A 47,335-nucleotide genomic window follows, 5' to 3' on the forward strand; every position below is an offset into this window, starting at 1 on the left:
GGAACTGGTCAGGATCGGCTGTCGAACGGCTCCAATGCCACAACGCCTGTTGAAGCTGGCTGAGTCTCGATGGTAATCAGGATTTTAGATGAGCCTACTCCGGCGAGTGCAACACCTTGAGCTGACTCACAAAATACTGGTTTTTAGCCATTCCATGGGCTATGTTGAAACACCCGAAACAAAAAAGCATTGTCCAGCAAAGAGTTACATAAAATTAACTTTTTTAACTCCTGTGATCCACGAAGCTGTTCAATTGTTATTTTTGTGTTATTAAAGGCGCCTAAAATTTAGGTGTCTCAAGGATCGGAGAAAGCTGATGGGCAGCAGTTCATCGATGAGTGTGAAAGCGCTGGCATGGACTGTCCTCGCTATTCAGCTTTTTTTGATAGTCGTTATGGCGCTAGTCTGGTGGTTACTGGACAGTCGCTGGGCGGCTTACTCTGCCCTCGTTGGGGGTGGAGTTTACTGGGTGCCCCAACTCCTCTACAGCTGGATAGGTAGTTCGCGACAGGCGGATGAATTGAACGTTGGATTGGTGTTGTGGGACGTCTATTGTGGTGCCGGTGTCAAGCTGGTGGCCACCCTGGTGTTGTTCGGGGTGACCTTCAAATTTCTGGAGGTGCAGCATGCTCCCATGTTTGTCACTTACGGATTGGCCCTGTGCTCACAGTGGATCATTTCGTTAACACTCAACAACCGTTACTAGGAAAACTCATGGCTGCAACAGGAGAACTGCTAACGCCTCAGGGGTACATGCATCACCACCTCCTTCACTGGCAGGTCGGTGCTGAATCTGGCTTCTGGGTGGTTAATATCGACTCCATGATATTTTCTGTTGGTTTGGGGGTTTTTTTCCTCTGGCTGTTCCGCCGCGTTGCCGTCAAGGCAACCAGTGGTGTACCGGGCAAACTGCAGTGCTTTGTTGAGATGGTCGTCGGGTTTGTGGAAGAGACCGTAGCCGGGATCTTTCATGGCAAGAATAAGCTGATAGTTCCGCTGTCACTCACCGTGTTTGTCTGGATCTTCCTGATGAACATGATGGACTTGCTACCCATCGATTATTTACCTCGACTGGCTCAGTGGATTGCTGGGGATGATGCCCAAAAACTGCGAGTCGTTCCTTCCGCTGACGTTAATATCACCCTGTCTATGGCGCTCGGTGTCTTTTTCCTCATCCTGTTCTATAGCATCAAGATGAAGGGAGTGTCCGGTTTCCTCAAAGAACTGACATTCACGCCGTTCAACCACTGGGCATTTGTGCCGATTAACTTCCTGCTGGAATTTGTATCCCTGATTTCAAAACCAGTGTCATTAGGTTTGCGGTTGTACGGGAATATGTATGCCGGTGAGATGATCTTCATCCTCATCGCCGCCATGTTGCCGTGGTGGTCGCAGTGGGCGCTTAACGTCCCCTGGGCTATTTTCCACATCCTGATTGTGACGCTACAGGCGTACATTTTCATGGTTCTGACGATAGTTTATCTATCGATGGCCTGTGAAGAGCATTGATTATCAAGTTGATATTTAACGTTATTTTGTAAATATTTGGAGATATGTCCATGGAAATGTTGTTTATTGCTGCTGGTTTGATGATGGGTTTGGCTGCTATCGGTGCCGCTATTGGTATCGGTGTGTTGGGTGGTAAGTTCCTGGAAGGTGCTGCTCGTCAACCGGACCTGCTGCCCCTGCTGCGTACTCAATTCTTCATTGTCATGGGTCTGGTCGACGCTATTCCGATGATCGCCGTGGGTCTGGGTATGTATGTGATGTTCGTTGTAGCCGGTTAATCAGGCTCGAACACTCCCTTTTTCATTTGCTTAATTTTTAGAGGAGTTGTGTCGTGGATATCAATATGACCATCCTCGGCCAGACACTTGCCTTTATTCTCTTCGTCTGGTTCTGCATGAAGTACGTGTGGCCGCCATTGATGGCTGCCATCGAGAAACGTCAAAAAGAAATTGCTGACGGATTATCTTCTGCAGAGCGTGCGAAGAAAGATCTGGACTTGGCACAGAACAAAGCCATGGAACAGATCAAGGAAGCCAAGCAGCAGGCTGCAGAGATCATCGAGCAGGCCAACAAGCGCCGAGCTCAAATCATCGACGAGGCCAATCAGGATGCCATGGGTGAGCGTGAGAAGATTCTCAAGCAAGCTCAAGCCGAGATTGAAGCCGAGCGGAATCGCGCGAAGGAAGAACTCCGCAAGCACGTGGCCCTGTTGGCCGTTGCTGGTGCCGAGAAGATTCTGGAGCGTCAAATCGACAAGGCCGCCAACAGCGATCTGGTTGATAAATTGGTTGCGGAACTTTAAGGGGGCCAGGGGCTATGTCTGAAGTGATAACTGTCGCTCGCCCCTACGCCAAAGCTGCGTTCGATGTGGCTGTTGAGCACAAGGCGCTGGATAAGTGGCTCGAGATGCTGACGTTTGCTGCGGAAGTTGCACATAACGACACAGTACAGGGCTTGCTTCACGGCTCCTTGGGCACTGAAAAACTGGGTGATTTGTTCGTCCAGATTTGTGGTGACCAGCTGAATGAGCAGGGTCAGAACCTGATGAAGGTAATGGCTGAAAATGGACGCTTGAGTGTATTGCCTGCGGTATTGACAGAATTTGTCGCATTGAAGTCCGAGCTGGATAAACAGCTGGATGCTTCTGTGTGCTCTGCCAGCCCGCTGAGCGATGCGGATATCGCCAAGATTCAGGCTTCTCTCGAGAAGCGTTACGGGCGTACCGTAAAACTGAATTTCAGCATCGATCCATCCTTGATGGCCGGGCTGGTGATTAAGGCCGGTGATGAGATCATCGATGCCAGTATCCGTAATAAACTCAACCGCTTGGCGGAAGCGCTGCAATCTTGATTGGGGATTAGAGCATGCAACTGAATTCCACTGAAATTGCCGAGCTGATTAAAAAGCGTATCGAGCAATTTGAAGTCGTCACCGAAGCCCGTAACGAAGGTACGATCGTTTCGGTCAGCGACGGTATTGTCCGCATCCACGGCCTGGCCGATGTCATGCAGGGCGAAATGATCGAGCTGCCGGGTAACCTGTATGGTCTGGCGCTCAACCTGGAGCGTGATTCCGTCGGGGCCATCGTCATGGGGCCTTATGCCGATCTCGCCGAAGGGCAAAAAGTAACGGGTACTGGCCGTATTCTGGAAGTCCCGGTTGGTCGTGGTCTGCTAGGCCGCGTCGTCAACACCCTGGGCCAGCCGATTGACGGTAAGGGCCCGGTTGAAAATGATGGTTTCTCTGCCGTTGAAGTGATCGCGCCCGGGGTTATCGAGCGTAAATCTGTTTCGCAGCCGGTACAGACTGGTTACAAGGCAGTGGATGCGATGATTCCAATCGGCCGTGGCCAACGTGAGCTGATCATCGGTGACCGTCAGACCGGTAAGACCGCTCTGGCCATCGACGCGATCATCAACCAGAAAGATTCCGGCATCAAATGCGTGTATGTGGCGATTGGCCAAAAGGCCTCTACCATCGCCAACGTAGTTCGCAAGCTGGAAGAGCATGGCGCACTGCAAAACACCATTGTGGTCGTGGCATCAGCTTCCGAGTCAGCCTCCCTGCAATATTTGGCACCCTATTCCGGTTGCGCCATGGGCGAATACTTCCGGGATCGGGGCGAAGATGCACTGGTTATCTATGATGACCTGTCCAAGCATGCGGTCGCCTATCGTCAAATTTCTCTGCTGTTGCGTCGTCCGCCAGGACGTGAAGCCTATCCTGGCGACGTATTTTACCTGCACTCCCGTTTGCTGGAGCGCGCCTCTCGTGTCAACGAAGAGTATGTCGAAAAGTTCACCAAGGGCGCCGTCAAGGGTCAGACTGGTTCATTGACGGCTCTGCCGATCATCGAAACTCAGGCGGGTGACGTTTCTGCGTTTGTTCCGACCAACGTGATTTCTATCACCGACGGTCAGATCTTCCTGACCACTCAACTGTTCAACGCCGGTATTCGTCCTGCGGTTGATCCGGGTATTTCAGTATCCCGGGTGGGTGGCGCGGCACAGACCAAGATCATCAAGAAGCTCTCCGGTGGTATCCGTACCGCACTGGCGCAGTACCGTGAACTGGCGGCGTTTGCCCAGTTCTCTTCAGACCTGGATGACGCAACGCGTAAGCAGTTGAGCCATGGTCAGAAGGTGACTGAGCTGATGAAGCAGAAGCAGTACGCTCCGATGAGCGTTGCTGCCCAGGCTCTGGTGCTGTTTGCTGCTGAGCGCGGTTATCTCGACGACATCGAATTGAAGAAGATCGGTGATTTCGAAGCCGCTCTGCTCTCCTTTGCCGCGACTGAGCACGCCGATACGATGGCCGAAATCAATGCCAAGGCTGATTACAACGACGAGATCGTTGCCAAGCTGACGGCGCTGATTGACGGCTTCAAGGCGACTCAAGCCTGGTAACTTAAAGTGGCTGCGTAGGCAGCCACCTTGAATGGAGAGTCTAGAGATGGCCGGCGCTAAAGAGATACGTAACAAGATCGGCAGTGTGAAGAACACTCAGAAGATCACCAGCGCAATGCAGATGGTCGCCGCATCCAAGATGCGTCGCGCACAGGAAAGCATGGCGGCAAGCCGTCCCTATGCAGTGACTATGCGGAAGGTGATCGGTCATATCGCTCTGGGGAGCTTGGAATACAAGCATCCCTACCTCGAAGAACGCGAGGTCAAGCGAGTTGGCTACATCATCATATCGACCGATCGGGGCTTATGTGGCGGTTTGAACGTCAACTTGTTCAAGGCTGCTCTTGGTTCGATGAAGCAGTGGAAAGAGCAGGGCGTTGAAACCAGCCTGGCTCTGGTTGGTGCTAAGGCGTGCGGTTTCTTTGCCCGCTATGGCGGCAAGGTCCTCGCACAAGTTTCCGGCTTTGGTGACAACCCAACGGTCAATGATTTGATCGGCTCGGTGCGTGTCATGCTGCAGGCCTATGACAACGGAGAAATTGATCGTCTGTATCTGGTGAACAACAAGTTTGTGAACACCATGGTGCAACAACCGGCGGTCGATCAGCTGTTGCCATTGCCGAAGTCGGAAGATGCCAAGATGGCCAAGCGTCACTGGGATTATCTGTATGAGCCGGATCCGAAGTTTCTGATGGATCAACTGCTCAGTCGCTACATCGAGTCTCAGGTCTACCAGGGGGTCGTTGAGAACCTGGCCAGTGAGCAAGCCGCCCGTATGGTGGCAATGAAGGCTGCCACCGATAACGCGGATAATCTGATTACGGATCTGCAACTGGTATACAACAAGGCCCGTCAGGCCAGTATCACCCAGGAACTGACCGAAATCGTATCCGGCGCAGCGGCGGTATAGGGCTAAGGTATTCATAGGTTTAGAGGATTTGACATGAGTAACGGTATCATCGTTCAAGTCATCGGTGCTGTGGTGGACGTGCAGTTCCCACAAGACTCCGTACCTAAGGTGTACGATGCACTGAAGATTGTGAGCGAAGGCCAGACCCAGGGTCTGGTACTGGAAGTTCAGCAACAAACTGGCGGCGGCGTTGTCCGTTGTATCTCCATGGGTACCTCGGATGGCTTGCGTCGCGGTGCTGAAGTGGTTAACACCGGTGAAGCGATCAAGGTGCCGGTCGGTAAGGCGACTCTGGGACGGATCATGAACGTTCTGGGTGAACCTGTGGATGAGCAAGGCCCGATTGGTGAAGACGATAACTGGGTTATCCACCGTGAAGCGCCAAGCTATGAAGATCAATCCAATACCACGGAGCTGCTGGAAACTGGCATCAAGGTTATCGACCTGATCTGCCCGTTTGCCAAGGGCGGTAAAGTGGGCCTGTTCGGGGGTGCCGGCGTCGGCAAGACCGTGAACATGATGGAGCTGATCAACAACATCGCCAAGGCTCACTCCGGTCTGTCCGTGTTTGCCGGTGTTGGTGAACGTACCCGTGAGGGTAACGACTTCTACTATGAAATGAAGGAGTCCAACGTTCTCGACAAGGTAGCCATGGTGTATGGCCAGATGAACGAGCCGCCAGGAAACCGTCTGCGTGTGGCACTGACCGGTCTAACCATGGCCGAGAAGTTCCGTGACGAAGGTCGTGACGTACTGTTGTTCATCGACAACATCTACCGTTACACCTTGGCCGGTACCGAAGTATCCGCGCTGTTGGGTCGTATGCCGTCTGCAGTAGGTTATCAACCGACTCTGGCCGAAGAAATGGGCGTCTTGCAGGAGCGTATTACCTCCACCAAGAGCGGCTCCATCACCTCGGTACAAGCGGTCTACGTTCCTGCGGATGACTTGACTGACCCGAGCCCGGCGACCACCTTCGCCCACTTGGATGCAACCGTGGTTCTGTCCCGTCAGATCGCCGCCCTGGGTATCTACCCGGCCGTTGATCCGCTGGACTCTACCTCCCGTCAGCTGGATCCGCTGGTGGTAGGTCAGGAGCACTACGAAGTTGCCCGTGGCGTGCAGACTGTTCTGCAACGCTACAAGGAACTCAAGGACATCATCGCCATCCTCGGGATGGACGAATTGTCTGAGAACGACAAGCTGGTCGTGGCTCGTGCCCGTAAGATCGAACGCTTCCTGTCCCAGCCGTTCAGCGTGGCTGAAGTATTTACCGGTTCACCGGGCAAGTACGTGCCGCTGAAAGAAACCATTCGTGGTTTCAAGGGCATTCTGGATGGCGAGTTCGACGATCTGCCGGAACAGGCGTTCTACATGGTTGGCTCCATCGACGAAGTGGTCGAGAAAGCCAAGAAACTGTAATTCGGGGCAGGAGGATCTATGGCTGAGATTACCTTCCACCTGGACGTGGTCAGCGCCGAGGGGATGTTGTTCTCCGGTCGCGTGGAATCGGTTCAGGTTTCCGGTGCGGAAGGGGAACTGGGCATCCGCCATGGTCACTCGCCGCTCCTGACGTCCATCAAGCCTGGCTTGGTGCGTCTGGTGAAATTGCACGGTGTCGAAGAGGTGATGTATATCTCGGGTGGCATGATGGAAGTGCAACCGGAAGCAGTGACAGTTCTGGCGGATACCGCCATCCGCGCTGCGGATATCGATGAAGCCAAGGCTCAGGAAGCCAAACGGGCTGCCGAAGAGAAACTCAACGGCAAGTCTGGCGATGTGGACTACGCGGAGGCCATTGCAGAATTGGCCAAGGCGATGGCCCAATTGCGCGTGGTGGAACTCACCCGCAAAAACTATCGCTAAGCTCTGCGCACACAAAAAGCGGCCTCCGGGCCGCTTTTTTTATCTCTTATTAACGAAAAAAACCTAGAATAGGCGCCATTCTTTGTCGTTCCCATGCTGTGTGAAAGGATTGTTATGTCTCTGCATGTTGTCATTCTCGCCGCGGGTAAAGGTACTCGCATGCGCTCCTCCCTGCCCAAGGTTCTGCATCCGGTTGCCGGACGCCCCATGGTTAGCCATGTGATCGATACAGCCCACCAGCTCGGCGCCGAGGCTGTGCATCTGGTGTATGGCCATGGCGGTGAACTGTTGCAGAAACGGCTGGATGATGCCTCGGTGCAGTGGGTGTTGCAGGCCGAGCAGTTGGGCACCGGCCACGCTGTGGCGCAAGCTACCCCGGCGATCCCGGATGAGGCTCGTGTGCTGGTGCTGTATGGCGATACCCCGCTTATTACCGCCGAAACCCTCCAGCAATTGCTGACGGTGCAACCGGCGGGCGGCATCGGTCTGCTGACCGTCACCCTGGCTAATCCGACCGGCTATGGTCGCATAGTGCGCGAAAATGGCGCCGTGGTCGGCATCGTCGAACAGAAGGACGCCAATGCCGAGCAGTTGGCCATTACCGAGGTGAATACCGGTGTGCTGGTGGCTCCGGCCGCCAAGCTCAAACAATGGCTGGCCGGATTGACCTGCCAGAACGCCCAGGGCGAATACTATCTGACCGATGTGATCGGCGCAGCCCACCGGGATGGCGCGGCCATTGCCACGGCACAACCGGCGGAAGCGGCCGAGACCGAAGGCGCCAACAATCGCCTGCAACTGGCGGCTCTGGAGCGTTTTTATCAGCGTCGGGCGGCTAATCGCCTGATGCTCGAGGGCGTGACCCTGCTGGATCCGGATCGCTTCGATCTGCGCGGCTCGCTAGTCTGTGGCGAGGATGTGATCCTGGATACCAATGTCATCATCGAGGGCACTGTGGAGCTTGGTCATCGGGTTCGCATCGGCACCGGCTGTGTGCTCAAGGATTGCGTGATTGCCGATGACAGCATCATCAGCCCCTATACGGTGATCGAGTCTTCCAAATTAGCCCGTGCCACTACGGTCGGCCCCTTCGCCCGGCTGCGTCCCGGCTCGGTGCTGGGGGAGGAGGCTCATGTCGGCAACTTCGTCGAAATCAAGAATGCCTCCCTCGGATTCGGATCCAAGGCTGGTCATCTGAGCTATCTGGGTGACAGCGAAATCGGGGCTGATGTGAATATCGGTGCTGGTACCATCACCTGCAACTACGATGGCGCCAACAAGCACAAGACCATCATCGAGGATCATGTCTTCGTCGGCTCCGACACCCAGCTGGTGGCCCCTGTGATTGTGCGCAAGGGTGCAACGATCGGTGCCGGTACCACGGTCACCCGCGAAGTGGGCGAGAACGAACTCGTCATCACCCGGGTGCCGCAACGACATATTGCCAATTGGCAGCGGCCGGTGAAGATCAAGAAATAAGCGTCTCTGCTGCAATACAAAAACGGCACCCTCGGGTGCCGTTTTGTTTGGTGGTGGCATCCCTGCCGCCAACGGTCTGCTTTTCGTCCAGACTCCATCCCTCTTCATTCCCAACAGTTACTGGGACAGAGCCATTTGTTTATGGTTGCGCTGGTGCATTATTGCTCCGAGTCGGCTGTGGCGCGGCGGCCGAGTTGATACCAGTCCACCTTGCGGGTCACGACCATCACCAGCGCCAGCACCACGAATAGCAATCCGCTACCCAGTAGCAGGGCGATATCTTCGGCCTGCATCAGGCCATACAGGACGGCGTAGAGCAGGGCCAGCAGGCTGGCGAAACCGACACCGCGCTTCAGGCCGCCGAGCAGGTGGCTGGCGTAGAAGGCCAGCAGGCCGACACAGGCGGTGCTGGCCGCCAGATAGGCCAGGCTGAAGCCGATCTGTTCGGAGAGAGCCAGCAGCACCAGGTAGAAGATCACCTGAGCCATGCTGACCAGCGCGTACTGGATCGGGTGCAGGCGCAGTTGCTTGAGCAACTCGAACAGGAAGAAGCTGAGGAAGGTCAAGCCGATGAACAGTTCGGCATACTTGATGGCGCGTTCGTTTTGCTGGTAGTGGTCCACCGGCTCGATCAGGCTGACGGTGAAGGCTGGCACGCCGTTGATCCCCTCGTCCAGGCCATCATTGAAGCGCTCCTGCATGTTGTTGGCAAACCAACTACTCTCCCACTGTGCCTTGAAGCCCTGATCGTTGATGGTGTGTTGACGGGGCAGGAACTGGCCGATAAAGCTGGGGTGCGGCCAGTTGCTGCTTAGGCTCAGGGTGCTGCTGGCGCCCACCGGTACCACATCGAAGTGATCCGTGCCCTGCAGCGCCAGTTCAAAATTGAAGGCGATGGGCTGGTTGGTACCCAGGCTCTCGAGCGGCAACGGCGCATGCATCCCCTGGGTGGCCCCGTCAAAGCGGGCCCCAGGTTCGAAGGCTATGTTCTGCTGGCCCCAGTGCAGTGCCGGAACCTGCAGGATGCCGCGGGCGTCGTTGATGGCCACCGCCAGATAGGGCTGCTCGAGCTGGATATTTCCCTTGTTGAGTGTCTCCAGCCCGTTGAGGACAAAACGTCCCTGCAGGGCAAGCTGGGCATGAAACAGCTGGCTCTGATAGATGCCGAGCTTGCGGGGCTCGACCTGCAGCTTGCCGTCGATCGCCAGGGTTTCGGGTAACAACAGCAGCTGATGACGGGTTTTGTACTCCTTGTAGATCTTCTCTTCGGCCACATACTCGCGGCTGGTCTCGATATAGGGAATGACCAGCACCGGGCCGGTCAGGCGTTGCGGGCCGCTGCTGCTGGTGGTGATCTGGGCAATGGCCTCGGCGCGATAGGCCTGACGTTCGTGATTCAACGACAAGACCGAGTGCAGGGGCAACTGCAACAGCAAGAACAGGCCGAGCAAGATGGTGAGCTTATGGCTGATGAGTGACTTGAACATGGTGATCCCTCCTGGATGATTGACCAGGAGAGTCTGAGCCCCCTGTGTGGGGGCTTGATGAGGTTGTGTGAAGTCTGGGTGAAGTGGTGAAATTATTTACGGCGTGTGAGCGTGAGCTACTTTGCCGCTGTAGCATAATTAGGCGCGGGTATTTAGCGGCCCAGTGGCAACCTTAGCTCGGCGCAGGCACCGCTCTGGCCATCGTTGCGATTGTGCAGCGCTATGCTGCCCTGATGCCGCTCGACCACCTCGCGCACAAAGCTCAGGCCCAGGCCGGTACTCTTGCCGCGGTGCGGGCGGGGCAGGGAGTAGAAGCGCTCGAACAGCCGCTCCTGGGCATAGTCGGGAATGCCCGGCCCCTGATCCACAATACTCAGTTGGTAGTCACCGCTGGTCAGAATAGTGCCCTGCAGCTCGATCTGACCCCCAGCCGGGGAGAAGTCGATGGCATTATCCAGCAGGTTGGCGATAGCCTGACCCAGCAGCAGGGCATCGGCGGGAAGCTTGGCCGTCTGGAGGTTCGAGTGCAGCTGGATCTGTCGCCGCTCGGCATGGGGTTGCAACAGGGCAATTTGCTGGCCGATCAGCAAATCCAGCTCTACGGGCTGCTTCTCCAGCTGGGGTCTGGATTCCAGACTGGCTAGCTCCAGCATCTTGTCGATCAGCCGTTGCATGCGTTCGGCCTGCTCGCGGATGGAGAGCAGGAAGCGTTGGGCGACCGGCTCGGGTGGTGACTCCTGCAACAGTTCGGCGGCGCCGCGTAACGCCGACAACGGGCTCTTCAGCTCATGGGTCAGACTGTGCACATACTGCTCGACATAGGCCTTGCCTTCGAGTTTGCGGCGCATCGACTCCAGCGCCTGGCCGAGTCGGGTCAACTCCGGACTGTTCAGCCGGGGCAGGGCGACTGGCTCGCCGCGACTGACGGCGGCGGCGTAATTCTCCAGCCGTCGCAGTGAGCGATTCAGCCACCACACCATGCCGCCACCGGCCAGCAGGGCTATGCCCAGCAACAGGAAGGCGGCCAGCTGGATCTTGTTCTCGCTGCGGGCAATCACAGGATCCATGGTGCGATTGGGTTTGCCGACGGTCAGCACGCCGCGGATCCGGCCGTTATCCAGCAAGGGCGCGGCGACGTACATCACAGAGCTGTCAGGGTCGCCGGGAATGTCGCGACTGCTGCGGGCGCCATAGCGCCCCTGCAGGGTGAGATAGACATCGTTCCAGCGCGAGTAATCGGCACCCAGATCCCGGCCGCTGGAGTCAAACACCACCTTGCCGTGCAAGTCGGTGACATAGAGCCGGTATTCCACCCTGTCCTTGCGGATGCCGTCGATGCGCGCGCCTATGGGTTGCTGATTGAGGGTGGCCACCGCACGCCCCAGGGCGCTACGGGCCAGCGTCTCGGCGGTAAGAGGTTGCTCCGCCAGATCAGCGGTGGTGAGTTGCGCCAGCAGTTGTGCCGTGTCGATCAGGGTACCTTCGGTGGCGCGTCGCACCCCGGGTTTAACCTCCTGCAAAAAGATATTCAGCACAAACCAGGCAGCCACCGCCACCAGCACGAAGAATCCCAGCAGCAGACGCAAACTCAGGCGCATCCTGAACTCCCTTTGGCGGTAAGGCGCAGCATCAGCCCGGCTCGCTCAGGCTGTAACCGAGGCCGCGATGGGTGAGGATCGGGTTGGCGTCGGCGTCGATGTCGCGCAATTTGGCGCGCAGGGTCTTGATATGGGTATCGACGGTGCGCTCCAGACTCTCTTCGCCAGGGGCCCAGACCAGATCCAGCAGCTGGCCGCGGGAATAGACCCGCCCCGGATGCTGGATCAGGGTCTTGAGCAGCAGGTATTCGTAGCGCGTCAGGGTCAGTGGCTGGCCTTGATACTGGATACGGGCGCGCGCCTCATCCAGTTGCAGGCCGCGCGGTTTTTCTGCCGGCGCCGGGGTGGCTGGCCGAACGCGGCGCAAGATGGTGCGTACCCGGGCGCAGACCTCGCGGGGGGAGAATGGCTTGGCGACGTAATCATCGGCCCCCATCTCCAGCCCCAGCAGGCGATCGATCTCTTCACTGTGGGCGGTCAGGAATAGCAGCGGCAGATCCCGCTCGGCCCGAATGCGCCGACAGAGCTCGAAGCCGCCGATATCCGGCAGGCCGACATCCAGGATCAGAAACGCCGGTTGCTCGGACTCTAAGGCTGCCAGCACCGGCAATCCCAAATCAAACCAGCGCACGGTAAAGCCTTCCGTCTCCAGGCTGTAGATCAGGGTATCGGCGATGCTGGCTTCATCTTCCACCAGCCAAATCAAGGGGTTATTCATGGTTTGTCGCAACCTCGGCATGCATGGTTACCACGGTAGCATAGGACTCCTTGCGGGCCACAGCTCTCATTTCAACCCCAGCCGTTTGGCCAACTTGTGCAAGTTGCTGGGATCCAGCTCCAGGCGGCGAGCCACCTCGGCCCAGTTGTGCTCGCAAAGATCCAGGCTGTGGCGGATCAGCTGGCGCTGATAACTCTCCACCGCCAATTTGAGCGGTTGCAGCGATACCGGGTCGCCGCCGGGTGAGGCGGGCGGCGCACTGCTGCCCTGCACCGGCAGGGCGATATCCAGATCCAGGTGGGCTGGCTCCAGCGTCACCATATCGCTGCGCCGTGCTCCGTGACTGACTGCCCGCAACGCGGCACGGCTGATGACATGCTCCAATTCGCGGATATTGCCGGGCCAGCGGTAGCTGCACAGCGCCTGTTCGGTGAGGGCGGAGAGGCGCAGGCTGCGAAAACCGAGCCGGGTGCGATTCAGCTCGAGGAAGTAGCCGGCCAGCAGCAGAATATCATCGCCCCGCTCCCGCAATGGCGGGATCGGCACCGGATAAACCGAGAGGCGGTGGTACAGATCGGCGCGGAACTGACCATTGCGCACCTGGGCCGCCAGATCCCGGTTGGTGGCGGCAATGATGCGCACATCGACCTGGCGTGGCGTATCCGATCCCAGGCGCTGGATCTCGCCATTTTGCAGGGCGCGCAGCAGTTTGGCCTGCACGACCAGGGGCAGTTCGCCCACCTCATCGAGGAACAGAATACCGCCGTGGGCGGCTTCGAAACGCCCGGCTCGATCGCGGACCGCGCCGGAGAAGGCCCCTTTGACATGGCCAAACAGTTCGCTCTCGGCCAGGGACTCCGGCAAGGCGGCGCAGTTGACATGGATCATCGGCGCCTGGGCGCGCGCCGAGTGACGCTGGATGCGACGGGCCAGCAGCTCCTTGCCGACCCCGGTTTCCCCCAGCAGCAGCACCGGCAGATCGGAATCGGCGACAATATCCAGCTCATGAAGTAACTTCAGCAGCACAGGGCTGCGGCCGATCAGCTCCCGCTCCTCGTGACCCTCCACCGGGGCGAGCGGCACATCGGGCGAGCGATGGCCCAGACGCAACGCCAGAACCTCCTCCTCCAGTCGTCCCATGCGGATCACTGCCTCGCAGGCTCGGGCCAGATCGCTGAGCTGGCTATCGAGCCCAGGAGCCAGGGGGCCGCCCGCCAGCGAGTCGAGGGTTAGCACGCCCCAGCATTGCCCATCCAGATAGAGGCTGATCCCCATGCAGTCGTGGACCGGCAAGGGCTCCCCCTGTCGCGACTCCAGCAGACCATCGTAGGGATCCGCCAGTGGGCTGTCGGGGGCAAAGTGCACTGCATCGCGTTGAGCGAGGATGGCGGCCAGGCGCGGGTGCTGACTGATGCTGAAGCGGCGGCCCAGGGTTTCATGGGCCAGTCCGGCCACCGCCACCGGGCACAGATAATCGCCCTGCAGTTTCAACAGGCCGACCGCATCGCAGGCAAAGAACTGGCAGATGGCGGTCACCAGACGCTCTTCACGCACCCCGCGCGGATAGTCGGTGCCCAGATCCTGGATCACGAGTGGCTCAATCATGGTTGAAATTACCCTAAATGGTTTTATTTACCCTATCACTGAAGGGTGAAATTCACCATGTTGAATAATAATTCGTTTATTATCATGTGGTTGTGATGTGGCATGCTCCGTGCAATTCCAGAGACAAGATCCCTGATTGCGATTATGGAGTAGAGCGATGAATTATCTGGAACACACACTGGCCGAACTGGCTTGCGATATCCCGGGTGCCACCCGGGTTTTCCACCATTACAAACTCGACTTCTGCTGCGGTGGCAAGGTGAAGCTGGGCGAGGCCATAGTCGGCCGCGCGTTCAGTGGTGAGCAGATCTGTGCCGATCTGGCTGCGGTGGCACAACAACCGGCCGACGAACGGGACTGGCGCGAGAGCGGCATCGGCGAGCTGATCGAGCATATTCTCACGCGTTACCATGCCATCCACCGCATCCAGTTGCCGGAACTGATCCGGCTGGCCAAGCGGGTCGAGCATGTCCATGGTGAGCGTCAGGACTGCCCCAAGGGGTTATCCAGCCACTTGGCCCTGATGCTGGACGAGCTGGAGCAGCATATGCAAAAAGAGGAGCAGATCCTGTTCCCGCTGCTGCAGGCAGGGCAGTATGCCGTCGCTGCAGGCCCGATCCAGGTCATGCAACTCGAACACGAGGAACACGGTGACAACCTGCAAACCATGGAGCGACTCACCGATAACATCACGCCGCCGCCCTTTGCCTGCGTCACCTGGCGCGCCCTCTATACCGGTCTGAACCAGCTGCGGGAAGATCTGATGGCCCATATCCATCTGGAAAATAACGTGCTGTTTCCGGCCGTTGCCATGGCTCAGGAGGTGAAGGGATGACTCCACAACAAAAAGCTCTGGTGCAGGGCACCATACCCCTGTTGCGGAGCAGCGGCGTGGCGTTGACCAGCCACTTTTACCAGCGCATGTTTCAGCATAATCCGGAGTTGAAACATCTCTTCAATCAGGGGCAGCAGGGGTCCGGGCGTCAGCAACAGGCGCTGGCGGCGGCCGTGCTGGCCTATGCCGAGAATCTGGATGACCCGAGCGTGTTGCTGCCGGTGGTCGAGCGCATTGCCCACAAACATGTGAGTCTGGGCATTCGGGCGGAACACTACGGTATCGTTGGCAAACACCTGCTGGCCTCTATTCAGGAGGTGCTGGGGGATGCGGCGACCCCTGAGCTGATCGACGCCTGGGCCGCTGCTTATGGTGCCCTGGCCGAGCTATTTATCGGTGTAGAAAGCTCGCTCTATCACCAAGCCACGGCAACATCCGGGGGCTGGAGTGGCTGGCGACCCTTTCGCATCAGCAAGCGGGTTGCCGAGAGCGAGGTGATCACCTCTTTCTACTTTGAGCCGCTGGATGGCGGGCCTCTGCCCTCGTTCAAGCCCGGACAATATGTCTCTCTTCGCCTCTATGTGGCGGAGTTGGATCTGTTCCAGCCGCGTCAGTACAGTCTGTCCGATGCACCGGGTCAGCCCTATCTGCGCATCTCGGTCAAGCGAGAGGCGGCGAGCGAGCAGCAACCGGCGGGGCGTGTCTCCAACCTGTTGCATGACCAGTATGAGGAGGGGCAGATCGTCGAGTTATCGGCTCCCTTGGGTGATTTCTATCTGCAGGAGCCTGGTACTTCGCCGGTCGTGTTGCTGAGCGGTGGTGTGGGAATTACGCCCATGGTGTCGATCCTCAACCATCTGGTGCGCAGTGGCAGTCCACGTGCCATCCACTTTATTCACTCGGCACGAGATGGGGCCTCCCACGCGTTCAACGCCCATCTGCAGGCGATGGCCGCCAAGCCCGGAGTGACGGTGCGCTGTTTTTACGATCGACTCTTGCCTCAGGATGCGGGCATCCAGCAGGCGCCATTTGTTCTGCCGCACCATCTGCCCGAGCAGCCCCTGGACGCCGAGTATTACCTCTGTGGCCCCGCGCCCTTCATGCGCCATTATCTGGCTGAGCTGCGCCAGCTGGGCGTACCGGCGGCCAATATCCATGCCGAAGCCTTTGGCTCGGGTGGTGTCTAACCGCTTCTGATGCCATCACTTTATCCTTCCTTGTTCTCTCCCCCGGAGCGCCGCTCCGGGGGAGTCATACTCTATGCGTTTCCTATCCCCCTTGTGCCCATCACCAGAATGCGGCGCGATCTGGACACTTTTTTATACCGATCACCGCAACTTGCTTGATCTTTCGATTCGAAAGATTAAAATCCAAAAACTTTCTTCTTGATTTCAGTTTGAAGCTTTATGCAGAAGCGCAATACCCAACAACGGCGACGGGCCATCGTCACGCAACTGGCGGAACGGGGTGAGCTGAGTGTGGATTGGCTGGCCCGGGAGTTTGATACCTCGGAAGTCACCATCCGCAAGGATCTCGCCGAGCTGGAGCGCAATGGGCTGCTGCTGCGTCGCTATGGCGGCGCCATTCCTGTGCCCCAGGAGTTGGTGGCGGATGTGCCGGAAGCGGAACAAGTTTCGAAACGAAAGTTAGCCATCGCCAAAGCCGCTGCCGAGCTGATCCGCGACCACAATCGGTTGATTATCGACTCCGGCAGCACCACGGCGGCGCTGATCCCCGAGCTGGGGAGTCGGCGCGGGCTGGTGGTGATGACCAACTCCCTGACTGTGGCCGCGGCGCTGCGCGAACTGGAGAACGAACCCACCCTGCTGATGACCGGTGGCACCTGGGATCCGCACTCCGAAGCGTTTCAGGGGCAGGTCGCCGAGCAGGTGCTGCGCTCCTACGATTTCGACCAGCTGTTTATCGGTGCCGCCGGGATCGATCCGCTGCGCGGCACCACCACCTTCAATGAGCTGATTGGCTTGTCGCGGGTGATGGCCGAAGTGGCGCGGGAGGTGATAGTGCTGGCGGAGTCCCACAAGGTGGGCCGCAAGATCCCGAATCTGGAACTGCCGTGGAGCCGTATCGATACCCTGATCACCGATACCGGCCTGGCGGCTGAACTCAAGCAACAAATCGAACAACAGGGCGTGCAGGTGATCTGCGTGCCGGAACTCGTGTAAACAAATAACAAGGAATCTGAGCATGTGTGGAATTGTCGGGGCGGTTGCCCAACGTGATGTGGTGGATATTCTGGTCGAAGGGCTACGCCGTCTGGAGTATCGCGGCTATGACTCGGCCGGTGTGGCGGTGATCGAGGGTCATAACCTGCAACGGGTGCGCCGTCTGGGCAAGGTCCAGGAGCTGGCCCGCGCGCTGGACGAACAACCCCTGCATGGTGGCACCGGCATCGCCCATACCCGCTGGGCCACCCACGGCGAACCGTCCGAAACCAATGCCCACCCCCATGTCTCCGGCTCCCTGACCGTGGTGCACAACGGCATCATCGAGAACCATGAAGAGCTGCGCCACAAGCTCAAGGGCCTGGGCTATGAATTTGTCTCCCAGACCGACACCGAGGTGATCGTCCATCTGGTGCACCACTATCGCAAGACGGCACCAACCCTGCTGGCGGCCCTGCAACAGGCGGTCAAGGAGCTGCGGGGCGCCTACGGTACCGTGCTGGTGGATGCCGAAGATCCGGAACGTCTGGTGGTCGCCCGCTCCGGCTCGCCGCTGGTCATCGGCCGTGGCATCGGCGAGAACTTTATCGCCTCCGACCAACTGGCGCTGCTGCCGGTCACCCGTCGCTTCCAGTTCCTGGAAGAGGGCGATGTGGCGGAAGTCACCCGCCGCTCGGTCACCATCTTTGATGTCAACGGCAATCCGGTGGAGCGTGCCGAGCAGGAGTCCGAACTCTCCCACGACGCCGGCGACAAGGGCGAGTATCGCCACTACATGCTCAAAGAGATCTACGAGCAGCCCGCCGCGCTGCTGAACACCCTGGAAGGACGCCTGAGCGGCGACCATCTGGTGCCGGAAGCCTTCGGCAACGGCGCCCGCGACATCTTCGGTAAGGTCGAGCATGTGCAGATCGTCGCCTGCGGTACCTCCTACCACTCCGGCATGGTGGCCCGTTACTGGTTTGAAGAGCTGGCCGGTGTCACCTGCAACGTCGAGATCGCCTCCGAATTCCGCTATCGCAAGTCGGTGACCCGTCCCGGCAGCCTGCTGATCACCCTCTCCCAGTCCGGCGAGACCGCCGACACCCTGGCCGCCCTGCGTCTGGCCAAGGAGTCTGGCTATATGTCCAGTCTGGCCATCTGCAACGTGCCGGGCTCATCCCTGGTGCGGGAATCGGATCTGGCCTTTATGACCCGGGCCGGTGCCGAGATCGGCGTCGCCTCCACCAAGGCGTTCACCACCCAACTGGCGGGCTTGCTGATGCTGGTGGGTAGCATCGGCCGTTGCCGTGGCACTCTGGATGGGGCTGCCGAGGCCGCGCTGGTCAACTCGCTGCGCAATCTGCCGGGCAAGGTGAAGAGCGCCCTGGCGCTGGATACCAAGATCCAGCGTCTGGCCGAAGAGTTTGCCAACAAGCACAACAGCCTGTTCCTGGGCCGTGGCAGCCAGTACCCCATCGCCATGGAAGGAGCGCTCAAGCTCAAGGAGATCAGCTACATCCACGCCGAAGCCTATGCCGCCGGCGAGTTGAAGCATGGTCCGCTGGCGCTGATCGATGCCGATATGCCGATCATCGTCGTGGCCCCCAACAACGAGCTGCTGGAAAAGCTCAAGTCCAACGTCGAAGAGGTGCGCGCGCGCGGCGGTATCCTGTATGTGTTTGCGGATGAGGAAGCCGGTTTTGTCTCCGACGCCACCATGCGGGTGATGCCGATGCCACGGGTCGATGAAGTGATCGCCCCCATCGTCTACACCCTGCCGATGCAGCTGCTCTCCTACCACGTCGCCATTATCAAGGGCACCGACGTCGACCAGCCCCGCAACCTGGCCAAGTCGGTTACGGTGGAGTGATCTAACATATTGATTTTGCTATTTTTTGTGTTGATGCTTTGGTTTTTTTGATAGATGATGTCTACTTGGTAACAAGTAGGCATTTTTTTATTTTCGGCCATTTTTTGTAGAAAAAGTCACCGCTTTTCTACAAAAATGCGAAAGTGGCGTGGAATAGTGGCCGTGCCGCCACAGAAAACCAGTCGTATCCGCCGAGGCGAGTCAGGCGAACGCAATCGGGATTCTCGTCGTTTACGGCGAGGAAGACGATCAATCCTCGCCTACACTGCAGTAAAAGCTTAATGAAAGGATTGCCCCAATAATGACTAGAATCAGGAGCGCAACGTGAATCAGACTTGGCCCTATCTCGGTGCGCGTTGGTGGAAATTCGACTTTCATACTCACACCCCAGCCTCCAGAGACACTCTCGCCTGGCAAGATGCCATCGGTACGCCTGAAGAGGTGACACCACAGAAATGGCTACTTAAGTACATGGCTGCCGGAATCGACTGTGTTGCTGTTACTGACCACAACAGCGGTGAGTGGATCGACAAGCTCAAGGCGGCCTACGCGCAGATGAAACACGAGGCTGATACTGGCAATACGCCCGAAGGGTTCCGCGAGCTGTACTTGTTTCCCGGCGTGGAGATTTCCGTGCAGGGCGGTTTCCATCTGCTGGCTATTTTTGGCCCTGAAACATCTAGCCAGACTATTAGCAATCTGCTGGCCAAGGTGGATTATTCCGGTACGCGCGGTGACAGTGATGGTGTTACCCGTGAAGGTGCCGCCAAGGTGGTAGATCGAATTCTGGCTGAAGGCGGTATCGCCATTCCGGCTCATGCGAGCGACAACAAAGGGTTGTTGCAGGTTGCAGCCAATACCCGCGGATGTCTGCTGGATGCCCACACCGTCAAGCTGGTGTTGCAAATGCCTGGTATCTTAGCGCTGGAGTGGTCAGCATCCGGTTGTCCGGTGCCTACGGTAATGGACGACCTCAAGCTGCGAGTTGCCAGTGTGCTGGGCAGCGATTGCCACAGTTTTCAGGGCGAGGCCGTTCCTGGTTCGCGCTACACCTGGATCAAGATGGCAACGCCCAGCCTGGAAGGTTTGCGTCTTGCCCTGCTGGATGGGCAGGAGGTCTCTGTACGGCGTAGCGATGAGAGTGTAGGCTTTGATCCGTTCAAAACGCCCGAGCGTTTCATCGAGTCGATTGAAATCCGCGACGCGCGCTATATGGGGCGTGGCAGGCAACCTGCACGCTTGCCGCTCAATCCCTACTTCAATGCCCTGATCGGTGGGCGCGGCACCGGCAAATCGACCATAGTGCATGCCCTACGCCTCGCCTATCGGCGGGAAAAGGAGCTGTCGCTCACCTCGGAAGCCGGGCAGACCTTCAACCGTTTCAACAAGGTCGCCAAGACCCGCAATGACGAAGGCGGGCTGCGGGCGGAAACGGCTATCCACGTGCAAGTGCAGCGCGATGGCACGTCCTATCGCCTGATCTGGCAGTCGGATGGACAGGGCCACGTGGTGGAGGAATGGGACGCCGCTACGAGCAGCTTTAATCCCTCGGCCAGCCAGGCCGTCACTGAACAACGCTTTCCAGTGCGCCTGTTCAGCCAAGGGCAGATAGCGGCCTTGGCCGGTGACAGCCAGCAGGCACTGCTGAGGGTGATCGACGATGCGGCCTGTACGCAATCGCAGCAGGCAGCCTTCGAAGAGACCAAGCGTGCTTTCCTGGCCGCTCGGGCGCAGATGCGCGAGCTGGAAGGCAAGCTGCAAGGCCGCGAATCGTTGACGCTTTCACTGCAAGACATTCAGCGCAAGCTCGCCCGCTTCGAGGGCGCCGACCATGCGGCGGTGCTGAAGAACTACCAGCGCACCAGCCGGCAAAGTCGCGAGCTGGAACGTCAGTTTGAAACCTCTGCCGAACTGGCTAACCGCTTGAAGGACATTGCTGGGGACTTGTTGGCAGAAGACTTGCCGGAAGGACTGTTCGATGCCGACGAAGATGCTCCAGCATTGAATCTCGTACAAGCGTTGCATGCGGTCATCGGCAAAGCGAGGCAGGAGGTCGAGAGCGCGGCTGGCGCGCTGCAGGCGCGCGGGCAAGTCCTGAAGGGAGAGCTGGATGCATCGCAATGGTTCGCGCGGATCGGCGCAGCCAAGGCGGCTTACGATCACCTCAAGACTGATTTGCAGCAGCAAGGGGTCAGCGACCCCAGTGAATATGGCAGACTGGTGCAGGAAAAGCAGCGGCTGGAAACCGAGCTGAAGCGACTGGAGACCTTGCAGAAGCAGCACGCGGACCTGCGCGAAAAAGCCAAGGCGTTGCTGGAGCAGGTGCAGTCCGCGCGCCGTGCCATCAGCGCGCAGCGCAGCGCGTTCCTACAGACAACGCTGCAAGGCAATCCCTTTGTGCAGATTGAGCTGATCCCGTACAGCCGGGATGCGCAGGGCATTGAGCGCTCGTTGCGGGAAGTGCTCGGTGCTGCTGACGGCAAGTATGTGGACGACCTGTATCAAGAGCAAGATGGCGAGTCCCCCAAGGGACTGGTTGCAGACCTGCTGGGTATGGTTGCTCTTTTTGATCAGACCGGAGCATGGGACACAGCGACCTTTGAGCAGGGGTTACGGGCGCAAAAAGAGCGCCTGTCGCAGGCATGTAGTGGTAGTGCGGAGTTTGGAGGCTGGTTTAATAAGTTCTTGAAAGCTGAAGCCGACAAGCGCTTAGAGTTCATCGATCATATCCTCTGTTGGTTCCCCGAAGACGGTTTGCAAGTGGAGTACAGCCGCAAAGGCGATGGTCGGGACTTTCAATCCATCGGCCAGGCCTCTGCCGGTCAGCGCGCAGCCGCCATGCTGGCCTTCCTGTTGGCGCATGGTGATGAGCCGCTGGTCCTCGATCAACCCGAAGACGATCTGGACAACCACCTGATCTACGGACTGGTGGTCCAGCAGATTCGCCGCAACAAACTGCGCCGCCAACTTATCATCGTGACCCATAACCCCAATATCGTGGTCAATGGCGACGCGGAGCTGATCCACGTGCTGGATTTCAACCACCAGTGCCGCGTGAAACAGACCGGCTCTTTGCAGGATCAGGCTATGCGCAGCGAAGTATGCCAAGTGATGGAAGGCGGCGAAGAAGCGTTTGAACGGCGTTACCAGCGCTTGGGAAGAGAGGTTTGATATGTTCGACAACATTGCCGACTTGATCGACAAGATCCGCCTGGGGGAGGACTCCTATCTGGAGTTGAAGGAGGTCCGCTTCGCCGGCCAAAAGGTATCGGCGCCCCATAGAGATTCTCTAGCCGATGAGCTGGCGGCCTTTGCCAATAGCCGTGGTGGTGTATGCGTGCTTGGCGTGGATGACGCTCGTGAGGTACTTGGCATTCCCCTTGCGCGTTTGGATCTGGTGGAGGATTTTGTCCGACATATTTGCATGGACAACATCATCCCGCCACTAACGCCAATCATAGAGCGATTGACCTTGCCAAGTACAACCGGTGAGCAACTGCCGGTGTTGAAGCTAGATGTAGCTAGCAGTCTGTTTGTGCATAAAAGCCCCGGTGGCTATTTGCACCGGGTGGGCAGCGCCAAGCGCGAGATGGCACCGGATTATCTGGCGCGGCTGTTCCAACAACGCAGCCAGGCACGCATCATCCGCTTTGATGAACAGCCGGTACCCGGCGCATTACTGGACGACCTTGCCGATGAGTTGTGGCAACGCTTTGCCAGCCCGCGCATACAAGACGCGCGCGAGGTACTGCTAGATAAACTCGCCATGGCTCGCCCGGATGTCGATGGAACTATTCGCCCAACGATTGCCGGCGTATTGATGGCCAGCTCTGATCCTAGACAATGGCTGCCTAATGCCTTTATTCAAGCTGTAGCGTACCGTGGGACTGGAGTGCTGCCGCAGCGTGATGCAGCCTATCAGCTCGATGCTCAAGACATCACCGGGCCCCTCGATGCTCAGGTGCTGGCGGCCTGCCACTTCGTCCGCAAAAACATGCAGGTATACGCCTCGAAGGATGAGGGGCGACACGATCTGCCGCAATATGACATGACAGCAGTCTTCGAAGCGTTGGTGAATGCCGTTGCCCACCGGGATTACTCCATCCACGGGGCAAAAATCCGACTACGGTTGTTTGCGGACAGGCTCGAGCTGTATTCGCCCGGCGCCATTCCCAACACTATGACAGTGGACAGCCTTCCCTACCGTCAGGCCGCACGCAACGAAGCCATCACTAGCCTGCTAGCCAAATGTCAGGTACCTGATACTGACAAAGCCATCACGGGTCGCAGTGCAATGATGGATAAACGTGGTGAGGGTGTTCAAATTATTCTGGAGCAGAGCGAAAAATTGTCGGGCAAGCGGCCAGTGTATCGTCTGGTTGATGATTCAGAGCTTTTGCTAATCATCCCTGCATTCATTCCCCCTAGGGTAGATGAGTAAAAGCACAGAGGAAAGAGGCGCTAGGCTTTAAGGCGATCGGAATTGACGCATGAATAATAACGAGGTAGCCACACTAAAAGCTGAAAATGCTCGTCTGATTGCCCTGTTAGAGCAGCACGGTATCGAGTGGCGGCAACAGGATCCTGCCGCTACTGCTCCCCGAAGGCTTAAATCATCACGGCTTTCCACCTCTGCAAAAGTAGCACTGTTTCGCCGCTTGTTTCGTGGACGTACCGATGTTTACCCCATCCGTTGGGAAAGCAAAACCACCGGCAAATCAGGCTACACACCGGCATGTGCCAATGAGTGGCGTGCCGGGATCTGTGAAAAACCGCGCATTAAATGTTCCGACTGCTGCAACCGCCAGCTGAGCCCCCTGTCTGATAATGTGATTTACGATCATCTTGCTGGTCGCCACACTGTGGGTGTTTATCCGCTCTTGGCGGATGGTTCCTGCCATTTTCTGGCCATCGATTTTGATGAGGCCGATTGGCGCGAGGATGCCTGCGCGATAATTCGCTCCTGTGAGGAGCTGGGTGTCCCTGCTGCACTGGAAATTTCCCGCTCTGGCCAAGGCGCCCACGTCTGGGTGTTTTTCGCTAGTCGGGTGTTGGCACGGGATGCTAGGCGTCTAGGTTCGGCCATCATCAGTCATACCTGCTCTCGTAGCAGGCAACTGAAGTTGGAGTCCTACGACCGACTGTTTCCCAATCAGGACACCATGCCTAAAGGCGGCTTCGGTAATCTGATCGCCTTGCCGCTACAGAAGGGGCCAAGAGAACGAGATTGCAGCGTGTTTGTCGACACAGAGCTGCGTCCCTACCCCGACCAGTGGGCATTACTGGTGAGTATCCAGCTTATGGCTGCACAGGACATTGAGCCAACGATCCTGCGAGCGACAGGGAGCGCTCATCCTCTGGATGTCACCTTTATCGACGATGAGGATCTGGTCACACCTTGGAAGCGAGATAGATCGCTTACGAAGAAGTTGGTGGGACAGATGCCGACATCACTTAACGTGACACTGTCCAATCTGATCTATTTCGAGAAAGAGAGGTTACCCCTGGCGTTGGCCAATCGATTGATCCGGCTGGCTGCGTTCCAGAACCCCGAGTTCTACAAGGCCCAGGCTATGCGAATGTCGGTTTGGGACAAGCCTCGGGTGATTGGTTGCGCTGAAAATTACCCTCAGCACATAGCTCTGCCGCGCGGCTGTATTGATGCGGTACTCGAACTACTGCGGGACAATGGTATCACTTGTAATTTGATTGAAGAGCGTTTCGGTGGTGAGGCTATCAATGTGGCTTTCGCAGGAACGCTGCGTCTCGATCAAGAGGTCGCTGTGTCGGCCATGTTGCACCATGACACCGGCGTACTGTGTGCCCCAACTGCCTTTGGCAAGACCGTCACTGCCGCCGCTATGATTGCGCGTCGGGGAGTGAGCACTCTGGTGCTGGTGCATAGAGCCGAGCTGCTCAAACAGTGGCATCAGCGGCTGCAGACTTTTCTCGGTGTCGGCAAGGGTTTGATTGGTAGCATTGGCGGCGGCAAGTCCAACCTCACTGGCAAGATCGATATTGCCGTGATGCAGTCACTCTCCCGGCAGGGGGAAGTCAACACCATAGTCGAAAACTACGGGCAGGTGATAGTGGATGAGTGTCACCATATCGGGGCCGTCTCCTTCGATGCCATTCTGAAAAGAACAAAGGCAAAGTTCGTACTGGGCCTGACCGCTACTCCTATCCGTCGTGATGGTTTGCAGCCGATCATCTTTATGCAGTGTGGGCCGATTCGACACACCGCGGCTAAACCGGCAACTGCTCCACATGATTTGGAGGTGGTGCCTCGTACGTTGTTTTCTCGGATCGAACTACCCACAGAAGCAGGCATACAGGACATTTTTCGGCAGCTAGCTAATGATCGGGAGAGAACGGAAGCCATTGCTGCCGAGGTACGTAACGCAATCGGATTGGGACGAAAGGTGCTGGTGCTGACCGAGCGCACCGATCACCTTGATGCAATAAGGATTGCCCTTGACGATCTGACTCCGCGACCGTTTGTGCTGCACGGTCGCATGTCAAAACGCCAGCGCTCGGCGTTGGTAGCCGAGCTGGATGCGTTGCCGCCGGATGCGCCACGGAGCTTATTGGCGACAGGCAAACTGGTTGGCGAAGGTTTCGACCATCCGCCACTGGATACCTTGATCCTTGCGATGCCAGTCTCCTGGCGGGGGACGCTGCAACAGTATGCTGGGCGTCTACATCGGGAGCATGTGGGGAAAACCAATGTGCGAATCATAGACGTCGTTGATTCTGGTCACCCGGCCTTGCTGCGCATGTGGGAGAAGCGCCAGCGGGGATACCGAGCCATGGGGTATCGGATGATGCCCTAATCCCGGCAGAAACTTGTTTTAACGGTCATTGTTCGGCACTCTCTTCTGCAAAAAACCGCTTTGGATAACCCATGAGTGAATATCAATACTACGAGTTCAGGGCGCTGGAGCGGCCGCTGAGCAAACCCGAACAGGCCGAATTGCGCCGCTGCTCTAGCCGGGCCTCCATCACCTCGAACCGTTTCGTTAACGAATACCATTGGGGCGATTTCAGGGGTGAGCCTGAGGCGTGGATGAAACGCTATTTCGATGCCCATCTCTACTTTGCCAACTGGGGTAGCAGTTCCCTGATGTTGCGCTTGCCGCTCTCAGCATTAGACAAGAGCCTGTTGCAAGAGTTTGTCGGGCCGTCACCTTCAAGTGCAGGCTCTGGTTTTGAGGATGCGCTTGAAGTCATCGCCACCCCTGAACATATTATTCTGGCGTGGCGCTTTAATGATGATTCCGGTTACTGCGACCGCTTCTGTGACGAAGAGGGGGCTGAGTGGCTGAATCGACTGCTTCCCCTGCGCGATGAGCTGCTCGGTGGTGATACTCGTCCGCTCTATCTGGGTTGGCTGGCGCGAGTGTGTGCCGGTGTGTTGGGGGATGATGATGTTGAGCCGCCTTTGCCTGCCGGGCTCGTCAGTTTGACGCCTGCCCAACAGGCGCTGGTCGAGTATCTGCAACTGGATCCGGATTGGTTGGCTGCCGCCGCCCAGGCCAGCCAGCCGCTACAAGATCCCTCTTCCGAAGAGGAGGGGATGGGGCTCTGGCTGGCCGAGCAGACACTGGAGGCGCTGAGGGCTAGTGTGGCTCTGCTGCTGGCGGGGCGATCTCAGGAGGCGCAACAAGGAGTAAGACAAGCCTATCTCGCCTGGCAGGCCGCCCGGCGTCCGGGTGCAGAGGCCTTGCCGCGACGCACTCTTGCCCAGATCGGCGCCGGTATTGAGCAGGTCCGCGAACAACGTCTGGCACGGGAAAAAGCGGCGCAAGCTATGTTGGCGGCCAAGCAAAAAGCGGCTCGCGAGGTGCAACTGGTCAAACTGGCTGCCAGGTCAGCGCAGGTTTGGCAGGAGATCGATACCTCGCTACAACGGGGCAGTGGCGTGGGTTACGATCAGGCGCTGCGGCTGATTGTGGAGTTAAATGATGCTCTCAAGCATGTCGGTCATGAGGCCGAGTTCCAGCTCAGGTTGCTGAAACTGATGCAGGTGCATGGCACAAGAAAAGCATGGGTTACCCGGCTCAAGCAGGCGGGTCTGCTGACAGGCATTTCGCTTTGACTCCCTCATTCCTGCCTCTTGGTTGGCTGATAGTTCTGATATGGGCCGAGTGGCCATCCGCTATTCCACCAAGGCCACCGATTTGACTTGCAGCCAGATGGGTTGGCCGGGGTGTATGCCTAACTCATGGGCGGAGCGGGTGGTCAGGCGGGCGATCAGGATCGACGCGCCGACGCGGACGCGCACCAGCGTCAGGCCGGGGTGTTCATCGGTCAGCATGGCATCGACCACGCCGGGAAGATGGTTCTGGATGCTGGTGTCGACTTGATGCTGCAGTGACAGGCTGACATCCCGCGCCAGCACCCGCAGCCGTCCCTTATGGCCGATGGCATGGCCCTGATCCCGCGCCCAGAGCGAGCCGCCGGCAAATGCCATGCGCATCAATCCCCACTGGGAATCCCGTTCGCAGATCTCGCCCTCCAGCACCACACCCGCCTCTTCCCCCAGCCGGATGGGCAGATCGAGCCGGGAGAGGATCTCGGTCAGCGGCCCCTGGGCCAGGGCTCGGCCGCCCGACATCACCACCAGATGGTCGGCCAGGCGGGCCACCTCATCGGGCGAGTGGGTGACATAGAGGATGGGGATCTGCAGCTCGTCGTGCAGTGTCTCCAGATAGGGCAGAATTTCCCGTTTGCGCGCCAGATCCAGCGCCGCCAGCGGCTCATCCATCAGCAGCAGTTGCGGACTGACCGCCAGGGCGCGGGCTATGCCGACCCGCTGCTTCTCGCCGCCGGAGAGCTCGGCCGGTTTGCGCGTCAGCAGGTGTTCGATACCCAGCAGGGTGATGGCCTGATCCAGGGCGATGGCCGGTGTGCCGCAGCTGCGGCGCTGGCCATACAGCAGGTTGTTGCGCACCGAGAGGTGGGGGAACAGGTTGGCATCCTGAAACACATAGCCGATGGCCCTGTGGTGGGTCGGGCGATAGTGCTGCTCGTCCTGCCATACCTCGCCGTTGACCACGCAGCGCCCCTCCGGGCGCGAGCCCAGACCCGCAAAACAGCGCAGCAGTGTGGTCTTGCCGGATCCGGAGTGGCCGAACAGGGCAGTAATGCCCTGGCCGGGCAACTGCAGATCGACATCCAGCGTGAAATCTTGCCAGCCCTTGCGAAACCGGGCCTGGATCGGGGTGTGAGCCATGGTTTACCTCAGGGTTTTTTGGCCGCGCCCGAGGTGCAGGCCCAGCAAGACGACAAACGAGAACACCAGCATGATGGCGGCCAGACGGTGGGCATCGGCATATTCCAGTGCCTCGACATGGTCATAGATCTGCACCGAGGCGACCCGAGTGATACCGGGCAAGTTGCCGCCGATCATCAATACCACCCCGAACTCGCCCACGGTATGGGCGAAGGTGAGGATGCTGGCGCTGACAAAGCCCGGCAGCGCCAGTGGCAGGGCTATGGTCAGGAAGCGATCCAGCGGTGAGGCGCGCAGGGTCGCGGCGGCCTCGAACGGGGCATCACCTATGGCTTCGAAGGCACTCTGGAGCGGTTGCACCATGAAGGGCAGGGAGTAGAACACAGAGGCGATGACCAGACCGCTGAAGGAAAACGGCAGCGGATCGATGCCGAACCAGGCCAGCAGCGGCGCGATTGGCCCGTGAGGGCCCATGGCCAGCAGCAGGTAAAAGCCGAGCACCGACGGCGGCAGCACCAGGGGCAGCGCGACTATGGCGCCTATGGGTTTGCGCCAGCCACTGCGGGTGCGGGCCAGCCACCAGGCCAGCGGGGTCGCAATCCACAACAGAATAAAGGTGACGACACTCGCCAGCTTGAGAGTCAGCAAGATGGCTTGCCAGTCACTATCGGTTAACCACATCCGTGCATCCTTGCGTTATTCGCGGGGGTATCCCCGAGCGTGATTCTGGGAGCGCGCGATCCTGATCCGCGCCCTGCGTTGCGAGTTGTCCAGCAAGATACGCGCCAGAACCCAATTCACATCCGATAAGGCAGAACCTGTTCCCATGGCACCATGCGTTATGTAGGTAAAAACCTAACGCGGGTTCGGTTGGCCTTTATTTTGCAATTCTGCTTCGGGCCCGGTCGTCACCTCGCATCCCGCCGAGGTGAATTTTTGGCAACGAGATGGCGATTTATGCCCTGTAGGCTGCTGTTTTACCACGTTTATGGCCGGAGCCTGGCTTGGGGTGCGACTTACTCCGGCTTCTCTCCCGGAATTTGCTCGTGATAATCATGGCATTCTGTCGTTATGGTGACACGAACATAGCGACAATGACGACAACAAGACAAAAAGGAACTTTCTGATGAAACAACCCTCACATCTGTTCACGTTTGTACTCTTTGCCCTGACGCTGGGTCAGGTTTCTGCAGCCCGGGCCGACGAGGTGGTCGTCGCCGTGGCGGCCAACTTCCTGGCACCGTTGCAGGAAATCAGCGCCGAATTCACCAAGGAAACCCAACACACTACAGTGATTACCGCGGGCGCTACCGGCCAGCTGTTTACCCAGATCCAGAATGGCGCGCCTTTCGAGGTGATGGTGAGTGCCGATAGCAAGACGCCGAAGAAACTGGTCAAGGCCGAGCTGGCCGTCACCGATTCCCAATTCACCTATGCCCGCGGCAAGCTGGTGTTATGGTCGGCGGATCCGGCGCTGGTCGATAGCCAAGGCGCTGTGCTCAAGGCGGCCAGCTTTAAACATCTGGCCATCGCCAATCCGAAGACAGCGCCCTACGGCCAGGCGGCCATGGAGACTATGGCCAAACTGGGCCTGACGGCGGCATTGCAACCCAAGCTGGTGCAGGGCGAGAACATTGCCCAGGCCAAGATGTTTGTCGATTCCGGCAGTGCCGAGCTGGGCTTTGTCGCGCTATCCCAAGTCTTCAAGGGCGGCAAGGTGACCAAAGGCTCGGCCTGGGAAGTACCGCTGGATCTCTACGCGCCTATCTATCAGGACGCTGTATTGCTGAAAAAGGGTGCGAACAATCCGGCTGCCAGCGCCTTGCTCGCCTATCTGAAGAGCGATAAGGCCAAGGCGATCATGGCGCAATACGGCTATATCCACTGAGTGCTAACTCTTATACACAAGTCACCCGGTTGTTCAGGAAAACTGGAAGCAATCGGCCGTTTTCCCTTCGTTCAGAAGGCGGCAAAGCCCTCCCTCCCCTTTTTTCAAGGGGAGGGCTGGGGTGGGGTTTGCTTTTGGGCTTGTGAAACATCAAGAGCCACCCCCTCCCAACCTCCCCCTTGGCAGGGGGAGGAGCTGTTCGAGTCATTTTTCGGCATTTATCTCACCAAACGACCCAAGATGTGTATAAGAGACAGATCCGTGGGCGCTCCACCGCGCCATCCCTGGCGCGGAGGGTCAGCTTAGCGCTACCTAGTCGATGTCGTGAGTGATCGACTATTCGGAACGGCTAGTTAGCGAAAGAACATCACGCCAGCTGTGGGCTGGCGTGATGGTTTTGCACTCAAACGGGCAGCGGCAAGTGGCTGCGTTTAGGCCGGGACACCCAGGATCACATGGCTGGCCTTGATCAGGGCGGAGGCGGGTACACCTTCCTTGAGGCCCAGGTCCAGCACAGCTTCATTGGTGATCACCGAGTAGACCAGGTTACCGCCCGGTAGCTCGATACCGACTTCGGTGTTGACCGCGCCCTTGGTGAGGAACTTGACGGTACCGGCCAACTGGTTACGGGCACTGAATTTCAGGGTGGCTTCACCGGCCAGCACCATGACCCAGGGGGCCTTGATGAGAGCCGTCGCGGTTTTGCCAACCGCCAGCTCCAGGCTGTTGACGCTGGATTCGGTGACGATGGCGACAATCTTGTCACCGCCGTCCAGGGTGAGCTCGACTTCGGCATTCACGGCACCATTGACGAGGGCGGAGATGGTGCCGGTGAAGATGTTCCGTGCGCTGATATTCATGGCGAATTCCTTGTGATCTAGGGTGCGAGATAACTTGGCCCGATTTTCGCTATGCATGAGAGGGTATAGCGTGGTTTCTGGGCTCGGATTGACTCTACGCGCCTGCGTTCGTCGATCACAACCATAGCGCTACTGGTTTTTTAGCCACTAAACCGGGTTCTGTCCGGATTCTGGATCCGGTGGCGGGCTTCGTTGTAACAGGGACGACATAACGACAATGACGCAAAACACACACATATTGCGCACCAAATTAGAGGTCGAGACCGAGTTCGGAGCCTTCCTCGGCGACACCCGCATCCGCTTGCTGGAGGCCATCGCCATTCATGGCTCCATCTCCCAGGCGGCGAAAAAGGTGCCGCTCTCCTACAAGGCGGCTTGGGATGCTATCGACAATATGAACAATCTGGCGGAGCAACCTCTGGTGCTGCGCAGCGCCGGTGGGCGACAGGGGGGTGGTACCCAGCTGACGGCCTATGGCAAGAAGGTGGTGGCCCTCTATCGAGCGCTGGAGGCCGAGTATCAGGCGGCGCTGGATCGACTTACCGCCAGCATGCACGAAGAATCCGACAATGATTTTCAGCAATTTCGACAACTGCTGCGGCGGATGTCGATGAAGACCAGTGCCCGCAACCAGTTTGCCGGCGAGATCGTCGGTATGCGCAGTGGCCAGGTGGACTTCGAGGTGCGCCTGCGGCTGGATGCCGAGAATGAGCTGGTGGCGGTGATCACTCGCGAATCGGCTGAATCCCTCGGGCTGACGATGGGCATGGAGATGTTCGCCATGGTCAAGTCCTCTTCCATCCTGTTGCTGACCGATACCCGCGTGAAGACCACGGCCCGCAATCATCTGTGGGGCGAGGTGAGCCGAATTCACGAGGGACCTGTGAACTCCGAAGTGATCCTGACCCTGCCCAGCGGCAAGACGGTCTGCGCCGTGGTGACCCACGACAGTATCGGCAAGCTGGAGTTGCAAGTCGGGCAGCAGGCCTGTGCCGTCTTCAAGGCGTCGTCGGTGATCCTCTGCCTGCAATCCTGAGCTTTTTTGGAGATTGACCATGAACCCTTATGTATTGGCGGATAGCTGGCTGCAGCAACTGCTGAGTGACGATGTGCCCCATGGCGATCTGACCAGCTGGGTGCTGGAGCTGGGGCAGCAGAGTGGCCAGATGCAGTTCTCGGCACGTTACGCCATGGTGTTGTGCGGCAGTGAAGAGGCGCGGCGGCTTGGCGAAATGCACGGGTTAAATGCCGTGGGAGCCGTTCGCCCGAGCGGATCCCGATTGCAGGCCGGGGAGCCGATCCTGACCCTGGCTGGCCCCGCCGATGCTTTGCATCGGGTGTGGAAAACCGCCCAGACCCTGATGGAGTATCTCTCCGGCGTGGCCACGGGCACCGCCGATCTGCTGGCTGCCGCCCGGCGCGGCAATCCACAGGTTGCTTTGGCTTGTACCCGCAAGAACTTCCCCGGCACCAAGGCGGCGGCGATGAAGGCCATTCTCTGTGGCGGCGCTCTGCCTCATCGTCTGGGGCTCTCCGAGACCCTCTTGCTGTTTGCCGAACATCGATTGTTTCTCGGGGACGAGACGGCGGCGCAGACGGTGGTTCGCCTGCGCCAGCAGTGCCCGGAGCGTAAGCTGGTGGTGGAGGTGAGCTCCGGGGCCGAGGCCGAAGTCTGGGCAGCAGCGGGGGCCGATGTGCTGCAGCTGGAGAAGCTGCCGCCTGCCGAGGTGGCGGCCGTGGTGCAGATTAGCCAGGGTTACCCGCAACGACCTGTGGTCGCGGTGGCCGGTGGCGTGTCGCTGGCGAATGCCGAGGTCTATGCTGCCACCGGCGCTCAGGTGCTGGTCAGCAGCGCTCCCTATCAGGCCCCGCCCAAAGATGTGCAGGTGACCTTCTCGATGGTCTGAGTCGTGCGGTTTTCTGAGCTCGCCGGTGGCTGAAACTCCTGCCTGAGGGCATAATCGACTCCCATTAATGCCGATTCAAACGACAACAAGCACGGGCTCGGGAGTTACCGATGAAACAGACAACGATAGGCACCCTGATCGGGTTGGCACTATGGACCACCAGCGGCCCGAGTTGGGGCTGCGCTGATGTGGATTGCTCACCACCACAGACCCTGCAACTCACCGCCGAGCAGTGTGGCCTGACCGGCCTGCCGTTTCTGGCGGCGGACAATGACACCCGCATCACACTAGCGCTGCTGACCCAGGCGCAGGGGCAATCCCTCTTGCAGGGGCAGGATCCCGAGACCCGGCAATCGCGCCCGTTATCGGTCCCCTTTGCGGTCTCCGAATTGCTCTCTCCCGAACCCATGACGCCAGCTGCACCGGATGCGGCCTCGGCGCTGGATACCCTGGCCCAGACGCTGGGCGTCCAGCCTGCGACTCTGGCGACTGCCCATGAGCGGGGCAACGGCTGGCTGGAGGGGCGCTGTGGTTTGAATCGTCCCGAGGTGGCGGAGCCCTTCTTGCGGGCACTGCAAGCCAGCGGTCTGCCCGCCGAGCAGCAGCAAGCCCTGGCCGAGGCGCGGGTCGCGCTGATCGGCCTGTGTCAGAGCGATAGCCTGCCTGATTTCACGGCCTTGCCAGCGGCGGCGGAGGCGACTCCGTTCAGCGACTATCTGCGCGGGGCGCGTGCCTTCTATCTGGGGGATTTTGCCGAAGCCCAGAGCCGCTTCACCGCCCTGAGCCAGCAGGAGCAGCCCTGGTTGAAAGAGACCGCCAGCTATCTTCTGGCTCGTGTCGCTATCAATCAGGCACAGGCCAATGCGCTGGATGAGTACGGCTTCTTCGATGCCAGCAAGGTGGACAAGGCGCCGTTGGTCACCGCCGGGCAGGCGCTGGATCACTACCTGGCGGCCTATCCGCAGGGGTTGTACGCCGCCTCGGCCCAGGGATTATATCGCCGGGTCTATTGGCTGCAGGACGACGGGGCCAAGCTGGCTGCCCTCTATGAACAGGCGCTGCAGAGTACCCAGGTAGACGAGGGGCTGCCGCTGTGGAACGAGATCGATCTCAAGTTGCTGGCCAACAAGACGCCTGTGACCTCGCCGCTGTTCTTGCTGGTGCAGGATCTCAAGCGCCTGCGACTTCATCCGGAGTGGGAAGAGAGCTGGCAACCGCTGACCACCGAGGAGCTGAACGCCCAGCAGGCAGCATTTGCGGCGGCGGGGCTGTCGGCACAGTGGGAGTATCTGCAACTGGCTCATCGTTACTATGTGGCCAAGGATTATGCCGGTGTGGTGCAGGCGATCGCCGCGCCTCAAGGCTCCGGGCCGCTGGATCTGCTGGCCTTCAGCCGCCAGATGCTGCGTGGCATGGCGCTGCAGGCCCAGCAGCAATGGCCCCAGGCGGAGGCGCATTGGCAGCAACTGCTGGCCGCCAAACCCGATGCCCTGCAACAGCAACTGCTGCAGTTGGCTCTGGCGATGACTCTGGAGCGGGCGGATAAGCTGGCCAGCCTGTTTGCTGCGGGGTCCTTGGTGACCCGGGATGAGCTGCGGGATCCGCTGCTGCGGTTCAGTGCCTCGGCGCCGCTGTTGCGCCAGGTCAGTGCCGACGGGGGGGGGAGTCACGAGCTGCGCAATACGGCGCTCTATACCCTGCTGGTCAAGGATCTCAACCGCGGTTACTACACTGATTTCCTGCAGGATCAGGCTCTGCTGGCTCAGGCTCCAGCTCAAAAGCCCTTCGATCTGGCCCCCTTCAGTCAAGGGGCGAGCAACGAGGAGGGCTATAGCTGTCCGGCCTTGAGCGAGACAATAAGCCAGTTGGCCAGCACCCAGGCTGGGGGCAAGCCGGCGGCCAAGGCCCTCAATTGCCTGGGCGAGTTCTTCTATCGTCAGGGCTGGGATGAGTCGCCGTTGGGCAGCAAGCCGGGAGCGACCCTGCTGGGTGGCGCACCGGATCGCTTTGCTGGTGCGGCCCACGGGCGCCTGGCGCTGTATCAACAGGTGATCGCCGACCCCAAAGCTCCCGCCGAGGAGCGTAGCTATGCCCTGTTCCGCGCCATCAACTGCTTTGCCAGCAGCGGCTATAACCACTGCGGCAGCGAAGAGATCCCCAAGGCGGAGCGTAAACGCTGGTTCAATACCCTCAAGCAGAGCTATGCCGGTTCGGTCTGGGCGAAACAGTTGAAGTACTACTGGTGAGTCGCGGTAGCAGCGTCGGGCTGCTGGTTCTGGGCAGCCTGATGGTCGGGTGGTGGGGCTGGATGGCAGCAGATGCCTCCTCTGCGGCTGTGGTTGCACCAGCGACGGATCACCCGATCCGGGTCGACGCGGCGCTCTATCGCCAGTTCTGGCTGTGGGCCGCGGTCAAGCCACAGCCGGTGCTGCATCAGGCCCAGCGGCTCTATCTGCTGCAGGGGCACATCAGCCAATACGGGGGAGAGGCGCGCTTGCAGCCGCAAGGGCTACCGCCTTCCCCTCTCAAGGTGCCGGAGCTCTGGCTCAGCTATCGGGTCGCGACTCTGGATTGGCAACCGGGTGTGGTCCGCGATCTGTTGCGTCAGCGCGCCGCCTGGCAGGCCAAAGGCAATCGGGTGATCGGCATTCAGATTGATTTTGATGCCGCGACGCCGCAGCTGGCGGCCTATGCCAACTTCTTACGCGGGCTGCGGCGGCAGTTGCCCGCCGATTGTCAGCTCGGCATCACAGGGCTGCTGGATTGGGGGGCCAATGGGGATGTCACCACCCTCAACGGCCTGAGCGGCGTGGTGGATGAGCTGGTGGTACAGACCTATCGCGGCCGGACCACCGTGGAGCACTATGAACAGTACCTGCCTGCCCTCAAGCGGCTGACGCTGCCCTTCAAGTTGGGACTGGTGCAGGATGGCGTCTGGAACCCGGAGTGGCAGCGGCAGTTTGCCTCTCAACCCAATTATCGCGGCGAGGTGGTGTTTCTGCTCAACTCCCGCTGAATGGCGATCCGCTCACGAGTGATGGGGTTTGCTGGTGGTATGGCGAATGCGCTTGCGGGATGACAATTGCAGCAGGCTGACGATAAATCCCCGCTGGTGCAGGAGCTCGATCGCCTGTTTATGACTTTCGCAGATGGTGACATCCGCATCCTTGACTATCACCGGATGGGTGGCCTGATTGATCTTCAAGAAGATATTTTTCGCGCCTTGAGCCATGACCAGCACAGTACAGCGCAGGCCATGGCGTTCCGCCCAGGCGATTCCTTCCCGCATCAGTTCGGTTGATTCCGGAGTACGGCCGAGCCAGCCATCCATATCCACCACATGAGCCCAGGGGGTGGGCTGGCCTTGCTGCATCCAGGTCTGTTGCAACTGCTCGACCCAGTCGGCGGCCCCCTCCTGATTGAAGGCACCATCGAGAATGGAGATACAGACATTGCCAATCCAGTGGACCGTCGAGTGACCGTGTGCCTTGGTGACCATACGCGAGCCTGAGAGTGGAAACGAGTGTTTCGAGTATAGGCCCGGAACGCCAGGATGGGCGGCGGCAGGATAAAACCAGGCCCACCCAGAACTCGCAGCAGGGTCCGGTGATTCGGACCTTGCCGCGTTTGTCAGACTTGCCCTCCCCACCAGCCCGGATCCTGGCGGTGGAAGGCTTCGCGCAGGCGGCGATACTCGTCATCGGGCAGAGGGCCGTTCAGCAGGCTCACGTTGTGGTGCAGGTGAGCCGGGTTGGCGGTTCCCACTATGATGCTGCTCACTCCCGGGGTATAGGCGCTGAAACGCAGGGCCAGCTCCTGCCACTCCAGGCCGGGTGGTAGCAGGTCCGGATCCCGCTGGCGCATGGTATCCCAGCGCCACCAGTACTCTTCGGCATAGTCCCCAACCGGGCAGGCGGCAAAACGCCAGGGCGCGTTGGCGACCGGACGCTTGGCGATCACCCCGAGCCCGGCGGCGCTGGCCTGGGGCAAGCTCTGCTGGATGACTCGTTGATCGCACAGGCTTAGCGAATGCTCGACACTGCCGAACAGACCGGAATTCACCGCCCAGGCCAGCTCGTCATTCTCGCCGGAATAGGCGATGACTCGGATTTTTCCGGCCTGTTGTGCATCTTGCAGCGCCCGGATGGCATCGCCCTGCTGCAATACGGCCAGCGAGCAGGAGTGAAGATGGACTATGTCCAGATAGTCGGTCTGCAGGCGCTGTAGGGCCGCATCGACGCCGGCCCGGATGCAGCCCGGGCTCCAGTCGGCGTGACCGGCCATGTCATACCCGACCTTGGTGGAGATCACCAGATGCTGACGCTGGTGGCCAAGATGACGGCCAAGGCGCTCCTCGGAGAGGCCATAGCCGCGGGCGGTGTCGAAGAGTGTGATGCCCTGATCGACGGCAAAATGCAGCAGTCTGGCCACTTCCGTCTCATCGAGGCGAGCGTCGCCGATCTGGCCTGCGCCCAATCCCAGCACCGAGACTCGTAATCCGGTGCTGCCCAAATCACGATATTCCACGGTTGAGATCTCCGTTGCTGATGAGGTGCTGACCCAGGGCATGGGTCAGCTCGGTGGCCAGGCGATGATCTTCCTCTTCGCTCAGGCCACTGACGCCGATGGCTCCGAGGACCACACCCTCATGCCAGAGCGGCACGCCAACGGCAAAGCCGGTGAAGCGCGGATCGCTCCAGTAGGGCAGGGCGCGGCCGGATTCCCGACTCCAGTTGCCCAGATCCCGGGTAGCTTGCCGATCCCGGGCCGCGGTGTAGCCCTTGTTTTGCGCCAGCACACCGCTGTGCAGGCCGACTCCAGGCTGGCGGATAAAATAGAGCAGCTCGCCATGGCTATCGCAAATCGCCAGCGCAATGGGTGCTGCGGCGGCGAGCTGGCGATCCAGCCGGGAGCTAAGCACCTCGTGCAATACGGAATGGTCGAAGGTCATGGTAGCTCCCGACCGCGCATGGTGACGTACAACTGATACCAGTCGCCGCGGCTGAGCTGGACGCGCTCGGCGGCGCCACAGGCGCGGATCCGCTCTGGATGGCTGGTGCCGATGACCGGCTGAATGCCAGCCGGATGTTGCATCAGCCAGGCCAACACTATGCTCTCGGTGGTGACTCCATGCTGCTGTGCCAGCTGCTGCACCAGGGCGGCGGTGGCATGGACCGCCGGGGGCGCATCCTGAGGTGCGGCGCCGCCAAACCAGCCTTTGCCGAGCGAGCCCCAAGCCTGGATCTGGACCTGGTGTTGACGGCAATACTCCAGGGTGTCGCCCCAGACTCGGGCTCCCTTGCCCTGGTCATCATTGAAGCAGGTGCCGTTGTCGACCCAGTCATGCTTGAGCAGGCTCATCTCCAACTGATTGGCGATCAGGGGTTCCGGAAGATAGCTCTGCAACAGCGCCATCTGGCCACTGTGCATATTGGAGACCCCGAGATGCCGTACCTTGCCACTCTGCTTGAGGCGAAGCCAGGCTTCGGCCACTTCCGCCGGGTCCATCAGCGGATCCGGGCGATGCAGCAGCAGGGTGTCCAGATAGTCGACGCCGAGTCGGGAGAGGATGCCATCCACGCTCTGCAGCAGATAATCCCGGGAGAGATCGTAACGCTTGGGGCCTTGTTCATCGCCGAAGCGGATGCCGCATTTCGATTGCAGCAAGATGCGATCCCGCAGCGAGGGATCGCGCTTGAGCAGGGTGCCGAACACCTGCTCGGCCTTACCCAGGGTGTAGATATCGGCATGGTCAAACAGAGTGATTCCAATCTCCAGCGCTGCTTCGACAGCGGCTTGGGCGTGGGCAATATGGGCTTCGGTCACTGGCTGCTGGTCCCAGCTGCCGCCTAATCCCATGCACCCGAACACCAGGCGGCTGCTACTGGGCAGCCGCTGTTGCAGCACAAATGCGTTCGACATAATCCGCTCCTCGATGATGAATTTGCTAAACTAGCGCAGGCCGCATATTCTCGTACCTTGGTGCGAGAAAGCAATACTAAAGTACGAGATTTCAAACCAACGACGGGAGACATGATGTCAGATTGCCAATCAGAACCAGAAACCAGCTTTGCCGACCGCTTGCGGCAACTGATTGCTGGCGAGAGCGTGTCGGCATTCTCCCGGCGGGTCGGCCTGTCGGAGGCGATGATCCGCAAGTATCTCAATGGCAGTGAGCCGACCCTCTCTCGCGCCAATCAGATTGCTCGTCAGGCCAACTGTTCGCTGGAGTGGCTGGCCACCGGTCACGGCTTCCAGTATCGACAGGCCGAGGTGGTGGACATGCAGGCGCTGGAAGAGGCGCTGATGCTGGCGCTGGAGCAGCTGGATCCCGGCACGCCGCTCTCCAACGAAAAAGCCTTGAAGTTGCTGGTGGCGCTGTATCAGTACTTGCGCACCACCAAGCGTGCCGATGGCTCGCTGGATAGTGCCGCTACCCGTGACTTTGCCCGTCACCTGATGGGGTTATGTCATTAGAGCGTGAAGCGGGCCTATTCTTTCGATAACCGGCCTTGCTCACTGGCGATTTGTTGCTGCAACCACTGTTCGGCGTCGGCTCGGTTCTCGAAGAAGGCATAGGGAATCCCTGATGCCTGGTAGATGTTGCCCCAGAAGGCTTTGAGCAGGCCACTGACGGAGCCATGGCGCAGTTGGATGGCGGTGCCGCAACGTCCCAGAGGTTGATGGCTACGGGTAATCTCGATCAGCGCCTCGGCAGCCTCGGGTGTCATCAGTACATTGCCGTCGATGATGAGATGCACCCCCCAGCGTTGGCCGCGCAAGGCTTCGACATGGCGAGCGACGTCCGTTTGGTATTGCAGTACCAGCTCCCGATTGATGCCTTCGGCGATCGTCAGACGCAGCAGTGTGTCCAGACGTTCGATCTGGTAATAACCGTGTTGCAGTTGATTGTCCGGGGTATGCGAAAGTGGCATGAGGAAATGGCGGCCCGGTGAGTTGTTTATCAAAAGACTAGCCGAAACAGGAAGATATGGAATAGTTTTCGAATTGTTTTGAGACAGCAGCCCTTGCGGGCCGCTGTCCGGTAACCCGCTATTATTTCTTGTTCAAATCGACCAGAGGCTTGTTGACCAGCTTGACCGGCTCTTTGCCCTGGATCTTGGCTACGTCGGCCAGCGCCTGTTCGGTATCCGCCTTGCTACGCAGCAGGGTGTAGCTCAGATCGAAGCGTTGGCTTTGCCCCGGTTGCAGTTTCGGCACCAGACCCAGAGGACGCTGATACTTGGTGTTGTAGGCGTAGCTGGTACCCGGTTCGATGCCGGTGACATAGCCTTGCTGTTTGGTATCGGTATTCTTCCACAGGGTCAGGACCGGCAGCTGCTTGACGTTGTAACCGACCGCGACACCCTTTTCTCCCGATTTATTGTGCAATACAGCCAGGGTGTTGCCATCCGCATCGGCCTTCGGTTTCAGGTTGAACACCATCTCGTCATAACCCTTGGTCGGGGCCAGATAGGTTTGCCAATCCTTGAGACCCGCCTTGGCGTAGTCGTTGAACGGTGAAATCTCAGTGGCGGCGGCGGTGAAGACGGCGCCCTCTTCCAGCAGCGGGGTGCCGAAGTTGCTGTGGTAGATGATCTGGTATTCATCTTCGTAGTCGGCGAAGTTGGTCAGCTCGTCGTGCAGCTCGAAGCGATTGCTGCCCGGGGCGACGCTCAGCTCGGTCCAGGTCACCAGATTGGTCTTCTTGAAGGTGCGCTCGGCCACCTGACCGCGGACATGGATGGTGTAGGGTGGCTGCTCGTCGATGATCACCTTGACGGTGGAAGCCGGGGTGTTCTGGGCGCGACCGTGCAGGCTTAGCAGTTGGCCGTTGTCATCGACACCGGGGTGGCCGGTCCACTCATAGCCGCAGCGCACCATCATCTCGTTGAAACCATCCAGCCAGCCCAGGCCGTTGCGGCTTTCCAGATCGATATTCGCCGGGTTGACGATCTCCTTGACCGGGGAGTCCCAGCCCAGGCGCAGATCGCCGCTGGTCACCTGGTAGATGCCCATGCCGCGGGTCGGGACCAGGGTGATTTCCATGACGCCGTTGTTGATCAACAGGACATCGACCCCTTCCTGCTTGCCGCCATGCAGACGGCGTTTTTCCAGCGTGAAGGGGGTCTTGCTCTGGATGCCGAGGGATTCGCTGCTGACCTTCCAGTTACCGACATCGCTACCGGTGGTGGCATCACTCAGAACGAATTCGGCGGCTTGGGCAGCGAAGGAACCGATGGCGAACAGGATGGCGGCAGAAACAGGTTTTAACATGACAAGTGCTCCTTATGTGGTTGTTTGCTGACAGATGAATCGTTTCAGCAATGTTTATACACTAGGAACTTGCCGTGTCGGTAACAAGGCTCACATGATGCTTCTGTGAGTCAGCAGCCAGAAAAAACCGGGATCCGCAGGCTGAAATTTGTGCTGGATCGCAGCTGCTTTGATAACGATTTCAGGTGAGCAAGAGCGCAGTACCAGATGTGGTGGCTCCGGCTGAGCGGGGGAGTCGGCCTAACATACAGCATCGGCTGGTGGTGCAGTTGATATCGTTCGGGGCTCGACCGCTATCAGGCGATAGAAAAAACACGGGCTGTGGCGTATTGCGCGCAATACGCCACAGCCCGTGGTCGAAGGTACTGGAATAGTATGTTAGAGCAGAGGTTTGAGGTGCTGATCGTTAATGGCGACCACCTTGGCGACCCGGCGACGGTATTTTTCGTCGGTCAACGGCTCGGTGCGCATCCAGACCCGGACAATTTCCAGCGCCAGTACCGAACCGATGATCTTGCCGCCCAGACACAGCACATTGGTGTCAGAGTGGGAGCGCGCCAGTTCGGCACAGAGCGGATCCTGACAAACGGCGGCGTACACACCGTATAGTTTGTTGGCAATCATGGCGCTGCCATAGCCGACGCCATCGACAAAGATGCCGCGCTCCACCAGTCCCTTGCTCACCGCCTGTGCGGCGGGATAGACGCTGTCCGGTAGGTCGCAGGCGTTTTCATCGTACGCGCCAAAATCCAGGGTTTCGTGGCCCAGTGTTTCCAGCAGAGCCTGGATTTCTTGTTTCAAGGCAAAACCGGCATGATCGGATGCCAGGGCAATTTTCATTTTCTACTCCTTGGTGCCATCGAGCCCCGAGGCCCGGTGGGTGGTCGCGCCAGCATGACGGACGCGATCATGGGCTGACTCAGTCGTGGGCGCGGACTTTGAGGACCCGAGGAATGACATGGATACCGGGCTTGTACTGTTCATGGATCGCATTGAGCGTCAGGGTCAGCGCTTTTTCTGCGATCAACGGGAACTGTTGCGGCAGGGCGTTGACCCGGATGGGCAGGTAATCCAGCAGTCGGTTGTCACCAAAGGTGGCAAGCCGCGTGACGGCCAATAACTCGGGATGCTGAACTAACTCATCCAGTACCCCTTCGAGCAGGACATAGGAGGTGGTCAGTATCGCCTGGGGGACTCGGCCTTCCTTGATCCATTTGGCACACAGATGGGCTCCGACTTCGCGACTGAAGTGGTCGCCATACTGGATCTGGGGGATCAGCTGGGGGGCGGAGTAGCTGATGGCTTTGCGAAAACCCAGCTCCCGTTGCTGGGAGATGGCGATATCCGCCACGGCCCCGATAAGACCAATGCTCTGGGGCTGACTGGCCAGCAGGGAGTCGGTCAAGCGGATGGCGCCTTGCATATCTTCGCTGATCACCGAAGCGAAATACTCATCATCCATGGCCCGGTCGATGGCAATGATCGGAACGCCCTTGGCCTGTAAGTCGCGGTAGAAGCGGTTGTCGGTCTCCAGCACGCTGGAAACCAGCAGAGCATCGATGCGACGAGCGACCAACATCTCGGCCAGGGCCATTTCGGTCTGCGGATTATCATCGGAGCAGGTGATGATGAGCTGAAATCCTTCTGCGCGGGCACCAGCCTCCAGTAATTTGGCCAGACGGGCATAACTCTGGTTTTCCAAATCCGGCAGGATAAAGCCGAGCAGACGACTGCTGCCCAGACGCAAGGCGGTAGCCGCCTGATCGGGTCGATAGTTGTGTTCTCGCACCACGTTCATGACCCGTTCCTGAGTCTTGGCGCTGATGCGGTGCTGTTCCGCTTTGCCATTGATCACGTAGCTGGCGGTGGTGCGGGAGACACCGGCCAAGCGGGCCACTTCTTCGAGTTTCATAGGCGGTTCTCCTGGTGCGCTGTTTTTTCGTGCAGCAAGTGTGCTCTGCGTCATATTACGGAAAACTGGTCGTTTGTTCGAGCTTGAATATAACACTGAAACGATCCAGCATTGAAGCTGAAACGATTAATCTGTGATGTCGACCTATAATCAGCACCAATCAAGGTAGCGACTGGATAGGTTCCATGCAAGCCACTATACCTAATCCATGCGTTCGAACTGTATACATGAGGTAACCACCATGCTGACGCTGAAAATTGATGATGTACAACTCGGAGCTGCGGCGGCCGATAAGAGTGAGGCCATCCGTCTGGTTGCGGCTCGCTTGACGGATGCTGGTCTGGTTGCCTCCGGGTATGTCGAGGGTATGTTACGTCGCGAAGCTCAAACGGCGACTTATCTGGGCAGTGGCATTGCCATCCCCCATGGTACCACCGATACCCGAGATCTGGTCCAGCAGACCGGCGTCAAGGTACTGCACTTCCGCGATGGAGTGGAGTGGGCCGATGGGCAGAAGGCTTATGTGGTGATCGGTATCGCCGCCAAGTCGGATGAGCATCTGGGCATCCTGCGTCAACTGACTCGGGTGCTGTCCGATGATGAAGTCGCGGCGCGTCTGCCGGGTGTGCAGTCTGCCGCCGACCTGACCGCACTGCTGAACGGTGAGCAGCTCAGCCAACCGTTGTTACTGGATGATAGCACCCTGCTGCTGGATTTTCCGGCGCAGGACCTTCCTGCACTGCAGGCCGCCGCTGCCGGTTTGCTGCGCAATGCCGGTGCTCTGGCGCCAGCCGCGGTAAATGCCGTGCTGGCGACAGCGGCCAATCCACTGGGGCAAGGTCTCTGGTTGGCTCGTGTCGCCGATGATGTGCTGCGCACTGGCGTCGCCTTTGTGCGTACCGCCCAGCCGTTCAGCCATGAAGGTTTCCCGGTGCAGGGATTGGTGCTGATTGCCGCCCGCGATGGGCAGCACAAGCCGGTTCTCGATCGTCTGATTGCGCTCATCTCCGAACAAACAGTCGCCAGTTTATGGCCTGCCACGGGAGCCGAGGTGGTCAAACTGCTAACCGAAGAGCCCCGTGATGGTCTGGAGGCTACCTACACCATCATCAACCCCCATGGTTTGCATGCCCGGCCGAGCGCCATGCTGGTGAAAACGGTCAAGGAATTTGAAAGCCAGATCTGGGTGGCCAATCTGGATGGTGATAGCAAGCCGGTGAATGCCAAGAGTCTGATGAAGCTGGTCAGCCTCGGTGTACGTCAAGGCCACCGCCTGCATTTTACCGCCCAAGGCAACGATGCGCCGGTCGCCCTACAACGTATCGGCCAGGCGATTGCCGATGGTCTGGGTGAAGGAGCTGGGGAATGAGTCATCAAACAACAGCACCGATCCTGACTCTGACGCTGAATCCGGCCCTGGATTTGACCGGGCATCTGGAACAGATGCAGGTTGGCGAAGTCAACCTGGTGCGTTCCGGCCATCTGCATCCGGCGGGCAAGGGGATTAATGTGGCTCGCGTGCTCAAGGATCTGGGTGCCCAGGTGCTGGTCTCCGGATTCCTGGGGCAAGAGAACCAAGCCCCATTCCATGAGCTGTTCCATGAGTGTGAATTGGGCGATCACTTTTTGGTGGTGCCCGGTGCCACCCGTATCAACGTCAAGATGGTGGAAGCCAGCGGCCGAGTCACCGACCTGAATTTTCCGGGCGTAGCCGTCTCGGAAGGCGAACTGCTGCGGTTTGAACATCGCCTGCAGGAGTTGTTACCGCAGATCGAGTATGTGGTGGTGGCGGGGAGCCTGCCGGGTGGCGTCACTCCGGTGCGTCTGAGTCAATGGCTGCATCTGCTAGCCGAGCAGGGCAAGAAAGTGTTGTTCGATAGCAGCGGTGCGGCCATGGCCGAAGGTCTGGCGGCTAAGCCGTTCCTGATCAAACCGAACGAACATGAATTGGCCGACTGGGCGGGGCAGCCTCTGGAGAGCCTGGAAGCCCTGATGGCTGCCGCCGAGTCGCTACAGCTGCGCTATGACATTCCCCACGTAGTGGTCTCCCGCGGCGCCGATGGCGTGCTGTGGCGCGCGGGCAGCAGTTGGTGGCAGGCCAAGCCGCCACGGATGAGCGTGGTGAGCACTGTGGGTGCCGGAGATTCTATGGTCGCTGGTCTGGCCTGGGGACTGAGTCAGTCCTGGCCTATGGAAAAAATTCTGCGCCTGGCTTCGGCGGTCTCCGCCCTGGCCGTGACGCAAATCGGAGTCGGGGTCGCCGATCCACAACAGCTTGCCGATTTGATGGCGAGCATCGACGTTCAGCAACTCAGTTGAGGTTTTTCTGATGAAGATTGTCATTGTTACCGCCTGTCCCAGCGGGATCGCCAACAGCATCATAGCGGCAGGGTTGCTGGAAAAAGCCAGCGCCGAGCTGGGTTGGTCGGCTGTTGTCGAATGTCATAACCAGCTGAGTGAGCCTCGGGTGCTGACTCAGGAAGAAATTGCGGCCGCCGATCTGGTGGTGGTGGCCGGAGCCGATATCGATCTGGCCCGTTTCCACGGTAAGCGGCTGTATCAGGCTGCTGTGACTGCAGCGTTGCCGGACAGCAAACAATTTTTACAAACGGCAGAGCAAGCTGCTGTTCCCTACACACATCAAGCGCCAAGCAAGGAAACTGCTATGAGTATGAAGCGTATTGTGGCGATTACGGCCTGTCCGACCGGTGTGGCCCATACCTTCATGGCTGCCGAAGCCATTGAGGGTGAAGCCAAGAAGCGTGGTCATTGGGTCAAGGTGGAGACGCGCGGCTCGGTCGGGGCCAAGAATGCCCTGACAGCCGAGGAGATCGCCGCCGCCGATTTGGTGATCATCGCAGCCGATATTGAAGTCGATCTCTCCCGTTTCAACGGCAAGAAGCTGTACAAGACCAGTACCGGTGCGGCGCTGAAAAAGAGCGCGCAAGAGATGGACAAGGCCTTTGCCGAGGCTCAGGTGTGGTCGTCCAGCCAGCCTTCAGCCGATAAAAACAGTGGTAAAGCCGAGCTGCCAGGTGTCTACAAGCACTTGATGACCGGGGTTTCCCACATGCTGCCGATTGTGGTCGCCGGTGGTTTGTGTATTGCGCTGTCGTTTGTGTTTGGTATCGAGGCCTTCAAGGTCGAAGGAACGTTGGCTGCAGCCTTGATGAAGATTGGTGGTGCTTCTGCGTTTGCCTTGATGGTGCCGGTATTGGCGGGCTATATCGCCTTCTCGATTGCGGATCGTCCGGGTCTGGCTCCAGGCTTGATCGGCGGTATGCTGGCCAGTTCGCTGGGCGCTGGTTTCCTTGGCGGTATAGTCGCGGGTTTCCTCGCCGGTTACAGTGCCAAGTGGGTGGCTGACAACGTCAAGTTGCCGCAGACCATGGAAGCCCTGAAACCCATTCTGATTATTCCGCTGGTGGCCTCCTTGGTGACCGGTCTGGTGATGATCTATGTGGTCGGTGGCCCGGTTGCCTCGGTGATGACCAGTCTGACCGAATTCCTCAAGGAGATGGGCTCTGCCAATGCGGTGCTGCTGGGGATTATCATCGGCGCCATGATGTGTTTCGATCTGGGTGGTCCGGTCAACAAGGCAGCGTACACCTTCGGTGTCGGTCTGCTGGCGTCCCAATCCTATGCGCCCATGGCCGCGGTTATGGCCGCCGGTATGGTGCCGGCGCTGGGCATGGGTCTGGCGACCTTCCTGGCGCGCAACAAGTTCAGCGAGCCGGAGCGTGAAGCGGGTAAGGCTTCGTTCGTTCTGGGTCTGTGCTTTATCTCCGAGGGTGCAATTCCATTTGCCGCTCGTGATCCGATGCGTGTTATTCCTTCTACCATGTTGGGCGGTGCTATTACTGGTGCTCTCTCCATGCTGCTGGGTTGTACCTTGATGGCTCCCCACGGTGGTCTGTTTGTCATGTTGATCCCGAATGCCATCAATCATGTATTCCTCTATCTGCTGGCGATTGCTGCAGGGACCGCCGTCACCGGTATCCTGTATGCGGTACTCAAGCCGAGTGAGGCTGCTGCCGTGACGACGGCACAATAAGTGTGAAGCTCTCGGTGCTCGATGGAGTACCGAGGGATGTGAGTCGAAGTCCTGATTGCCCGGCCAAGTGCCGGGCTTTTTTGTGTCCGATAACCCTGAGTCCTAATCTCTAACCGTGAAAGATCAACAAGCTGGACTCTGTAAGTTTGATTAAATAAAGCACAGCTATCCTCTAAATAACCGTTCCGAAATGTAGATCACTTATCCGGGAAAGAAGGGAACTCGGCGTCGTTTGTGCGATCTGATTAATCGCC

General features: G+C 58.9%; 42 protein-coding genes. 27 read left to right on the plus strand and 15 right to left on the minus strand.

The window, feature by feature from the left end; all coding sequences use genetic code 11:
* The first annotated feature begins 334 nt into the window (after nucleotides 1–334).
* The 10 genes from ACYVG7_RS17885 (at nucleotide 335) to glmU (ending at nucleotide 8,670) form a co-directional block, all read left to right on the plus strand.
* On the plus strand, nucleotides 335–706 hold the full coding sequence (locus ACYVG7_RS17885) for an ATP synthase subunit I (RefSeq protein ID WP_460884449.1): 372 nt from the start codon (nucleotides 335–337) through the stop codon (nucleotides 704–706).
* A gap of 8 nt (nucleotides 707–714) precedes the next feature.
* Nucleotides 715–1,509 (plus strand): F0F1 ATP synthase subunit A, encoded by a 795-nt coding sequence (atpB, locus tag ACYVG7_RS17890; protein WP_460884489.1) that lies wholly within the window; start codon nucleotides 715–717, stop codon nucleotides 1,507–1,509.
* 44 nt (nucleotides 1,510–1,553) lie between these two features.
* A complete protein-coding gene (atpE, locus tag ACYVG7_RS17895) occupies nucleotides 1,554–1,787 on the plus strand; it encodes a F0F1 ATP synthase subunit C (RefSeq protein ID WP_460884450.1) in 234 nt (77 codons plus the stop codon).
* A gap of 53 nt (nucleotides 1,788–1,840) precedes the next feature.
* Nucleotides 1,841–2,311, plus strand: coding sequence for a F0F1 ATP synthase subunit B (gene atpF, locus ACYVG7_RS17900; protein ID WP_460884451.1), 471 nt, complete (start codon nucleotides 1,841–1,843; stop codon nucleotides 2,309–2,311).
* Between the two features lie 14 nt (nucleotides 2,312–2,325).
* Nucleotides 2,326–2,859: a F0F1 ATP synthase subunit delta gene (atpH, locus tag ACYVG7_RS17905; protein ID WP_460884452.1), complete on the plus strand. Its 534-nt coding sequence runs from the start codon at nucleotides 2,326–2,328 to the stop codon at nucleotides 2,857–2,859.
* 14 nt (nucleotides 2,860–2,873) lie between these two features.
* A complete protein-coding gene (gene atpA / locus ACYVG7_RS17910; protein ID WP_460884453.1) occupies nucleotides 2,874–4,415 on the plus strand; it encodes a F0F1 ATP synthase subunit alpha in 1,542 nt (513 codons plus the stop codon).
* A 46-nt stretch (nucleotides 4,416–4,461) separates the two neighbouring features.
* On the plus strand, nucleotides 4,462–5,325 hold the full coding sequence (gene atpG / locus ACYVG7_RS17915; protein ID WP_460884454.1) for a F0F1 ATP synthase subunit gamma: 864 nt from the start codon (nucleotides 4,462–4,464) through the stop codon (nucleotides 5,323–5,325).
* A 33-nt stretch (nucleotides 5,326–5,358) separates the two neighbouring features.
* On the plus strand, nucleotides 5,359–6,747 hold the full coding sequence (atpD, locus tag ACYVG7_RS17920) for a F0F1 ATP synthase subunit beta (protein WP_460884455.1): 1,389 nt from the start codon (nucleotides 5,359–5,361) through the stop codon (nucleotides 6,745–6,747).
* A gap of 18 nt (nucleotides 6,748–6,765) precedes the next feature.
* Complete coding sequence (locus tag ACYVG7_RS17925) at nucleotides 6,766–7,191, plus strand: F0F1 ATP synthase subunit epsilon (protein WP_460884456.1); 426 nt, start codon at nucleotides 6,766–6,768, stop codon at nucleotides 7,189–7,191.
* 114 nt (nucleotides 7,192–7,305) lie between these two features.
* Entirely contained in the window at nucleotides 7,306–8,670 is a 1,365-nt protein-coding gene (gene glmU / locus ACYVG7_RS17930; RefSeq protein WP_460884457.1) for a bifunctional UDP-N-acetylglucosamine diphosphorylase/glucosamine-1-phosphate N-acetyltransferase GlmU, read from the plus strand.
* Nucleotides 8,671–8,828: 158 nt separating this feature from the next.
* Here glmU and creD read toward each other — a convergent pair whose 3' ends face one another.
* The 4 genes from creD to norR form a co-directional block, all read right to left on the minus strand.
* The gene (gene creD, locus ACYVG7_RS17935) at nucleotides 8,829–10,157 is read right to left on the minus strand and encodes a cell envelope integrity protein CreD (RefSeq protein WP_460884458.1); all 1,329 of its coding nucleotides are present in this window, start codon (nucleotides 10,155–10,157) and stop codon (nucleotides 8,829–8,831) included.
* A 152-nt stretch (nucleotides 10,158–10,309) separates the two neighbouring features.
* Complete coding sequence (creC, locus tag ACYVG7_RS17940) at nucleotides 10,310–11,755, minus strand: two-component system sensor histidine kinase CreC (protein WP_460884459.1); 1,446 nt, start codon at nucleotides 11,753–11,755, stop codon at nucleotides 10,310–10,312.
* A gap of 31 nt (nucleotides 11,756–11,786) precedes the next feature.
* Nucleotides 11,787–12,473 carry a two-component system response regulator CreB gene (creB, locus tag ACYVG7_RS17945; protein ID WP_460884460.1) on the minus strand — a complete coding sequence of 229 codons (687 nt, stop codon included), beginning with the start codon at nucleotides 12,471–12,473 and terminating at the stop codon, nucleotides 11,787–11,789.
* A gap of 66 nt (nucleotides 12,474–12,539) precedes the next feature.
* Nucleotides 12,540–14,078, minus strand: a complete 1,539-nt coding sequence (gene norR / locus ACYVG7_RS17950; RefSeq protein WP_460884461.1) for a nitric oxide reductase transcriptional regulator NorR — start codon at nucleotides 14,076–14,078, stop codon at nucleotides 12,540–12,542.
* A gap of 157 nt (nucleotides 14,079–14,235) precedes the next feature.
* Here norR and ytfE point away from each other — a divergent pair, with 157 nt between their 5' ends.
* The 8 genes from ytfE to ACYVG7_RS17990 all read left to right on the plus strand — a co-directional run bounded on the left by ytfE (nucleotide 14,236) and on the right by ACYVG7_RS17990 (nucleotide 27,046).
* Nucleotides 14,236–14,913 (plus strand): iron-sulfur cluster repair protein YtfE, encoded by a 678-nt coding sequence (gene ytfE / locus ACYVG7_RS17955; protein WP_460884462.1) that lies wholly within the window; start codon nucleotides 14,236–14,238, stop codon nucleotides 14,911–14,913.
* The gene (hmpA, locus tag ACYVG7_RS17960) at nucleotides 14,910–16,100 is read left to right on the plus strand and encodes an NO-inducible flavohemoprotein (RefSeq protein WP_460884463.1); all 1,191 of its coding nucleotides are present in this window, start codon (nucleotides 14,910–14,912) and stop codon (nucleotides 16,098–16,100) included. Before ytfE ends, hmpA begins: the two co-directional genes overlap by 4 nt.
* 219 nt (nucleotides 16,101–16,319) lie before the next feature.
* A complete protein-coding gene (locus ACYVG7_RS17965) occupies nucleotides 16,320–17,096 on the plus strand; it encodes a DeoR/GlpR family DNA-binding transcription regulator (RefSeq protein ID WP_460884464.1) in 777 nt (258 codons plus the stop codon).
* A 22-nt stretch (nucleotides 17,097–17,118) separates the two neighbouring features.
* A complete protein-coding gene (gene glmS / locus ACYVG7_RS17970; RefSeq protein WP_460884465.1) occupies nucleotides 17,119–18,948 on the plus strand; it encodes a glutamine--fructose-6-phosphate transaminase (isomerizing) in 1,830 nt (609 codons plus the stop codon).
* Nucleotides 18,949–19,272: 324 nt separating this feature from the next.
* Nucleotides 19,273–22,119 carry a TrlF family AAA-like ATPase gene (locus tag ACYVG7_RS17975; RefSeq protein ID WP_460884466.1) on the plus strand — a complete coding sequence of 949 codons (2,847 nt, stop codon included), beginning with the start codon at nucleotides 19,273–19,275 and terminating at the stop codon, nucleotides 22,117–22,119.
* A 1-nt stretch (nucleotide 22,120) separates the two neighbouring features.
* A complete protein-coding gene (locus ACYVG7_RS17980) occupies nucleotides 22,121–23,389 on the plus strand; it encodes an ATP-binding protein (RefSeq protein ID WP_460884467.1) in 1,269 nt (422 codons plus the stop codon).
* Nucleotides 23,390–23,438: 49 nt separating this feature from the next.
* Nucleotides 23,439–25,781 carry a TOTE conflict system archaeo-eukaryotic primase domain-containing protein gene (locus tag ACYVG7_RS17985; RefSeq protein WP_460884468.1) on the plus strand — a complete coding sequence of 781 codons (2,343 nt, stop codon included), beginning with the start codon at nucleotides 23,439–23,441 and terminating at the stop codon, nucleotides 25,779–25,781.
* A 71-nt stretch (nucleotides 25,782–25,852) separates the two neighbouring features.
* Nucleotides 25,853–27,046, plus strand: coding sequence for a hypothetical protein (locus tag ACYVG7_RS17990; RefSeq protein ID WP_460884469.1), 1,194 nt, complete (start codon nucleotides 25,853–25,855; stop codon nucleotides 27,044–27,046).
* A 60-nt stretch (nucleotides 27,047–27,106) separates the two neighbouring features.
* Here ACYVG7_RS17990 and modC read toward each other — a convergent pair whose 3' ends face one another.
* On the minus strand, nucleotides 27,107–28,183 hold the full coding sequence (modC, locus tag ACYVG7_RS17995; RefSeq protein WP_460884470.1) for a molybdenum ABC transporter ATP-binding protein: 1,077 nt from the start codon (nucleotides 28,181–28,183) through the stop codon (nucleotides 27,107–27,109).
* Between the two features lie 3 nt (nucleotides 28,184–28,186).
* Nucleotides 28,187–28,864 carry a molybdate ABC transporter permease subunit gene (gene modB / locus ACYVG7_RS18000; protein ID WP_460884471.1) on the minus strand — a complete coding sequence of 226 codons (678 nt, stop codon included), beginning with the start codon at nucleotides 28,862–28,864 and terminating at the stop codon, nucleotides 28,187–28,189.
* Nucleotides 28,865–29,309: 445 nt separating this feature from the next.
* Between modB and modA the strand changes: the two genes are divergently transcribed.
* Entirely contained in the window at nucleotides 29,310–30,071 is a 762-nt protein-coding gene (modA, locus tag ACYVG7_RS18005) for a molybdate ABC transporter substrate-binding protein (protein ID WP_460884472.1), read from the plus strand.
* Nucleotides 30,072–30,502: 431 nt separating this feature from the next.
* Here modA and ACYVG7_RS18010 read toward each other — a convergent pair whose 3' ends face one another.
* Nucleotides 30,503–30,931 (minus strand): TOBE domain-containing protein, encoded by a 429-nt coding sequence (locus ACYVG7_RS18010; RefSeq protein ID WP_460884473.1) that lies wholly within the window; start codon nucleotides 30,929–30,931, stop codon nucleotides 30,503–30,505.
* 217 nt (nucleotides 30,932–31,148) lie between these two features.
* On the opposite strand from ACYVG7_RS18010, the gene ACYVG7_RS18015 reads away from it, so the two are divergent.
* The 4 genes from ACYVG7_RS18015 (at nucleotide 31,149) to ACYVG7_RS18030 (ending at nucleotide 35,854) form a co-directional block, all read left to right on the plus strand.
* Nucleotides 31,149–31,967, plus strand: a complete 819-nt coding sequence (locus ACYVG7_RS18015; RefSeq protein ID WP_460884474.1) for a TOBE domain-containing protein — start codon at nucleotides 31,149–31,151, stop codon at nucleotides 31,965–31,967.
* Between the two features lie 19 nt (nucleotides 31,968–31,986).
* Nucleotides 31,987–32,838, plus strand: coding sequence for a ModD protein (gene modD, locus ACYVG7_RS18020; RefSeq protein WP_460884475.1), 852 nt, complete (start codon nucleotides 31,987–31,989; stop codon nucleotides 32,836–32,838).
* A gap of 110 nt (nucleotides 32,839–32,948) precedes the next feature.
* Nucleotides 32,949–35,084, plus strand: a complete 2,136-nt coding sequence (locus ACYVG7_RS18025; RefSeq protein WP_460884476.1) for a hypothetical protein — start codon at nucleotides 32,949–32,951, stop codon at nucleotides 35,082–35,084.
* Nucleotides 35,085–35,146: 62 nt separating this feature from the next.
* The gene (locus ACYVG7_RS18030; RefSeq protein WP_460884490.1) at nucleotides 35,147–35,854 is read left to right on the plus strand and encodes a DUF3142 domain-containing protein; all 708 of its coding nucleotides are present in this window, start codon (nucleotides 35,147–35,149) and stop codon (nucleotides 35,852–35,854) included.
* A 12-nt stretch (nucleotides 35,855–35,866) separates the two neighbouring features.
* On the opposite strand, the gene ACYVG7_RS18035 is transcribed toward ACYVG7_RS18030, so the two are convergent.
* The 4 genes from ACYVG7_RS18035 to ACYVG7_RS18050 form a co-directional block, all read right to left on the minus strand.
* The gene (locus ACYVG7_RS18035; RefSeq protein ID WP_460884477.1) at nucleotides 35,867–36,337 is read right to left on the minus strand and encodes a hypothetical protein; all 471 of its coding nucleotides are present in this window, start codon (nucleotides 36,335–36,337) and stop codon (nucleotides 35,867–35,869) included.
* 131 nt (nucleotides 36,338–36,468) lie between these two features.
* Nucleotides 36,469–37,365, minus strand: coding sequence for an aldo/keto reductase (locus ACYVG7_RS18040; protein ID WP_460884478.1), 897 nt, complete (start codon nucleotides 37,363–37,365; stop codon nucleotides 36,469–36,471).
* Nucleotides 37,352–37,789: a GlcG/HbpS family heme-binding protein gene (locus tag ACYVG7_RS18045; protein WP_460884479.1), complete on the minus strand. Its 438-nt coding sequence runs from the start codon at nucleotides 37,787–37,789 to the stop codon at nucleotides 37,352–37,354. The genes ACYVG7_RS18040 and ACYVG7_RS18045 overlap by 14 nt, the downstream gene beginning before the upstream one ends.
* A complete protein-coding gene (locus ACYVG7_RS18050; RefSeq protein WP_460884480.1) occupies nucleotides 37,786–38,760 on the minus strand; it encodes an aldo/keto reductase in 975 nt (324 codons plus the stop codon). The genes ACYVG7_RS18045 and ACYVG7_RS18050 overlap by 4 nt, the downstream gene beginning before the upstream one ends.
* A gap of 114 nt (nucleotides 38,761–38,874) precedes the next feature.
* Here ACYVG7_RS18050 and ACYVG7_RS18055 point away from each other — a divergent pair, with 114 nt between their 5' ends.
* Nucleotides 38,875–39,315 carry a helix-turn-helix domain-containing protein gene (locus ACYVG7_RS18055; protein ID WP_460884481.1) on the plus strand — a complete coding sequence of 147 codons (441 nt, stop codon included), beginning with the start codon at nucleotides 38,875–38,877 and terminating at the stop codon, nucleotides 39,313–39,315.
* 14 nt (nucleotides 39,316–39,329) lie between these two features.
* Here ACYVG7_RS18055 and ACYVG7_RS18060 read toward each other — a convergent pair whose 3' ends face one another.
* From ACYVG7_RS18060 to cra, 4 genes are all read right to left on the minus strand, one after another.
* Nucleotides 39,330–39,773 carry a hypothetical protein gene (locus ACYVG7_RS18060; protein WP_460884482.1) on the minus strand — a complete coding sequence of 148 codons (444 nt, stop codon included), beginning with the start codon at nucleotides 39,771–39,773 and terminating at the stop codon, nucleotides 39,330–39,332.
* A 121-nt stretch (nucleotides 39,774–39,894) separates the two neighbouring features.
* Complete coding sequence (locus ACYVG7_RS18065; RefSeq protein WP_460884483.1) at nucleotides 39,895–41,115, minus strand: aldose 1-epimerase family protein; 1,221 nt, start codon at nucleotides 41,113–41,115, stop codon at nucleotides 39,895–39,897.
* Nucleotides 41,116–41,493: 378 nt separating this feature from the next.
* Nucleotides 41,494–41,955, minus strand: coding sequence for an RpiB/LacA/LacB family sugar-phosphate isomerase (locus ACYVG7_RS18070; protein ID WP_460884484.1), 462 nt, complete (start codon nucleotides 41,953–41,955; stop codon nucleotides 41,494–41,496).
* Between the two features lie 79 nt (nucleotides 41,956–42,034).
* Nucleotides 42,035–43,027 (minus strand): catabolite repressor/activator, encoded by a 993-nt coding sequence (cra, locus tag ACYVG7_RS18075; protein ID WP_460884485.1) that lies wholly within the window; start codon nucleotides 43,025–43,027, stop codon nucleotides 42,035–42,037.
* A 241-nt stretch (nucleotides 43,028–43,268) separates the two neighbouring features.
* Between cra and fruB the strand changes: the two genes are divergently transcribed.
* Genes fruB through fruA form a run of 3 tightly spaced genes read left to right on the plus strand, consistent with a single transcriptional unit; the run spans nucleotide 43,269 to nucleotide 47,081 of the window.
* Complete coding sequence (gene fruB, locus ACYVG7_RS18080; protein WP_460884486.1) at nucleotides 43,269–44,396, plus strand: fused PTS fructose transporter subunit IIA/HPr protein; 1,128 nt, start codon at nucleotides 43,269–43,271, stop codon at nucleotides 44,394–44,396.
* Complete coding sequence (pfkB, locus tag ACYVG7_RS18085; RefSeq protein WP_460884487.1) at nucleotides 44,393–45,346, plus strand: 1-phosphofructokinase; 954 nt, start codon at nucleotides 44,393–44,395, stop codon at nucleotides 45,344–45,346. The genes fruB and pfkB overlap by 4 nt, the downstream gene beginning before the upstream one ends.
* Before the next feature lie 10 nt (nucleotides 45,347–45,356).
* A complete protein-coding gene (fruA, locus tag ACYVG7_RS18090) occupies nucleotides 45,357–47,081 on the plus strand; it encodes a PTS fructose transporter subunit IIBC (protein ID WP_460884488.1) in 1,725 nt (574 codons plus the stop codon).
* Nucleotides 47,082–47,335: the final 254 nt, after the last annotated feature.

The sequence above is a fragment of the Pseudaeromonas pectinilytica genome (assembly GCF_054780855.1).

What these genes read in the sequence shown, in the direction of transcription:
- ACYVG7_RS18030 (WP_460884490.1), top strand. Translation starts at nt 35,147, where the DNA reads ATGGCAGCAGATGCCTCCTCTGCGGCTGTGGTTGCACCAGCGACGGAT.
- ACYVG7_RS17965 (WP_460884464.1), top strand. Translation starts at nt 16,320, where the DNA reads ATGCAGAAGCGCAATACCCAACAACGGCGACGGGCCATCGTCACGCAA.
- ACYVG7_RS18010 (WP_460884473.1), bottom strand. Translation starts at nt 30,931, where the DNA reads ATGAATATCAGCGCACGGAACATCTTCACCGGCACCATCTCCGCCCTC.
- hmpA (WP_460884463.1), top strand. Translation starts at nt 14,910, where the DNA reads ATGACTCCACAACAAAAAGCTCTGGTGCAGGGCACCATACCCCTGTTG.
- atpH (WP_460884452.1), top strand. Translation starts at nt 2,326, where the DNA reads ATGTCTGAAGTGATAACTGTCGCTCGCCCCTACGCCAAAGCTGCGTTC.
- atpD (WP_460884455.1), top strand. Translation starts at nt 5,359, where the DNA reads ATGAGTAACGGTATCATCGTTCAAGTCATCGGTGCTGTGGTGGACGTG.
- ACYVG7_RS18070 (WP_460884484.1), bottom strand. Translation starts at nt 41,955, where the DNA reads ATGAAAATTGCCCTGGCATCCGATCATGCCGGTTTTGCCTTGAAACAA.
- ACYVG7_RS18045 (WP_460884479.1), bottom strand. Translation starts at nt 37,789, where the DNA reads ATGACCTTCGACCATTCCGTATTGCACGAGGTGCTTAGCTCCCGGCTG.
- modB (WP_460884471.1), bottom strand. Translation starts at nt 28,864, where the DNA reads ATGTGGTTAACCGATAGTGACTGGCAAGCCATCTTGCTGACTCTCAAG.
- pfkB (WP_460884487.1), top strand. Translation starts at nt 44,393, where the DNA reads ATGAGTCATCAAACAACAGCACCGATCCTGACTCTGACGCTGAATCCG.
- ACYVG7_RS18035 (WP_460884477.1), bottom strand. Translation starts at nt 36,337, where the DNA reads ATGGTCACCAAGGCACACGGTCACTCGACGGTCCACTGGATTGGCAAT.
- creC (WP_460884459.1), bottom strand. Translation starts at nt 11,755, where the DNA reads ATGCGCCTGAGTTTGCGTCTGCTGCTGGGATTCTTCGTGCTGGTGGCG.
- creD (WP_460884458.1), bottom strand. Translation starts at nt 10,157, where the DNA reads ATGTTCAAGTCACTCATCAGCCATAAGCTCACCATCTTGCTCGGCCTG.
- ACYVG7_RS18060 (WP_460884482.1), bottom strand. Translation starts at nt 39,773, where the DNA reads ATGCCACTTTCGCATACCCCGGACAATCAACTGCAACACGGTTATTAC.
- ACYVG7_RS17885 (WP_460884449.1), top strand. Translation starts at nt 335, where the DNA reads ATGAGTGTGAAAGCGCTGGCATGGACTGTCCTCGCTATTCAGCTTTTT.
- fruA (WP_460884488.1), top strand. Translation starts at nt 45,357, where the DNA reads ATGAAGATTGTCATTGTTACCGCCTGTCCCAGCGGGATCGCCAACAGC.
- glmU (WP_460884457.1), top strand. Translation starts at nt 7,306, where the DNA reads ATGTCTCTGCATGTTGTCATTCTCGCCGCGGGTAAAGGTACTCGCATG.
- atpE (WP_460884450.1), top strand. Translation starts at nt 1,554, where the DNA reads ATGTCCATGGAAATGTTGTTTATTGCTGCTGGTTTGATGATGGGTTTG.
- ACYVG7_RS18015 (WP_460884474.1), top strand. Translation starts at nt 31,149, where the DNA reads ATGACGCAAAACACACACATATTGCGCACCAAATTAGAGGTCGAGACC.
- cra (WP_460884485.1), bottom strand. Translation starts at nt 43,027, where the DNA reads ATGAAACTCGAAGAAGTGGCCCGCTTGGCCGGTGTCTCCCGCACCACC.
- modC (WP_460884470.1), bottom strand. Translation starts at nt 28,183, where the DNA reads ATGGCTCACACCCCGATCCAGGCCCGGTTTCGCAAGGGCTGGCAAGAT.
- norR (WP_460884461.1), bottom strand. Translation starts at nt 14,078, where the DNA reads ATGATTGAGCCACTCGTGATCCAGGATCTGGGCACCGACTATCCGCGC.
- glmS (WP_460884465.1), top strand. Translation starts at nt 17,119, where the DNA reads ATGTGTGGAATTGTCGGGGCGGTTGCCCAACGTGATGTGGTGGATATT.
- ACYVG7_RS18050 (WP_460884480.1), bottom strand. Translation starts at nt 38,760, where the DNA reads ATGTCGAACGCATTTGTGCTGCAACAGCGGCTGCCCAGTAGCAGCCGC.
- atpA (WP_460884453.1), top strand. Translation starts at nt 2,874, where the DNA reads ATGCAACTGAATTCCACTGAAATTGCCGAGCTGATTAAAAAGCGTATC.
- atpG (WP_460884454.1), top strand. Translation starts at nt 4,462, where the DNA reads ATGGCCGGCGCTAAAGAGATACGTAACAAGATCGGCAGTGTGAAGAAC.
- creB (WP_460884460.1), bottom strand. Translation starts at nt 12,473, where the DNA reads ATGAATAACCCCTTGATTTGGCTGGTGGAAGATGAAGCCAGCATCGCC.
- modD (WP_460884475.1), top strand. Translation starts at nt 31,987, where the DNA reads ATGAACCCTTATGTATTGGCGGATAGCTGGCTGCAGCAACTGCTGAGT.
- modA (WP_460884472.1), top strand. Translation starts at nt 29,310, where the DNA reads ATGAAACAACCCTCACATCTGTTCACGTTTGTACTCTTTGCCCTGACG.
- ACYVG7_RS17985 (WP_460884468.1), top strand. Translation starts at nt 23,439, where the DNA reads ATGAATAATAACGAGGTAGCCACACTAAAAGCTGAAAATGCTCGTCTG.
- ACYVG7_RS18065 (WP_460884483.1), bottom strand. Translation starts at nt 41,115, where the DNA reads ATGTTAAAACCTGTTTCTGCCGCCATCCTGTTCGCCATCGGTTCCTTC.
- atpB (WP_460884489.1), top strand. Translation starts at nt 715, where the DNA reads ATGGCTGCAACAGGAGAACTGCTAACGCCTCAGGGGTACATGCATCAC.
- ACYVG7_RS17980 (WP_460884467.1), top strand. Translation starts at nt 22,121, where the DNA reads ATGTTCGACAACATTGCCGACTTGATCGACAAGATCCGCCTGGGGGAG.
- ACYVG7_RS17990 (WP_460884469.1), top strand. Translation starts at nt 25,853, where the DNA reads ATGAGTGAATATCAATACTACGAGTTCAGGGCGCTGGAGCGGCCGCTG.
- fruB (WP_460884486.1), top strand. Translation starts at nt 43,269, where the DNA reads ATGCTGACGCTGAAAATTGATGATGTACAACTCGGAGCTGCGGCGGCC.
- ACYVG7_RS17925 (WP_460884456.1), top strand. Translation starts at nt 6,766, where the DNA reads ATGGCTGAGATTACCTTCCACCTGGACGTGGTCAGCGCCGAGGGGATG.
- ACYVG7_RS18055 (WP_460884481.1), top strand. Translation starts at nt 38,875, where the DNA reads ATGTCAGATTGCCAATCAGAACCAGAAACCAGCTTTGCCGACCGCTTG.
- ytfE (WP_460884462.1), top strand. Translation starts at nt 14,236, where the DNA reads ATGAATTATCTGGAACACACACTGGCCGAACTGGCTTGCGATATCCCG.
- ACYVG7_RS18025 (WP_460884476.1), top strand. Translation starts at nt 32,949, where the DNA reads ATGAAACAGACAACGATAGGCACCCTGATCGGGTTGGCACTATGGACC.